Origin of the sequence: Pseudomonas sp., from assembly GCF_033723075.1 — a bacterium.
Lineage (GTDB): Bacteria > Pseudomonadota > Gammaproteobacteria > Pseudomonadales > Pseudomonadaceae > Aquipseudomonas.
Map to the genome: position 1 here is coordinate 1 of NZ_JAWVXU010000025.1, position 49,834 is coordinate 49,834.

At 64.6% G+C, this 49,834-nt stretch carries 38 protein-coding genes; 16 read left to right on the forward strand and 22 right to left on the reverse strand.

Annotation, left to right across the window (positions count from 1 at the left end):
- The 13 genes from R3355_RS21435 to R3355_RS21495 form a co-directional block, all read right to left on the reverse strand.
- Positions 1 to 1,179: methyl-accepting chemotaxis protein (locus tag R3355_RS21435; RefSeq protein WP_318963095.1), on the reverse strand; the 1,179-nt coding region annotated here is incomplete at its 3' end.
- Between the two features lie 35 nt (positions 1,180 to 1,214).
- Positions 1,215 to 1,823, reverse strand: coding sequence for a chemotaxis protein CheW (locus R3355_RS21440; RefSeq protein WP_318963097.1), 609 nt, complete (start codon positions 1,821 to 1,823; stop codon positions 1,215 to 1,217).
- A complete protein-coding gene (locus tag R3355_RS21445) occupies positions 1,808 to 3,355 on the reverse strand; it encodes a CheR family methyltransferase (protein WP_318963099.1) in 1,548 nt (515 codons plus the stop codon). The genes R3355_RS21440 and R3355_RS21445 overlap by 16 nt, the downstream gene beginning before the upstream one ends.
- Positions 3,342 to 3,821 carry a chemotaxis protein CheW gene (locus R3355_RS21450; protein ID WP_318948881.1) on the reverse strand — a complete coding sequence of 160 codons (480 nt, stop codon included), beginning with the start codon at positions 3,819 to 3,821 and terminating at the stop codon, positions 3,342 to 3,344. Before R3355_RS21450 ends, R3355_RS21445 begins: the two co-directional genes overlap by 14 nt.
- A gap of 100 nt (positions 3,822 to 3,921) precedes the next feature.
- The gene (locus R3355_RS21455; protein WP_318963100.1) at positions 3,922 to 5,388 is read right to left on the reverse strand and encodes an efflux transporter outer membrane subunit; all 1,467 of its coding nucleotides are present in this window, start codon (positions 5,386 to 5,388) and stop codon (positions 3,922 to 3,924) included.
- A 150-nt stretch (positions 5,389 to 5,538) separates the two neighbouring features.
- Complete coding sequence (locus R3355_RS21460; RefSeq protein ID WP_318963101.1) at positions 5,539 to 8,646, reverse strand: efflux RND transporter permease subunit; 3,108 nt, start codon at positions 8,644 to 8,646, stop codon at positions 5,539 to 5,541.
- Between the two features lie 127 nt (positions 8,647 to 8,773).
- Entirely contained in the window at positions 8,774 to 11,866 is a 3,093-nt protein-coding gene (locus R3355_RS21465; RefSeq protein WP_318963102.1) for an MdtB/MuxB family multidrug efflux RND transporter permease subunit, read from the reverse strand.
- Positions 11,863 to 13,074, reverse strand: a complete 1,212-nt coding sequence (locus tag R3355_RS21470) for an MdtA/MuxA family multidrug efflux RND transporter periplasmic adaptor subunit (protein WP_318963103.1) — start codon at positions 13,072 to 13,074, stop codon at positions 11,863 to 11,865. The genes R3355_RS21465 and R3355_RS21470 overlap by 4 nt, the downstream gene beginning before the upstream one ends.
- A gap of 157 nt (positions 13,075 to 13,231) precedes the next feature.
- Positions 13,232 to 13,732: a thiol peroxidase gene (tpx, locus tag R3355_RS21475; protein WP_318963104.1), complete on the reverse strand. Its 501-nt coding sequence runs from the start codon at positions 13,730 to 13,732 to the stop codon at positions 13,232 to 13,234.
- Between the two features lie 147 nt (positions 13,733 to 13,879).
- Entirely contained in the window at positions 13,880 to 15,256 is a 1,377-nt protein-coding gene (locus tag R3355_RS21480; RefSeq protein WP_318948875.1) for a sodium:alanine symporter family protein, read from the reverse strand.
- Between the two features lie 321 nt (positions 15,257 to 15,577).
- The gene (locus tag R3355_RS21485; protein WP_318963105.1) at positions 15,578 to 19,246 is read right to left on the reverse strand and encodes a translocation/assembly module TamB domain-containing protein; all 3,669 of its coding nucleotides are present in this window, start codon (positions 19,244 to 19,246) and stop codon (positions 15,578 to 15,580) included.
- Positions 19,243 to 20,970, reverse strand: coding sequence for an autotransporter assembly complex family protein (locus R3355_RS21490; protein WP_318963106.1), 1,728 nt, complete (start codon positions 20,968 to 20,970; stop codon positions 19,243 to 19,245). Before R3355_RS21490 ends, R3355_RS21485 begins: the two co-directional genes overlap by 4 nt.
- A 292-nt stretch (positions 20,971 to 21,262) precedes the next feature.
- Positions 21,263 to 21,904, reverse strand: a complete 642-nt coding sequence (locus R3355_RS21495; RefSeq protein ID WP_318949574.1) for a GNAT family N-acetyltransferase — start codon at positions 21,902 to 21,904, stop codon at positions 21,263 to 21,265.
- A gap of 144 nt (positions 21,905 to 22,048) precedes the next feature.
- Here R3355_RS21495 and xthA point away from each other — a divergent pair, with 144 nt between their 5' ends.
- The 4 genes from xthA to R3355_RS21515 all read left to right on the forward strand — a co-directional run bounded on the left by xthA (position 22,049) and on the right by R3355_RS21515 (position 25,855).
- Complete coding sequence (xthA, locus tag R3355_RS21500; protein ID WP_318963108.1) at positions 22,049 to 22,861, forward strand: exodeoxyribonuclease III; 813 nt, start codon at positions 22,049 to 22,051, stop codon at positions 22,859 to 22,861.
- 142 nt (positions 22,862 to 23,003) lie between these two features.
- Entirely contained in the window at positions 23,004 to 24,386 is a 1,383-nt protein-coding gene (locus R3355_RS21505; RefSeq protein ID WP_318963109.1) for a phosphate ABC transporter substrate-binding/OmpA family protein, read from the forward strand.
- 288 nt (positions 24,387 to 24,674) lie between these two features.
- A complete protein-coding gene (locus R3355_RS21510; RefSeq protein ID WP_318963111.1) occupies positions 24,675 to 25,664 on the forward strand; it encodes a TerC family protein in 990 nt (329 codons plus the stop codon).
- Between the two features lie 5 nt (positions 25,665 to 25,669).
- Positions 25,670 to 25,855: a hypothetical protein gene (locus R3355_RS21515; protein ID WP_318949578.1), complete on the forward strand. Its 186-nt coding sequence runs from the start codon at positions 25,670 to 25,672 to the stop codon at positions 25,853 to 25,855.
- A gap of 120 nt (positions 25,856 to 25,975) precedes the next feature.
- Here R3355_RS21515 and R3355_RS21520 read toward each other — a convergent pair whose 3' ends face one another.
- Positions 25,976 to 27,184: an acyl-CoA dehydrogenase gene (locus R3355_RS21520; RefSeq protein WP_318963112.1), complete on the reverse strand. Its 1,209-nt coding sequence runs from the start codon at positions 27,182 to 27,184 to the stop codon at positions 25,976 to 25,978.
- A 156-nt stretch (positions 27,185 to 27,340) separates the two neighbouring features.
- Between R3355_RS21520 and R3355_RS21525 the strand changes: the two genes are divergently transcribed.
- A complete protein-coding gene (locus R3355_RS21525) occupies positions 27,341 to 28,273 on the forward strand; it encodes a LysR family transcriptional regulator (RefSeq protein ID WP_318963113.1) in 933 nt (310 codons plus the stop codon).
- A gap of 175 nt (positions 28,274 to 28,448) precedes the next feature.
- On the opposite strand, the gene R3355_RS21530 is transcribed toward R3355_RS21525, so the two are convergent.
- From R3355_RS21530 to R3355_RS21545, 4 genes are all read right to left on the reverse strand, one after another.
- Positions 28,449 to 29,468, reverse strand: a complete 1,020-nt coding sequence (locus R3355_RS21530; RefSeq protein ID WP_318963114.1) for a LacI family DNA-binding transcriptional regulator — start codon at positions 29,466 to 29,468, stop codon at positions 28,449 to 28,451.
- An 83-nt stretch (positions 29,469 to 29,551) separates the two neighbouring features.
- On the reverse strand, positions 29,552 to 30,565 hold the full coding sequence (locus tag R3355_RS21535; protein ID WP_318949582.1) for a TRAP transporter substrate-binding protein: 1,014 nt from the start codon (positions 30,563 to 30,565) through the stop codon (positions 29,552 to 29,554).
- 96 nt (positions 30,566 to 30,661) lie between these two features.
- A complete protein-coding gene (locus R3355_RS21540; RefSeq protein WP_318963115.1) occupies positions 30,662 to 31,939 on the reverse strand; it encodes a TRAP transporter large permease subunit in 1,278 nt (425 codons plus the stop codon).
- A gap of 63 nt (positions 31,940 to 32,002) precedes the next feature.
- The gene (locus R3355_RS21545; RefSeq protein WP_413243557.1) at positions 32,003 to 33,082 is read right to left on the reverse strand and encodes a gluconokinase, GntK/IdnK-type; all 1,080 of its coding nucleotides are present in this window, start codon (positions 33,080 to 33,082) and stop codon (positions 32,003 to 32,005) included.
- A 309-nt stretch (positions 33,083 to 33,391) separates the two neighbouring features.
- Between R3355_RS21545 and R3355_RS21550 the strand changes: the two genes are divergently transcribed.
- The 3 genes from R3355_RS21550 (at position 33,392) to R3355_RS21560 (ending at position 35,200) form a co-directional block, all read left to right on the forward strand.
- Positions 33,392 to 33,796 carry an MbcA/ParS/Xre antitoxin family protein gene (locus R3355_RS21550; RefSeq protein WP_318949585.1) on the forward strand — a complete coding sequence of 135 codons (405 nt, stop codon included), beginning with the start codon at positions 33,392 to 33,394 and terminating at the stop codon, positions 33,794 to 33,796.
- Positions 33,793 to 34,467: an RES family NAD+ phosphorylase gene (locus tag R3355_RS21555; protein WP_318963118.1), complete on the forward strand. Its 675-nt coding sequence runs from the start codon at positions 33,793 to 33,795 to the stop codon at positions 34,465 to 34,467. The genes R3355_RS21550 and R3355_RS21555 overlap by 4 nt, the downstream gene beginning before the upstream one ends.
- Before the next feature lie 82 nt (positions 34,468 to 34,549).
- A complete protein-coding gene (locus tag R3355_RS21560; RefSeq protein ID WP_318963120.1) occupies positions 34,550 to 35,200 on the forward strand; it encodes a DUF502 domain-containing protein in 651 nt (216 codons plus the stop codon).
- A 47-nt stretch (positions 35,201 to 35,247) separates the two neighbouring features.
- Here R3355_RS21560 and R3355_RS21565 read toward each other — a convergent pair whose 3' ends face one another.
- The 3 genes from R3355_RS21565 to R3355_RS21575 form a co-directional block, all read right to left on the reverse strand.
- On the reverse strand, positions 35,248 to 36,375 hold the full coding sequence (locus R3355_RS21565) for an acyl-CoA dehydrogenase family protein (protein ID WP_318963122.1): 1,128 nt from the start codon (positions 36,373 to 36,375) through the stop codon (positions 35,248 to 35,250).
- A gap of 13 nt (positions 36,376 to 36,388) precedes the next feature.
- Positions 36,389 to 37,582: an acetyl-CoA C-acyltransferase gene (locus tag R3355_RS21570; RefSeq protein ID WP_318963123.1), complete on the reverse strand. Its 1,194-nt coding sequence runs from the start codon at positions 37,580 to 37,582 to the stop codon at positions 36,389 to 36,391.
- A 66-nt stretch (positions 37,583 to 37,648) separates the two neighbouring features.
- Positions 37,649 to 39,331: an AMP-binding protein gene (locus R3355_RS21575; protein ID WP_318963125.1), complete on the reverse strand. Its 1,683-nt coding sequence runs from the start codon at positions 39,329 to 39,331 to the stop codon at positions 37,649 to 37,651.
- Positions 39,332 to 39,708: 377 nt separating this feature from the next.
- Here R3355_RS21575 and R3355_RS21580 point away from each other — a divergent pair, with 377 nt between their 5' ends.
- From R3355_RS21580 to R3355_RS21615, 8 genes are all read left to right on the forward strand, one after another.
- Positions 39,709 to 40,368 (forward strand): glutathione S-transferase family protein, encoded by a 660-nt coding sequence (locus R3355_RS21580; RefSeq protein WP_318963126.1) that lies wholly within the window; start codon positions 39,709 to 39,711, stop codon positions 40,366 to 40,368.
- A gap of 107 nt (positions 40,369 to 40,475) precedes the next feature.
- The gene (locus R3355_RS21585; protein WP_318963127.1) at positions 40,476 to 41,138 is read left to right on the forward strand and encodes a DUF6064 family protein; all 663 of its coding nucleotides are present in this window, start codon (positions 40,476 to 40,478) and stop codon (positions 41,136 to 41,138) included.
- 280 nt (positions 41,139 to 41,418) lie between these two features.
- The gene (locus R3355_RS21590; RefSeq protein WP_318963128.1) at positions 41,419 to 41,817 is read left to right on the forward strand and encodes a MerR family DNA-binding transcriptional regulator; all 399 of its coding nucleotides are present in this window, start codon (positions 41,419 to 41,421) and stop codon (positions 41,815 to 41,817) included.
- 29 nt (positions 41,818 to 41,846) lie between these two features.
- Positions 41,847 to 43,010: an isovaleryl-CoA dehydrogenase gene (locus R3355_RS21595; protein ID WP_318963129.1), complete on the forward strand. Its 1,164-nt coding sequence runs from the start codon at positions 41,847 to 41,849 to the stop codon at positions 43,008 to 43,010.
- A gap of 104 nt (positions 43,011 to 43,114) precedes the next feature.
- A complete protein-coding gene (locus R3355_RS21600; protein WP_318963130.1) occupies positions 43,115 to 44,722 on the forward strand; it encodes a carboxyl transferase domain-containing protein in 1,608 nt (535 codons plus the stop codon).
- 78 nt (positions 44,723 to 44,800) lie between these two features.
- Positions 44,801 to 45,598: a gamma-carboxygeranoyl-CoA hydratase gene (locus tag R3355_RS21605; RefSeq protein ID WP_318963131.1), complete on the forward strand. Its 798-nt coding sequence runs from the start codon at positions 44,801 to 44,803 to the stop codon at positions 45,596 to 45,598.
- Positions 45,599 to 45,683: 85 nt separating this feature from the next.
- A complete protein-coding gene (locus R3355_RS21610; protein WP_318963132.1) occupies positions 45,684 to 47,660 on the forward strand; it encodes an acetyl/propionyl/methylcrotonyl-CoA carboxylase subunit alpha in 1,977 nt (658 codons plus the stop codon).
- A gap of 90 nt (positions 47,661 to 47,750) precedes the next feature.
- Positions 47,751 to 48,659, forward strand: coding sequence for a hydroxymethylglutaryl-CoA lyase (locus tag R3355_RS21615; protein ID WP_318963133.1), 909 nt, complete (start codon positions 47,751 to 47,753; stop codon positions 48,657 to 48,659).
- A 355-nt stretch (positions 48,660 to 49,014) separates the two neighbouring features.
- Here the strand turns inward: R3355_RS21615 and R3355_RS21620 are convergent.
- On the reverse strand, positions 49,015 to 49,834 hold an 820-nt coding region (locus tag R3355_RS21620), incomplete at its 5' end, for an acetyl-CoA C-acyltransferase (RefSeq protein WP_318963134.1).

Consider the following 49,834-nt stretch of genomic DNA (forward strand, 5'->3'; position numbering starts at 1 on the left):
CCCGAGCAGGTTGGACTGCTCGGCCAAGTCGCCGACCGACGCGACGATCTCGCCGATCGCCTGGCTCTGCTCGCCCAGACGCATGATGCTCTCGGCCACCGCCTGCATCTGCTCGCGGATCTGCTGCATGCCGGCCAGCGCTTCCTCCACCGCCTGCCGTCCACCCAGAGCCACCTGGCGGGTGCGCTCGGTACTTTCGGCGACCGCCTGCGACTTGCTGCCAGCGAGTACCGCGGTCTGCTTGACTTCCTCCACCGTGGTGGCGATCTCGCTGATCGCGGTGGCGGTTTCCTGGGTACTCGCGGCCACCTGGCTGGTGGCGGCGAGAATCTCCTCGCTGGAGCTGGCCAGCACCGAGATGCCTTCGTTCATCTCCTGCACCAGCTCGCGCAGGTACTGGCTCATGGCGCCGAATGCCTGGCCCAGCCGGCCTACTTCGTCCTGGCGGGTGCTGGCAATGACCTCCCGGGGGATCTCGCCGCGACCGATGCGCTCGGCCCAGCCGGTTAGGCGTGCCAGCGGCAAGGCGATATGCCGACTGAGCAACCAGGTCAGGACGACGCTGGCCACCACCAGCAGCAGGCTCATATTGAGAATGCGCTCGCGCAGATCCTGCAGCGACTGGTGCGAGTTGGCCAAACCCTCGGCTATACGCCGGTCGGTCAGTCTGGCCAGTTGCAGGCCCAATTCGTGGATTCTGTCGATCCGCTCCTGTTGTATGCCGCTGCTCAGGTCCCGCGCCTGCTCCAACTGGCCACTGCGGATAAGCTGCAGTTGCTGCTCGCGGGTCTTCGCCGCCAGACTGCGCACCGCCAGTAACTGCTCGAGAATATCGCCGACTTCCGGATCATCGCTGGCCGCCACCTGCAGGCGTTTTACCTGAAGGTCGTTTTCTTCGCTGTGCCTGCGGATTTCCTCCTCGCGCACATCCAACTCCTCAGGCGTACCCTCGTCTATTGCCAGCAGCAGATCGCTACGCTGGGCCGCGATATTGATGCGCAACTCCTTCGCTGCGGAGAGCCGTTCGTAGTTTTGTTTGAACTGCAGTTCTTCGCTTTGCTGCAGGCTGACGAAGCGCTCCAAGGTGAAGAACAGCAGGCCGCCGAAGCCCAGGATCAGCAGGGCGAAGGCCATGATCAGCTTGCTGCCTATGTTGAACCGCAGAACGTTGTTATCCATCGCGCTTGTCCCTCTCCATATTGCCAATCGTCTTGCTAATCGTCGGCCAGCACCCGCAGATTCGGGTCACCCAGCAGGCGCGTACCGTCGAGTACCGTACATTGCTCTGAAGTAACCCCCAGCAGATAGTTCGCCCGCACCCCGGAGAGGTTGGCCGGCCCGTCTTGCAGGGCCTCGCGGCGGATTTGCGCAACCCCAAGGACGCGGTCGATCAACAGGCCGAACTCCATTTCCGCGCTGTGCAGGACAAGCAGGAAGCTGCGCTCGGCAAGGCCGCCAATCGGCAGCTCGAACAGTACCCGCAGGTCCAGCACCGAGACGATGCGGCCGCGCACATTGACGATACCCAGCACATAGGCAGGGGTGTTCGGCAAGGGTGTGTACTGGTTCAGCGGCAGCACTTGGGCGACATGCTCGCTGCCGATGGCATACAGCTCATTACTGAGACTGAAGGTCAGCACCTCCAGTTGATCCTGCGGCGCCTCGGCCTGCTCCGCGCAGGCCCATTGCCGGGTGCGCTCGCGCAGACGGGCAGCCCACTGCTCGGGGGCCATGGCGAAGCCATCGAGCAAGCGCCGTTCGAACTCGGCCAGGCGTTCATGCACCTGCGCCCAGCGCGCATCGTCGTTCACCGGTTCGGCCATACGTGTTGTTCCTCCAGTAATTGCTCGCACACACGCAGCAGCTGGGCACAGCTCATGCCATCGCCTTGCGCTACCAAAGCTTCGTCGTCCTGCTCGCCGAGCAACTGGCGGCAGACCTGCAACGCCTTGTCGCTGGCCCGCCCGCGGCCTTGCACACGCAACAGGCGCGCCTGCAGGAAGTAGCCGAGGATGAAGCCGGGGTCGAGATAGAGGGTTTTCTGCAACGCCAGCAGGGCCGCCGCAATATCGCCACTCTGCTGTGCCAGAAGGGCCTGCAACCAGTAACCCATGACCGAGCCGGGATCCAGCAGCAGCGCCCGCTGCAGCCAGTCCTGTGCCTCGTCGATTTGCTGCTGGTCGGCCCAACTGCGCGCCAGCAGCAGGCAGGCCTGGTGCTGTTGGGCATGGCTCAGGCCGGCACAGGCCAGATAGGCCAGCAGGGCTTCGCGGGCCGTGGCGTAGTCGCCGGCATCCAGGCACCGTTGCGCCTGCTGCCAGAGACCCTCGGACGGAACGCCGGCATCCGCACGCTTGACCGGTGGCCAGACCCTGTCGACGCCAACGGCCGAGTCGGCCCGGCGTGGCCACGGGGCCTGGCCACCGGCAACGCTCGGCAGGGTGGCGGGCGAGATGTCTTGGCACGCCGTGAAGTCGGCCGGCACAGCGTCGGGCACGGCGCGTCCGGCGCTGCTGTTCAGGGCATAGTTGCAACCGGCCCAGAAACCATTGAATCCGGCCTGGGTGGCGATGCCGGCCTCGACCGCGCTCAGCAGCAACAGCCCGTCGCGGTCCAGGCAGCCGAGCAACCGGTGCAGCACGCTGGCCGCGCGGGTCGCCGAGAAATACATCAGCACGTTACGACAGAGAATCAGGTCAGCGCCTTGCATCGGGCAGGCGTGCAGGTCATCGGCCAGGTTGTACTGGATGAAGCGGATGCGCCCACGCCAGGCCGGCCGCACCCGCCACAGGCGGCCCTCGGCCTCGAAGTGCTGGCTGCGGAAGGTCGCTTCGTTGCGGCGAAAGGCATTGGCGCCATACAGGCTCTGCTCCGCTCGCGCGAGAAAGGCCGCGTTGATGTCGCTGGCGAACAGTTCCAATGTCCAGCTGTCGCGCTCCGCGCCGAGCAGCCGGTCGAGCAGGAACAGCAGGCTGTAGGCCTCCTCGCCGGTGCAACAGCCGGCGCTCCACAGGCGCAGGTTGCGCTGCCCGGCCTGGCGTCGGCGCACCAGCAGCGGGCCCAGGTGGTTGACTGCCAACCAGTCGAGCGCCTCGGCATCGCGACGAAAATAGGTCTCGCCGACGCTGAACGCGGGGATCAGCGTCTGCACCAGCTCCGCATCCCAATCGGCGAAGGCCAGTTGCTGCAGCCAGGGCTCGAGATCCGTCACCTGCAACTCCAGGGCCAGCAGCTGCAGGCGCCGCAGCAAGTCGGCCCCCCGCGCCCCGGAGAAATCCATCCCCAGGTGCTGATGCACCTTGTGATTCAAGGCCGCCAACAGACGTGGCGAGCAGCGCGCTTCAGTCCGCTGCATCGGCCAGTCTCCCGGTGTCCGTCAACAGCGCAGCCAGTTGCACCTCATCGCTGTCGCTGAGCAGTTGTTCGACGTCCTGGATCAGCAGCAGACCTTCATCGGTCCGCAACACCCCGCGCAGCAGGTTGGAGGGGACCCGTGGATCCGGTGCCGGAATGAAGTCGTCTGCCACAGCACTACACACCGACTCCACCCGCGTCACCGGGAGCAGGAGCTCACGCGTGCTGCTGCGCAGCCAGATAAACGGTTGCCACAGGCCGAGCACAGGCGTGGCCCAGCCGAAGCGCCGGGCCAGATCCACCACCGGGAGCAGCTTGCCGCGCACATTCACCAGCCCACAGACCGCCTCGGGTGCGCCAGGCAAAGGGGTGACCTGCAGGGCCGGCAGCACGCGCACCACTTGATCGAGGGTTACCGCTAACCGTTGTTCAGCCAACCAGAAGGGCAACATCACGTATCTGTCCATAGATGTGTCCCTGTCACCCTACGCTGGATATCCTCCTAGAACCCTAGTTCAGAAGCGGCCAACGTCCAGTGCCGTCGACCAGAGATCCACGGCAGCACGGCTAGGGTTCTGCCGTATCCGGGGAAGGCGCCTGCCAGCCACCTCCCAGGGCGGCAATCAGTTGCACGCTGGCGGTCAGGCGACTGCCGAGCAGGGTCAGGTTGCTGCGTTCATTGTTCAATGCGGTGGCCTGTACGTTGACCACACTGTTGAAGTCGACGGCGCCGGCGCGGTACTGGTTCTCGATCAGGCGCAGGGACTCGCGGGCAGCGTCCAGTGCCTGCTGTTGCAACACGGCCTCCTGTTCCAGCACACGCAACTGCACCAGGTAGTCTTCCACCTCGCGGAAACCGTCCAGCACCGCCTGACGGTATTGCGCGACAGTCTGGTCATAGGCGGCTTCGCGGCGTTCCAGCTCGGCGCGGCGGGCGCCGCCGTCGAACAGGCTCAACGCCAGGTCAGGACCGAGCGACCAGAAGCGGTTGGGCAGACTGATCCAGTCGGCGAAGCTGCTGCCACGGTAGCCGCCGGTGGCGGAGAGGGTCAGGTCCGGGTACCAGGCGGCCTTGGCCACGCCAATCTCGGCGTTGGCGGCGATCACCCGGCGTTCGGCGGCGGCCACATCCGGGCGGCGTTCCAGCAGTTGCGACGGCAGCGCCACGGGAATCGCCGGCAAAGCCGGCAGTTGCTTACGGGCGGCAATGCTCAGCTCGCTCGGCGGCACCCCGATCAGCACGGCGATGGCGTGTTCCAGCTGGGCGCGCTGCCACTTCAGGTCGATGGCCTGGGCTTCGGTGCTTCTCAGCTGGGTCAGTGCCTGGCTGACGTCGGATTTTGGCACTATGCCGGCGTTGTACTGGTTTTCGCTGAGGCGCAGCGAACGCGCATAGGCGGCCACGGTGGCATCGAGCAGGCGCTGCTGATCATCCAGCACGCGCAGTTGCAGGTAGGTCTGCACCAACTCGGCCTGCAAGCTGAGCTTGAGCGCGGCCAGATCGGCGGCGCTGGCCGCGAAACCGGCACGGCTCGACTCCAGCGAGCGGCGCAGCTTGCCCCAGATATCCAGTTCCCAGGCGGCGTTCAGGCTCAGGTCGTAGCTCTTCGAGATACTCGCCGCATTCGAGCCGCTGACGGCGAAGCCATCGGAGGTACTCAGGGTGCTGTCACCCCCGCCCTGCCCGGCCCGACTCACGCCGGCGCTGCTCGACAGGCTCGGATAGAAGGCCGCGCGCGCACCACGTACCAGCGCGCGGGCCTGGCGGTACTGGGCCTCGCTGGCGGCGAGGTTCTGATTGGACAGATTCAGGCGGCCGACCAGGCCACTCAATTCATCATCGCCATACAGCTCCCACCAGGCGCCGCGTTCCAGCGCATCGCTGGGCACCGCGGCAGTCCAGCCTTCGATCTGCTTGAACTGCACCGGGGTTTGCAATTGCGGACGCTGATAATCCGGGCCGATGGCGCAGGCACTCAGGGCCAGGCTCAAGGCCAGCAAGCTGGGTAAACGGTAGGCAACTAGGGCTTTCATAAGGCTATTACCAATCAGGTGATGCATAAGGCGTTTGGGCGATGCAGGGTCAGCAATCGGTAGGGTGCGCCGTGCGCACCAGCGCAAGCCATAAACCCTTGGTGCGCATGGCGCACCCTACGAACTGGACCGGCTTGCGGCCATAACCTTTCATAACGGAGTTTCCAAAGCAGCGTCGGTACGCACGCCGCGCCAGCGGTTGACCCGGTGGCGCAGGCGATCGAAATACAGGTAGATCACCGGGGTGGTGTAGAGCGTCAGCAACTGGCTGAGAATCAGCCCGCCGACGATGGTAATGCCCAGCGGCTGACGCATCTCCGAGCCTTCGGCACTGCCCAGCACCAGCGGCAGCGCGCCGAGGATCGCCGCCAGGGTGGTCATCATGATCGGCCGGAAACGCAGCAGGCAGGCGCGGCGGATCGACTCCTGCGGGCTCAACTGCTCCTGGCGTTCCAGCTGCAGGGCCAGGTCGATCATCAGGATGGCGTTCTTCTTGACGATGCCGATCAGCAGGAACAAGCCGAGCAGCGAGATCAGGCTGAATTCGATGCTCATCAGCTGCAGCGCGAGCAAGGCGCCGACCCCGGCCGAGGGCAAGGTGGAGAGGATGGTCAGCGGGTGGATATAGCTCTCATAGAGCACGCCGAGGACGATATACACCACGCCAAGCGCCAGCAGGATCATCCACGGCTGGTTCTGCTGGGTCTGCTGGAAGGCGCCACCGGTGCCACCGAGCATGCCTTGCACCTCGGTCGGCAGGTTGAGCCGCGCCACCGTACGCTCGATGGCCACGCTGGCCTGCTCCAGGCTGATGCCTTCGGCCAGGGCGAAGCCGATATTCTCTGCGGCGAATTGACCCTGGTGGTGCACCCGATCCTCTTCCAGGCTGCGCTCCCAGCGGGCGAAGCTCGACAGTGGCACCCGGGCGCCCGCGGCGGTGATCAACTGGATCTGCTCCAGTGCTTCGGGGTGCTGGGCATATTGCGGGTTGATTTCCATCACCACGCTGTACTGGTTGAGGCTGTCGTAGATGGTCGACACCTGACGCTGGCTGAACGCGTTGTTGAGCACCCCGGTGATCATCGCCATGTCCACGCCCAGGCGCTTGGCCGCATCGCGGTCGACCAGCAGGCGGATCTGCTGGGTGCCATCGGTTTCCTTGGCGTCGATATCGGTGAGTTCGGGCAAGGCGCGCAGCGCTTCACGCACAACCGGCAGCCACTGGCGCAGCTGATCCAGGTCGCCAGACAGCAGCATGTATTCGTTCTCCGAACTGCGCCCTTCGCGCCCGCCGATCTGCAGGTCCTGATCGGGCATGAGGAACAGCCGCCCACCGGGGACCTTGGGCATCGTGCGACGCAGGCGCTCGATCACCTGTTGCGAAGACAGCTGGCGCTCGCTGAGCGTTTTCAGTCGCACGATCATGAAGGCGTTGTTGATCCCGCCGGAGCCGCCGATAAAGCCAGCCACACTGTCCACCGCCGGGTCGGCCAGCAGCGCGCGGCGGAAGATTTCCATCTTCGGTTGCATGACCTGGAACGACAGACCGTCGTCGCCGCGGATGAAACCGATCAGCTGACCGGTGTCCTGCTGCGGCAGGAAGGTCTTGGGCACACTGACGAACAGGAAGACATTCAGCGCGATGGTCGCCAGCAGGCTGAACAACATCAGCAGCGAGTGATTCAGCGCCCAATCCAGACTGCTCCGATAGACATCCAGTACCCGCGCTTGCACGCGCGCCCCGATGCGTTGCATGGCATTGGCCGGCTGCTCCAGCTTTTCAGGCTTGAGCCAGCGCGCGCAGAGCATCGGCGTCAGGGTCAGCGAGACCAGCAGGGAGATGACGATGGCCACCGCCAGGGTGATGGAAAACTCATGGAACAGGCGCTCGACGATGCCGCCCATGAACAGGATCGAGACGAACACCGCGACCAGCGACAGGTTCATCGCCAGCAGGGTGAAGCCCACCTCGCGCGCGCCCTTGAATGCGGCGGCCATGGGCGTGTCGCCGGCCTCGATATGCCGGGTGATGTTCTCCAGCACCACGATGGCGTCGTCCACCACCAGGCCGGTGGCGATGATCAGTGCCATCAGCGACAGGTTGTTCAGCGAAAAGCCGAGCAGGTGCATCACCGCGAAGGTGCCGACCAGCGACACCGGCACCGCCAGCGCCGGGATCAACGCCGCGCGCCAACGGCCGAGGAAGGCGAACACCACCAGAATCACCAGGGCCACGGCAATCAGCAGGGTACGCTCGGCCTCGTGCAACGTGGCGCGGATCACCGGCGAGCGATCCATCGCCACTTCCACCTCGACGCTGGCCGGAATCACCGCGCGCAACGCCGGCAACTGCTGGCGAATGCTGGCGATGGTTTCGATGATATTGGCCCCGGTCTGGCGATTGACCACCAGCAGCACCGCCTGTTCGTCGTTGTAGAAACCGCTGTTGTAGCGATCCTCCACCCCATCGCTGACCGTCGCCACATCGCCCAGGCGCACGGCGGCGCCATCCTGGTAGCGAATGATCAGCGGCAGGTAGTCGGCGGCTTTCTCCAGCTGGTCGCTGGCCTGCACCTGCCAGTGGCGGTCGCCCTGTTCCACCGCACCCTTGGGCCGCTTGGCGTTGGCTGCAGTGATCGTCTGGCGCACCTCGTCCAGGGCGATGCCGTACTGGTCGAGCAGGCGCGGTTCGAGGGCCACCCGCACCGCCGGCAACGAGCTGCCACCGATGCTCACCTCGCCGACGCCGCCCACCTGGGACAGCTTCTGCGCCAGGATGGTCGACGCCACATCATAGAGCTGGCCCTTATCCAGCACCTCGCTGGTCAGCGACAGCACCATGATCGGCGCCTGCGACGGGTTGACCTTGCGGTAGCTCGGCATCGCGCGCATGCCGCTGGGCAGCAGCTCGCGCGCGGCATTGATCGCCGCCTGCACCTCGCGGGCGGCGGCGTTGATGTCCTTGTCCAGATCGAACTGCAGCATGATCCGCGTATTGCCCTGACTGCTGCGGCTGTTCATCTGGCTGATGCCGGCGATGGTACCGAGCGAGCGTTCCAGCGGTGTGGCCACGCTCGACGCCATGATCTGCGGGCTGGCGCCAGGCAGACTGGCTTGTACCGTGATGGTGGGGAAATCCATCTGCGGCAGCGGCGCCACCGGCAACAGGCCGAAGCTGACGCCGCCGAGCAGCAAAATCGCCAGGCTCAGCAGCAGGGTCGCCACCGGCCGGCGGATAAAGGGGCCGGAGAGGTTCATGGCGAACGAACCTGAGAAAACCGCGGACAGTCCCCTCTCCCCTCAGGGGCGAGGCCTAGGGTGAGGGGATGCAGCCAACCACCCTCGCCCCGATAAGTCGGCGAGGCGAGCAAATGCGCTCTACGGCTCATACCAGTACCCCAGCCGCACTGCGCCCGGTCAGGCGCCGCGACAGGCGGTCGAAGTACAGGTAGATCACCGGCGTGGTGAACAGCGTCAGCACCTGACTGAGCAGCAGGCCGCCGACCATTACCAGACCCAGCGGATGGCGCAGCTCGGCGCCGGAGCCCGAAGCCAGCATCAGCGGGATGGCACCGAACAGCGCGGCCAGGGTGGTCATCAGGATCGGGCGGAAACGCAACAGCGCCGCCTGATAGATCGCCGCCTCCGGCGCCATGCCCTGGTTGCGTTCGGCGTCGAGGGCGAAGTCGATCATCATGATCGCGTTCTTCTTGACGATGCCAATCAACAGAATGATGCCAATGATCGCGATCAGGCCCAGGTCGTTGCCGGTCAAGAGCAACGCCAGCAGCGCGCCGACCCCGGCCGAGGGCAGGGTCGAGAGGATGGTGATCGGGTGGATATAGCTCTCATAGAGCACGCCGAGGACGATGTACATGGTGACGATCGCCGCCAGGATCAGCAGCAGGGTGCTCGACAGAGAGGCGCGAAAGGCCTCGGCCGCACCCTGGAACTGGGTCTGCACCCCGCCCGGCAGGCCGATGTCCTGCTGCACCTGTTCGATCACCGCCACCGCCTCGCCGAGGGACACGCCTGCGGCCAGGTTGAACGACAGGGTCGCCGCCGGAAACTGACCAATATGGTTGATCAGCAAGCTGGCCGCGCGCTCGTCGATTCGTGCCAGCGACGACAAGGGGATTTGTCCACCCTCGGCCGTCGCCACATGGATCTGGCGCAACGCAGCCGGGCCGATGCTGCCGGCGTTCTGGCTTTCCAGCACCACCCGGTACTGGCTGGCCTGGGTATAGATGGTGGAAATCTGGCGCTGGCCGAAGGCATCGTAGAGAGCGTCGTCGATGTCGGCGATGCTCACGCCAAGGCGCCCGGCGATGTCCCGATCGATCTGCAGGAACACCTGCAGGCCGCGACTTTGCAGGTCGCTGGCCACATCGCTGAGTTGCGGTTGTTCACGCAATGCGGCGACCAGTTTGGGCACCCACTCGTCCAACAGCGCCTGCTCCGGCGACTCCATGCTGAACTGGAACTGGGTGCGACTGACCCGATCTTCGATGGTCAGATCCTGCACCGGCTGCAGGAACAGTTCGATGCCGCTGAGCCTGGCCAATTCGGGCCGCAGCCGTTCGATCACCTGGCTGGCCGTCACATCACGCTCGGCATGTGGCTTGAGGTTGATCAACAGGCGCCCGCTGTTGAGCGTCGGATTGTCGCCATCCACACCAATGTAGGACGACAGACTGACCACCGCCGGGTCCTGCAGGATCACATCGGCCAGGCGCTGCTGGCGCTCGCTCATGGCGCCGAAGGAAATCGACTGCGGCGCCTCGGATATCCCCTGAATCGCCCCTGTGTCCTGCACCGGAAAGAAGCCTTTGGGCACAGCCAGGTAAAGCAGCACGGTCAGGACCAGGGTGGCGATGGCGACCAGCAGGGTCAGCGGCTGACGCTTGAGCACCCACTGCAGCCAGATGCCATAACGCGCGATCATGCCGTCAATAATCGCACCGCTGGCCTTGTAGAAGCGCCCCTGCTGCGCCTGCGGTTCATGCCTGAGCAGGCGCGCGCACATCATCGGCGTCAACGTCAGCGACACCACCAGGGAAATCAGGATCGCCACCGCCAGGGTGATGGCGAACTCGCGGAACAATCGCCCGACCACATCGGCCATGAACAGCAGCGGAATCAGCACCGCGATCAGTGAGATGGTCAGCGAAATCAGGGTGAAGCCGATCTGCTTGGCGCCCTTTAGAGCGGCATTCAGTGGAGTTTCGCCGGCTTCCAGGTGACGGGCGATGTTTTCCAGCATGACGATGGCGTCGTCGACCACAAAACCGGTGGCGATGGTCAGGGCCATCAGCGTCAGGTTGTTGATGGTGAAGCCGGCCAGGTACATCACGCCGAACGTACCGATCAGCGACAGCGGCACGACGATCGACGGAATGATCGTTGCCGACAGCTTGCGCAGGAACAGGAAGGTCACCAGCACCACCAGCAGCACTGCCAGCAGCAACTCGTGCTGCACATCACGCACTGCAGCGCGAATGGTCTGGGTACGGTCGGTCAGCACGCTGACCTCGACACTGGCCGGCAAGCCTTCGGTGAGGCTGGGCAGCAAGGCCTGGATGCTGTCGACCACCTCGATCACATTGGCACCGGGCTGACGCCGGACATTGACCAGCACCGCTTCGTTACGGTTGGCCCACGCTGCCAGGCGATTGTTTTCCGCACCGTCGACGATCTCGGCAACATCCTTCAGGCGCAACGCAGCGCCGTCCTGGTAGCTGAGGATCAGCTCGCGGTATTCATCCGGCGACTTCAGCTGGTCGTTGGCATCCAGTTGCGAGACCCGGGTCGGCCCGTCAAAGTTGCCTTTCGGTTGATTGACGTTGCTCGCGGTGATCAGGCTGCGCACATCGGAGAGGTTCAGGCCATAGGCGGCCAGGGCTTGTGGATTGACCCGAATACGCACCGCCGGGCGCTGGCCACCGGCCAGGGTAACCAGGCCGACGCCGCTGGTTTGCGCCAGTTTCTGCGCCAGGCGGGTATCGACCAGATCGAAGACCTGCGGCAACGGCAGGCTGTCCGAACGAATCGCCAAGGTCAGTACCGGGGTGTCCGCCGGGTTGACCTTGTTGTACACCGGCGGTGCCGGTAGATCGCCGGGCAGCAGGTTACTCGCCCCGTTTATCGCCGCCTGCACTTCCTGCTCGGCGACATCCAGCTTTACCTCCAGATTGAAGCGCAGGGTGATCACCGAGGCGCCCCCGGAACTGCTCGAGGACATCTGTTTCAAGCCCGCCATCTGGCCAAACTGGCGCTCCAGCGGCGCGGTCACCGCACTGGTCATCACATCCGGGCTGGCGCCGGGATAGAGGGTCATGACGCGAATGGTCGGATAATCCACCTCGGGCAGCGCCGACACCGGCAGCAGGCGATAGGCGATCAGACCGCTGAGAAAGATCGCCAGCATGATCAGGGTGGTGGCGACCGGGCGCAGGATGAACAGACGGGAGGCGTTCATGCGTCTGCCGGTGTGCGTACGCTGGTTTGCCTGGCGGTTGGTGCCTGGCCTTCACCGACCACCTCGACTGCGCTGCCATCACGCAGGCGGTCGGTGCCCTCCAGCACCAGGCGCTCGCCGACAGCGACGCCCTCCTCGATCAGGGTCATCCGGCCATTGCTCGGCCCCGCCACAATCGGTCGCAGCTGCACCTTGTCTTGCTCATCGATCACATAGACGAAGGTACCGCGCGTACCGAACTGCAGGGCCGCAGCGGGAATCAGCAGGGCCTGCTCGCGGGTCTCCACCAGCAGGCGGACGTTGACGAACTGATTGGGGAACAGCAGCTCTTCGGCATTCTCGAAGCGCGCCTTGAGCTTGACCGTGCCGGTGGCGGTATCGATCAGGTTGTCCAGGCTCTCGAGTTGCCCCTCGGCCAACTTGAGTTTCTCGTTGCGGTCCCAGGCTTCGACGCGCAAGGTCTGCCCCGCCCTGAACGGGCGCAGCACTGCCGGTAACTCGGCCTCGGGCAAGGTGAATATCAGGGAAATCGGCAGGGTCTGGGTAATCACCACCAGCGGCAGAGCGTCGGCGGAACTGACCAGGTTGCCGAGATCCACCTGACGCAGGCCGAGCCGTCCGCTGATGGGCGCGCGCACCTGGGTGAAGTCGAGATTGAGGCGCGCCTCGGCCACCGCGGCCTGATTGCTCTTGAGGGTGCCGCGGTACTGGTTGACCAGGGCCTGCTGGGTGTCGAGGGTCTGCTTGGCGATCGAGTCTTCGGCGTACAGGCCACGGTAACGCGCCAGGTCCGACTCGGCATTGTGCAACTGCGCCTGATTTTCCTGCTGCACCCCCAGGGCCTGCTGCAGGGCCACTTCATAAGGCCGCGGATCGATCACCGCGAGCAGATCGCCGGCCTTGACCCGCTGGCCGTCCTCGAACAGCAGCTTGACCAGTTCGCCTTCCACCCGGCCACGCACATTGACCGTGTTGTAGGCGGTCACGGTGCCCAGGGCCTTCAGCTCGACCGGGAAACTGCCTTGCGTGACAGTCGCCACCCGCACCGGCACCGGCCCGCCTTCACGCCAGCGACCACCAGACTCTGTCTGCGGCTTGGCGGGCCAGAACCACCAGATCAGCACGAGCAGCAGCGCCAACAGAATCAGGCCAATCAGCCATTGGCGTGACTGCGTCGAGGTACGGGGTATTGCGCTTGTTTCAGGCATGGCGGCGTCACTTCCTTTGAATGCCTGAACGATAAGCAGTGTCAGCCATGAAGCAAAGCCTCTTTACCGGCTATTTACCTCCGGCTTAGGTGGCTAAACCCCTGAGCCATAAATGAAAACGGCCTCCAAGGGAGGCCGTCGGCTGTGTTGCCAGGTGTTACTTGAGCACGGCCAGGGCCGCCTCGTAGTTCGGCTCGTTGCCGATCTCGCCGACCAACTCGCTGTGCAGGACCTTGTCATGCTCGTCCAGCACCACTACGGCGCGGGCGGCGACGCCCACCAACGGGCCATCGGCGATGGCGACGCCATAGTCCTTGAGAAAATCGCTGCCGCGCATGGTCGACAGGTTGATCACGTTTTCCAGGCCTTCGGCACCACAGAAGCGCGCCTGGGCGAATGGCAGGTCGGCGGAGATACACAGGACAACGGTGTTATTCAGCTTGCTGGCCCCGGCGTTGAACGAGCGTACCGAGGTCGCGCAGGTCGGGGTATCGACGCTGGGGAAAATATTCAGCAGCTTGCGTTTGCCGGCCAGGCTGGCCAGGCTGACATCGGCCAGATCGGCACCGACCAGGGTAAAGGCCGGGGCTTGCTGACCGGGTTGTGGCAGCTGACCAGCGACTTGTACCGGATTGCCATGCAGGGTTACTTGAGCCATCGGAAGTGTCCTCTTGCTGGGGATATGAGCGAAAAAGCCAAGTCAGATTTAAGCATGATGCCCATGAAAAAGCCCCGAAACCCGGGGCTTTTTCATTACGGCAGATGACTGGCACCTACCTCAGGCGACGCGATCAACCGCTACGGCTTAACGCTGCAGGGTTTCGACGCCACCCACACGAACCTCACGGGCAAAGTGGTCGCGGGTCAGCTTGACCACCACTGGGCTGAGCAGCAACAGGGACAACAGGTTGGGGATTGCCATCAGGCCGTTGAGGGTGTCCGCGACCAACCAGGCGAAGTCCAGGTGGGCGACAGCGCCGAACGGCACCGCCAAAACCCAGAGGATGCGGAATGGCAGAATGGCCTTGGTGCCAACCATGAATTCCCAGCATTTCTCGCCGAAGTAGCTCCAACCGAGGATGGTGGTGAAGGCGAACACCACCAGGGCAATGGTCAGGATATAACCACCGACACCCGGCATGGCCGACTCGAAGGCCGCCGCCGAGAGTGCCGCACCGCTGAGACCACTGGTCCAGACGCCGGAGCAGATGATCGCCAGGCCAGTCAGGGTGCAGATGACCAGGGTGTCGATAAAGGTGCCGAGCATGCCGATCATGCCCGAGCGCACCGAGCTGGTGGTGGTACCAGCCGCCTGAGCGATACCGGCAGTGCCCAGGCCCGCCTCATTGGAGAAGATGCCGCGCGCCACACCGAAGCGGATCGCCGCCATGACCGCCGCACCGGCGAAACCACCAGTGGCGGCAACCGGGGAGAAGGCGTAGGTGAAGATCATCTCGAAGGCGGCGGGAATCTGCGCGGCATTGACCACCAGCACCACGATGGCGGCGATGATATAGGCCACGCACATGAAGGGCACCAGGGTGGCGGCGACCTTACCGATGCGTTTGATACCGCCGAGGATAACCAGGCCGACGAAGAGCATGGTGACCAGACCGGTCAGCCACAGCGGCACGGCGAACGTCGCCTCGAGGGCCGCGGCCATGCTGTTGACCTGAACCATGTTGCCGATGCCGAAACCAGCGAAGCCGCCGAAGATGGCAAACGCAGTACCCAGCCACAGCCACTTCTTGCCCAGGCCGTTCTTGATCGCGTACATCGGTCCGCCGACGTGTTCGCCGCGCTCGTCCTTCTCGCGGTAATGCACTGCCAGCACGACTTCAGCGTACTTGGTGGCCATGCCGACCAGCGCGGTGCACCACATCCAGAACAGGGCGCCGGGGCCGCCGAGAAAAATCGCCGTGGCGACGCCGGCGATATTGCCGGTACCGACAGTGGCCGCCAGGCAAGTCATCAATGCCTGGAACGGGGTGATCTCGCCGCTTTCGGCGTCGCCTTTCTTGCGGCCTTGCCACATCAGTTTGAAACCGGCGCCGATCTTGCTCAGCGGCATGAATTTCAGGCGCAGCATCAGGAACAGACCGGTGCCGAGGATCATCACCAGCATCGGTGGGCCCCAGACGAGACCATTGAGTAGACTGACCAAACTGTTGAGGGATTCCATATAAGGTTCCTTATTCTTGTAGTAGTCGCGAGGTTGGGTACCCTTCGCATGCTCGGCCGCCGGATAGGCAGCGCTTGACGCCATCAGCTACGCATACGGCAAGGGTGAACGCCGGAAAGGCTCGCCCTTGCTGAAGCGGGCGCCAGTATATGAAGAGACGGGCAGTCTATTTCACTAATTAGAAGACAATACTCAGCTGAATTTACCGCCAGCAACCGGCCAGACCAGAGATAAATAGCAAGATATCGACAAGACACCGCACATTCGGCGATCAGCATGCGGGGCTGATCGCCAGCGGACACTCGGCACGCCCCGGCGTGACTAGAAATCGCGCCGGTAGAACAGGTCCAGAGAACTGGCCAGGCCGCTGGCGGCCTCGAGATAGAGGCGCTTGCTCAGTTCATAGCGCAACGCGATGGTATTCACCGGTTCGAACACGCCGACCCCGTAACGCAAGCTCAGGCGCTCCGACAGGCTGCCACTGGCCACCACGCTGGTGCTGATGCCGCTGCCTTCGGTGTCCAGCTGGAAATCCTTGACCCCCAAGCCTTGGGCCAAGCCGCCGGTCAAGGGCGCGCTGCCGGCCACCCCCATAGCGAGTGCCGCCTGGGCCAGCATGTTGTTGTCGCCACTGCTCTGCCCCAGCGGCCGGCCAAGCACCAGATAGGACAGTGCCTGCTGCTGACTCATGGCCGGCTCGGAAAACACTTCGCTGGTGGGCTGCTCGGCATTGCCGCTCAGGCGCAGGCCGGCGACCACCGAATCGACCCGGCGAATCGCCTCGACATCCAGGTAGGGCTGATCAATTGGTCCGGCGAACAGCAAACGCGCACGGCGAAGGGTCAAGCGCTGGCCATAGGCGCGATAACGGCCATTGTTCAGGCTCAACTCGCCGCGGGTGTCGAGGTCATTGCCGACATGCACGCGCCCGGTCAGATCGGCATTCAGGCCGAAACCGCTGAAGCTCAGGCGCTCCTGCCCCACCTCGACGTCGATGTCCATGGCAATCGCCAGCGGCTGGGGCTCGACACTTTCACGGCCGACGATCAGCGCATCGTCCGAGACCTTGACGATCGAGGGCGGCAGTTCGCGGATCACAATCTTGCCCCGCGGGACCAGCACCTCGCCGGTTATCGACAGCTGCTCGGCAGCGATGCGCAGGGTCAGATCCGGTTCCACCTCCAGCTGCGCATAGGGTTCGACGTTGACCGGCAGGTGACTGCCGCTCAGCCGCAACTCGCCCTGCAATCCGCTACGCCAGGACAACTCGCCGGCCAGACTGGCCTGGCCCTGGTCGCCACTGCGCCAGCCGCCGCTGAGTTGCAGGCTATCCCCGGCAATCTGTGCGTCCACCTGCAATGCCTCGACGTCCATGGGCAATTGACCGCCGGACAACTGCCCCCCGCGGAGCTGCAAGCGACCATCGATGTATGGCGCCAGCAAGCTGCCGGACAGGTTGCCACTGCCGTCGAGCCGGCCCGCCATATGCTCGACCATTGGCAGAAACGGCTGCGCCAGCGCCAGGTCCAGACCGCTCAGACGGAAATCGCCGGCCAGGGTCTTGTTCGCCGGCCGCGGGTCGAGGCGGGCCTGCAGCAACAGCTCGCCGATTTTCGGCCCGCGCAGATCCAGCCGGGTATCGATTCGCTGCGGGCTCAGCTGGCTCTCCAGGCGCAGACTGTCGTAGGCGAAATCCAGCCATTGGCCCCGATCGCGAATACGCCAGGTGCCGCTGCCGGCATCCAGCACCACCTGCCCGCTCGGCCCCGCCACCGGCAAGTCGAGCTGCACTTCGGCATTCAACAGACCTTGCCAGGCGAAGTCTTTGGGTAGCCATTGCGCCAGGCTGTCGAGGGGGAAATCGCGGAGGCGATAGCGCAACCTGGGCTCGGGCAGCAGCCGTTGATCTTCGCCGCACAGGCTGGCCGCAGCGGAACGCCAGCAGTGCGCGGCGAGACTGAGCTGACCGTTGGCCAGGCGTACCAGAGCGGCGGGTTGCTGCAAGCGCCAATCCTGACCGCCGCTTTGTACCTCGGCGCTGCTCAGCTGCCCGCGCCAGGCGCCTTGATCCAGGCGGCCAGCAAGAGCCAAAGCGCTTTGTAGCAAGGGTCCATCGAGCTTGAGCTGCAGTCGCTGCTGGCGCCGATCGCCCTGCCCGCTGGCCGTCAAGCGGCCCAGCTCGGTTTCACCCAGGACAATGCCCTGGGCGTCCAGTTCGACCCGCGCGTGCTGGGCACTGTCGAGCGTCGCATCGAGTTGCACGCGTTGCAGACGCTGGTCGGTGTAGGCCAGGCGCTGACCCTGCAGGCTCAGTTGGCCTTGTGGCGCCTGCAGGCTGCCCGCCAGGTCGAGCTGGCCCTGGAGCTGCCCCTGTAACTGCGGCCAGAGCTGGCCCAGGCGTGGCAGGTTCAGGCGCAACTGTCCGCTCAGGCGCTGATTCAGCTCGCCACTGCCGTCGATACGATTGTCGCCCAGACGCAGATCCAGACGCGGCAGCAACCAGTGCTCACCGCTGCCAGTGGCCTCGGCCCGGAGCTGCGCCGGTTGGCCACGCAAACGGCCCTTGAGGTCGATCTGGGCATTCAGGCTCAGTTGCTGATCGTTCATCTGGCCCTGGCTGTGCAGCGGCCCGCCCAGGGTGCCCGGCAGTTCCGCCAGCCAGTAGGCGGGATCCAGGTCGTGCAGTTGCAAGCGCGCATCCCAGCGCAGGCCATCGGCAAAGCCCAGGGTCAGCTGGCCATCGGCCCGCCCCTGACCGGCACGCAGTTGCAGATCGGGCAGGTGCAGCTGCTGCAAATCGCCACTGAGCGGACTCTCCAGGTTGAAGGCCCCGGCCGGGCCATCCAGCGCGGCGGCGAAGTGGCCCAGGTAGTTGCCGTCGCGATAGGCCAGCTCGCCGCTGAGCCGGCGCAATGCCACAGGTGGTTGTTCCACATCGGGATACAGGCGCTGCCAGGGAAAGTCCTGCCAGTCGAAGCGGCCGTCCAGGCCGAACCCCTCGCGCCAGTCCAGCTGGCCACTGAGGCGCAGCTGCTGCTCGGCGCTGGCGCTCAGACTCAACCCGGCAATCTCGGCGCCGTCAGCCTTCAGCAGCCCTTGCAGGGTCAGCGCCAGTGGCCCGCCCTCGCCCGGCAACTCGGCGTTGCCGCTGACTCGGTAGCCGTCGGCCAGATCGCCATTGGCCGTCAGCTCTATCTTGTTCAGGCGCAAGGTATCCGGCAGCTCGCTGCCGACCTTGAAGCCATCGGCATGCAACTGCAGGCTGGCCGGGACATTATCCGCCAGCGGCTGCACAGCGCCGCGCAGACGCCCGGTGAGGTAGCCCGCGCTATCGGCCGTCACCTGCAGGCTGTTCTGCACATCACCGACAATCTGTAGGTCAAGCTGCCAGTCCTGTTGCTCGGGTGCCGGTAGCTGCACCTTGCCAGCAAGACTCAAAGGCCAGTCCCCGCTGGGGCGCAGTTGGCCGCTCAAGTCCAGGGCAAAGTCGCCGCGTTGCAAGCGCAGGCTGTCGATCTGCACACCTTCACGGGTCCAGCGCGCCGCCAGTTGCAGGCCTTGCAGCTGCTCGGCGCCATTGAGTTGCAGACTGCCGATGTGCACCTCGCCCAGTTGCACAGCCAATGGCAGCTGCATCTGCGGCAAGCGCAACGGCGCGTCGCCCGCCTCCTCCCCAGGCGGCACGCGCAACTCGATGCGCTCGATCTGCAGCCGCTCGACACACAGGGTCAGGCGCAACAGACACTGCGGCGACCAGGCCACCTCGGCGAGGCGAACGTCCACCAGGCGCTCGCCTTGCTGCCAGCGCAGCTGCTCGGCGCGCCACTGCCCGCCCAGCTGGCCGCTGAAATTGCTCACCTGCAAACCCGGCACCCGGGCCAGCGCCCAGCGGCTGCCGGCAGTGCTGGCGAGCATCCAGGTCAGTGCCAGCGCCAGCACCAACAGGACGCCAAGCAGCCCACAGAGGCCGTATTTCAACCCGCGTCTCACAGTTCCGGCCCCATGGAGAAATGCACCCGCACCCCGCCCTGATCATCCAGCGGATGAGCCAGGTCGAGACGCAGCGGACCGACCGGCGAGACCCAGCGCAGGCCGATGCCGACGGCGCTTTTCAAGGAGGGGAAGTCCAGCGAGTTGAAGCTGTTGCCCTGGTCGACAAAGGTCGCCACGCGCCAGCGCTCGGCCACGCTGTACTGATACTCGGCGCTGGCGGCGAACAGATAATGGCCGCCGATTTTATCGCCCTGGGAGTTTTCCGGCGACAGGCTCTGGTAGTCGTAACCGCGCACGCTCTGATCACCACCGGCAAAGAAGCGCAACGACGGCGGCACCGCGGAAAAACCGCCGGACTCGGTGCCGCCGAACTGCACCCGGCCGAGCAAGCGATGCTTGCCCGCCAGGGTGGTCAAGCCTTTGAGCAGGACATTGCCGTGCAGCACGTCGGCATCGGAGAGCAAGCCGCGTTTGGCCGCCGACAGATCGAATTGCAGGCGATAGCCATGATTTGGATCGACCTGATTATCGCTGTGCAGGTACGCGTAGCTGACGCCCGGCATCAGCAAGGTGCTCACCCCGGAGTCGTCGCCGAGTTCGTACTGCTCATGCTGCCACTTCAGCGAAATGACCCGCTGCCAGCCACTGTCCAGCTTGCTGTGCCACTCCGGCCCCACCGTCAGCAAGCGGCTGAGGCTGTCGGTGTCGGCCAGCTCTTCATATTGGTAGCCACCGGCGTAGCGCAGCTTGTCGGTCAGGGGGGGATCACCGGGCACGTCGTACCACAGGCCGATGTTCTGCCGCGGTGCCGACAACTCCATCTCGGCGCCGTAACTGTGGCCTTGGGGGTTGGCCCAATGGCGTGTCCAGTTGGCGCGGCCACGGGGGCCCACATCGGTGGAAAAACCCAACCCCAAGCCCATACTCCGGGGTTTACGTGTTTGCAGCTGGACACTGACCGGAATCCGCTGCTGCTCGGCGGCGCTCGGATTGGCATCGACGCTCACCGACTCGAAATACCCACTGGAACGCAGCGCCTGGTACAGCTCGGCGATCAGCTCGGAGTCATAGGGCGTGTCGGCGGCAAAGGGCACCATGCGTTGCAACAGTTGCGCCTCGAAGGGCGCATCGCCCTCGAAGCTCACGGCCCCCAGCTGATAGCGCGGGCCACTGTCATAGATCAGTTCGATGTCGGCGACCCCGGCACGCGGGTCGATACTCAGGCGTTGACGGGTGAAGCGCCCGGCGAAAAAACCATACCGCGAGGCCTGGTTCTGGATCTGCCGCTTGGCCGCGTCGTAACGACCGTGATTGAGTACCGCGCCGGCTTTGAGTCGGGCATCACCAGGCAGGCGAAACGCGCGCAACTGGTTGGCCGGCCCGTCGATGCGCAGGGTCACTTCCCGCAGTCTGACCGGTTCGCCGGGGACGATGCGGACGATCAGGCGCAGCGGATCGCCCTCGCTCACCTCGCTACTGATCTGCGCCTGGTAGTAACCCAGAGCCTGCACGGCTTTTTCTGCCTGCACCTCGGCCACCCGGCGAAAACGCCGCAAGGCGTCGAGGTCGCGCTCGCCAAGACTACCGATATAGCCTTCCACATTCTCCTTCAGTGCGGCATTGGCAGGCTGCACCCTGACCACCAGGCGCGCCTCGGCCACTACCGACGCGCTCAGCAGGAGCAGCGCCATTCCGGCGAAAAAAATGGGAAAGGTTCTCATAAGCGCGATGCTAGCACGTGCCACGCGACAGCCTAGAGCGTCCGACAGGGTTCTCGCCGATTATGCGGTTACTGTTTATTGCTGCACTCCAGCTCCACGGGAGGGCTTCATTCAGCGATTGTGAAAATATCGAGCGCCGCAGCGAGAGCGTTTCCAGGCCATCGAGGCAAGGCGCGCGACGTCAGCAGCGGACGCTTGGAGGCGGTCGCAGTAGGCGAGAATTTTTTCACAGTACCTCAGCCCACCGACGCGGGAACACCGGCCTCACAGCGCCCTGCTGACCCGTACACCCTCAAGCGCTGGCTTTGACCGCCTGCTGTGGGTTGGGATGGAAGAACACGTGCTCGATGATCGGGCCAACCGCCACTTCACCGATTTCCTCGTAGCCATGGCGCTTGTAGAAGTCCAGGTAATGCGGGTTTCCGGTGTCCAGCACCACGCCGAGCGAACCGGCATCCTCGGCGCACCAGTTGTGCAGGGCCTCGAGCAACTGCTCACCGAGGTGCTTGCCCTGGAACTCGGGGTGAACACCAAGCAATGGCAGCACGTGGTAAGGCCCGGGCGGCAGGCAGGCGAGGATGGCATCGTGGTATGCCAGATAACGCTTGGTACAACGAAAACCGGTGGTCAGCAGCATGCGCATGCGCCAGTTCCAGCTCTCGGTGATATCCAGGCGGCGCTGCGGGGGGGCGATCAGCGCCATGCCGATCAGGCGGTCATCGATCAGTAGGCCGATCGCCGGCAGATCCTCGCTGAAATGTTGTTGCACCAACTCCCGTACGGTGGCGCGCACGCGCTGGTCATATCCAGGACGTTCGGCTTCGAACAGGTAAGAAAAGGTCGGTTCATGGCGATAGGCGTGGTACAGCAGCGAGCGTGCTTCACGGGCATAACCGCTATCAAGCATACGGACTTCAGCAGGACTGTTCGGCATAGGATGCAACCTCTGGCTTTTGTTGATCTACTTGGCCTGTAGCCACCCTAGCACCGCAATCCGGTGACAGCCAGAACTGGCCGTACGGTCGCCGGATCGGCTAGCATCAAAGCTTTGCTACAACGACCCCAGGATTTGCCGCCCATGAAGATCGTCTCCTTCAATATCAACGGCCTGCGTGCGCGCCCACATCAATTGGCGGCCTTGATCGAGAAACACCAGCCGGACGTGATCGGCTTGCAGGAAACCAAAGTCGCCGACGAGCAATTCCCCGAGGTAGACATCCGCAACCTCGGCTACCACGTGCACTACCACGGCCAGAAAGGCCACTACGGCGTCGCCCTGCTCTCGCGCCAGGAACCACTGGCGCTGCACAAGGGTTTCCCCGACGATGGCGAGGACAGCCAGCGCCGCTTTATCTATGGCACCTTCGCCGACGCGCAGGGCAACCCGGTGACCGTGATGAACGGTTATTTCCCGCAGGGCGAAAGCCGCGACCACCCGATCAAGTTCCCCGCCAAGCAACGCTTCTACTCCGACCTGCAGCAACTGTTGCTCAATCAATTCCAGCCGGAGCAGGCGCTGGTGGTGATGGGTGATATCAACATTTCGCCGGAAGACTGCGACATCGGCATTGGCGAAGAAAACCGCAAACGCTGGCTCAGAACCGGAAAATGCAGCTTTCTGCCGGAAGAGCGCGAGTGGCTGGCCAGCCTGAAGAGCTGGGGCCTGGTCGACAGTTTCCGTCAGCTCAATCCCACGGTGAACGATCGATTCAGCTGGTTCGACTACCGTAGCCGTGGTTTCGAAGACGACCCCAAACGCGGCCTGCGCATCGATGTGATCCTGGCCTCGCAGTCCCTGCAATCGCGTTTCAAGGATGCGGGAATCGACTACGAGTTGCGCGGCATGGAAAAGCCTTCGGATCATGCGCCGATCTGGCTGGAACTCGCCTAGGTTGTGCCCAGCCGAGCAGGCGAGCTCTCCGCCTGCTCCCGCTCCGCGCCGCCAGCGCAACGCCTTGTTGTCATATTGCAGTCATCTGTTTGTCTTATCGTCGCGGCACTTTCAACTCCCTCATAGAAATGGTGTTTGCCGCATGCCACCTGCCCTGCCCGCTTGTGATCGCGAAACCTGGAGCCGCACTGCGGCCCTGCTGTTGCTCGGTTTCATCTGCTATGCCGCGCCCTGGTCGGTGTTTGCCGCCCTGCCGATCCCGGCGGACGACAGCAGCGTCCTGCGTATCCAGGGCTCCAACACCATCGGCGCCACCCTCGGTCCTGCATTGGTCAAAGGCCTGTTCGAAGAACAAGGCCTGAGTGCGATTCGCAGCGAGGCCGGCCCTGCTGCGAACGAGCAGAAGATCAGTGGTACAACCGCCGACGGTCGTAGTGTCTCCATCGAAGTGGCGGCCCATGGTTCAGGCACCGGCTTCAGCGCATTGCAGGACGGTAGCGCCGACCTGGCCGCCTCGTCGCGCCCGATCAAGGACAGCGAAGCCCGTGCCCTGGCCACTCTGGGCGATCTGAACAGCCCCGAGGCCGAACAGATCATCGCCCTCGACGGCCTGGCCATCATCCTCCACCCGAGCAACCCGCTGGACGCGTTGCGCATCGAACAACTGGCGCAGATCTTCGCCGGCGACGTGCAGGATTGGGCGCAACTGGGCGGCCAGCGCGGGCCGATCAAGCTCTATGCGCGCGACGACAATTCCGGAACCTACGACACCTTCAAGGAGCTGGTCCTCAGCGCCACTGGCAAAACCCTGGCCGTCAGCGCCCGGCGCTTCGAGTCCAGCGAACAGCTTTCCGACTCGGTCAGCCAGGATCCGCATGGCATCGGCTTTATCGGACTGCCCTATATCCGCCAGGCCAAGGCTGTGGCAATCGCCTCCGGCGAGTCACAAGCGATGCTGCCCAGCGTGACCCTGATCGCCACCGAGGACTACCCGCTGTCACGCCGGCTGTTTCTCTACAACCAGCCGGACCAGCCCAACCCCTGGGCCAAGGCGCTGGTACGCTTTGCCCACAGCCCGCGGGGACAAGCCATCGTCGACCGAAGCGGTTTTATCGCGCAGACCGTGCAGGCAGTGAAGGTTGCCCCCAACAGCGCCATGCCCGAGCGCTATCAGACCTTGGCCCGTGAGGCGCAGCGCTTGTCGGTGAACTTCCGTTTCCAGCAAGGCAGTGCCACCCTGGACAACAAGGCCCGACGCGATCTCGAGCGGCTGCTCGCCTACCTGAAAAGCCAGGACAAGCTGCGCCAGAAAGTAGTGCTGGTGGGCTTCGGCGATCCCAAGGCCGACCCGGCCAGGGCCAAACTGCTGTCGAAACTGCGGGCCATGGCGGTGCGCCGCGAACTGGCCAAAGACGGGGTGATCTTCCGTGACATCGCTGGCCTGGGTGACGAACTGCCGGTGGCAGCCAACTACCTCGATGACGGGCGCATCAAGAACCGCCGCGTCGAAGTCTGGGTGTATTGAGTTCGCGGGCGAACGGCCCGCGAGTACCGCCATTACAGCGAGGCTGTTCACCCGAGGGCTTGTTGGCCAAGCCTTGACGAATGCCGCGGCCCGGTTAGGGGAAGCGGATACAGGGCTGGCACCCCTGCGAACCCGGTGAGTCGATGCTGGCACCGGGTAGTTGCCGCTCGCGAATTTCACCTCTAGCCTTAGAGTATGTGATGCCGGGCCCCTCTGGCGGTGAATGCCCACCGTGATGTCGGCGTCACCAAGTTGGATGTCAACTTAGGTGGACTGCAGGGAGGGCCCATGAGCGCGCTGCATGCCTTTTTCACCAGTCCTTTTCTCGGCACCCCCGGTTGGTTCTGGCTGGCCTTTATCGCCATCGTCCTGGCCCTACTGGTGTTCGACCTCGGCGTGCTGCATCGCGACCAACACGAAATCGAAATGCGCGAAAGCCTGCTGCTGTACAGCGGCTACTTCAGCGCAGGCCTGCTGTTCGGCGGCTGGATCTGGTGGCAGCTAGGTGCCAACAAGGCGCTGGAGTTCTACACCGGTTTTCTGGTCGAGCAATCGCTGTCGATGGACAACGTATTCGTCATGGCGATGATCCTAGGTTTCTTCGCTATTCCACGGCGTTACCAGCACCGGGTATTGTTCTGGGGCATCCTCGGGGTCATCGTGCTGCGCGCGATCATGATCGGTCTGGGCACGGCGCTGGTGCAGCGCTTCGACTGGGTTCTCTACCTATTCGGCGCCTTTCTGCTGCTGACCGGGATCAAGATGCTGTTCAGCCGCGAACTGCAACATCCGGATCTGGCGCAAAACCCGATGCTGAAATTCTTGCGTCGGCATATCCGCGTCACCGATGAACTGCATGAGGGACGCTTTCTCGTGCGCCTGCGCGACCCGACCAGCGACAAGCTACGGCGTTACGCCACACCACTGCTGCTGGCACTGGTGCTGATCGAACTGGCCGATCTGGTATTCGCCGTGGACAGCGTACCCGCGGTATTCGCCATCACCCAGGATCCGTTTATCGTCTACACCTCGAATATCTTCGCGATCCTCGGCTTGCGCGCGCTGTACTTCGCCCTGGCCGCGCTGATGCACCGCTTTATCTACCTGAAATACGCGCTGGCCTTGGTGCTGATCTTTATCGGCGGGAAGATTTTCCTGCACGATTTTATTGGCAAGATTCCAGCATTGGTATCGCTTAGCGTAACCTTTGGCTTACTGGCAGGCGGCGTGATCTTGTCGTTGCTGAAAACCCGCAATCACCCAGCAAAGGATCGGTAAGCCAAGTGACTCCTCCCGATATACAGATCGAGGCCTTGCAACAACGCGGCCGCCAGCTCTGGCAGGTGCGCATGGGCCGGCGTGCTCTGACCTTTCAGGAAGAACTGGCCGCACGCAGCTTCGCAGCACAGTTGCATGTCCGTCTTGCCTGGCTCAAGCAGCAAGCTATGCAGGAGAACCTGGACAGCTGACCGTCCCGAGTGGTCCGCAACAGGCACAAGGCCCGCATAAATGCGGGCCTTGTCATTTGAATCGACAGCCAGGCATTACAGCCCAGCCTGCCCCAGCGCTAGCGGCTGGCCATCATTGCATCACTTCGCCATGTACTTGCCGATCTCGAACTTGCCGATCGCCGCCCGGTGCACTTCGTCCGGGCCGTCGGCCAGGCGCAGGGTGCGCTGCATGGCGTACCAGTACGCCAGCGGGAAGTCATTGGAGACCCCGGCACCGCCGTGGATCTGGATCGCGCGGTCGATCACCTTGAGTGCGACGTTCGGCGCCACCACCTTGATCTGGGCAATTTCGCTGGCGGCGATCTTGTTGCCGACGGTGTCCATCATGTAGGCCGCATTCAGGGTCAACAGGCGCGCCATGTTGATCTCCATGCGCGAGTCGGCGATGTGGTCGATGTTGCCACCCAGGCGTGCCAGCGGCCTGCCGAAGGCGGTACGCTCGATCGAGCGCTGGCACATCAGTTTCAGTGCACGCTCGGCCATGCCGATCGAGCGCATGCAGTGGTGGATACGGCCCGGGCCGAGGCGGCCCTGGGCGATCTCGAAACCGCGACCTTCACCGAGCAGCACATTCTCATAGGGCACCCGTACGTTCTCGAACAACACTTCGGCATGGCCATGCGGCGCGTCGTCGTAGCCGAACACCGGCAGCGGACGCAGCATCTTCACCCCGGGGGCGTCCATCGGCACCAGGATCATCGAATGCTGCTGGTGGCGCGGCGCGTCGGGATTGGTCAGGCCCATGAAGATCATGATCTTGCAGCGCGGGTCGCAGGCGCCGGAGGTCCACCACTTGCGCCCGTTGATCACCCACTCGTCACCCTCGCGCACTGCGCTGGCTTCCATGTTGGTGGCATCGGATGAGGCCACGCCCGGCTCGGTCATGGCGAAGGCCGAGCGGATCTCGCCGGCCAGCAGCGGCTTGAGCCATTGCTCCTTCTGCGCCTCGTTGGCGTAGCGCACCAGCACTTCCATGTTGCCGGTGTCCGGCGCGGCGCAGTTGAACGGTTCGGCACCGATCAGCGAGCTGCCCATGATTTCTGCGAGCGGCGCGTATTCGGTATTGGTCAGGCCGGCGCCCAACTCGGACTCGGGCAGGAACAGGTTCCACAAGCCTTCGGCCTTGGCCTTGGCTTTCAGCTCTTCCATGATCGCGGTCGGCTGCCAGCGGTCGCCTTGATTGACCTGCTGCTCGAACACGGCTTCGGCCGGATAGACGTGGGTCTCCATAAACGCGGTGACGCGCTCACGCAGTTCCTGAACTTTGGGGGAGTAGGCGAAATCCATGGAAGCTACCTTCTGCGGGCTGTTTGGTGAGGTGTTCAATCTGGAAATGATGCTAGAACAGGGACTAAGATTTATCTAACCTATTCTCAGCGTGTATAAACATTCATCACCGATATATGATCCACTGATACCGACAACCCTCGGAGCGAGCGCGGAATGAATCTGAACAAGGTCGACCTCAACCTCTTTATCGTCTTCGATGCCATCTACACCGAGGCCAATCTGACCCGTGCCGGGCAGATCGTCGGCATCACCCAGCCTGCCGTGTCCAATGCCCTCGCCCGCCTGCGCGAAACCTTCAACGATCCCTTGTTCGTGCGTACCGCCCAGGGCATGGTGCCCACGCCGATGGCGCAGAACATCATCGGCCCGGTGCGCAGCGCCTTGCAGCAACTGCGCATCTCGGTACAGGAAAGCCGCATATTCAATCCGGCCCAGGCCAACAAGACCTATCGCATCAGCATGACCGACCTCACCGAGGCGGTGGTTCTACCCACCTTGTTCCAGCGCCTGCGCCGTCTGGCACCGAACGTCAGCCTCGAAAGCATGCTCGCCCGCCGCCGCGACACCACCAAGGAACTGGCCGCGGGCCGGCTCGACTTCGCCGTCGATGCGCCGCTCAACACCGATCCCCAGGTGCGCCACGTCAAGATGATGGAAGACCGCTACGTCTGCGCCATGCGCAAGGGCCATCCGCTGGCCAAGGACAAGATCAGCCTGGACGAATACCTGTCGCTGACCCACATCCAGATATCCAGCCGCCGCAGCGGCCTCGGTTATATCGACCTGTCGCTGGGCAAGATGGGCCTGAAACGGCGGGTCGCCCTGCGTTCGCAGCATTACCTGATGGCCTCCACCGTACTGCAGAGCACCGACATGGCAATCACCGTGCCGGAGCGCTTCGCCAGGCGCAACGACCTGCATTACATGGAGCTGCCGGTCAACGACGTGCCCGCCCTGGAAACCCACCTGTACTGGCACGAGAGCACCGACCAGGACCCGGCCAACCGCTGGATGCGCGAGCAGATCATCGAGATCTGCCAGCACGTCATTGCCCAGGAAAAGAAACTCGAAAAAGCTTCAAGTTAGCGCGGTAATAGACTGATAAAAAACAATATTATTGGTATTTTCTATCAATTCCTCCTTTACGTATTACGCGCAAACCGTAGGCTGGGCTGAAGCGAAACGCCGCCCGGCCCACCCAACAAAAGCGAGTGGCAACAGCTAACGGCTACATCACCTGGTCAATCCCCGGCGCAGCACCTCAAGCGCTGTCGCGCAGCACCAGTTCGAAGCCCACGTCGATGCAGTGCGCGGCCGGCCGCTCGCCGCGCATCAGGGTCAGCAGCATGTCCCCGGCCAACTGGCCGATGCGTCCGCGGATGGTGCGCACCGTGGTCAGCGCCGGGTGCACCCAGGCAGCAGCAGGCAGGTCGTTGAAACCGGCGATGGCCAAGCGTTGCGGCACCGCCAGATCGAGCTGGCGAGCGCGGAACAATGCGCCCAGGGCCAGGTCGTCGTTGTTGAAGAACACCGCGTCTATCTCAGGGTGCTGGACCAGCAGGCGATCGAGAAGGTTGGCGCCCAGGCCGATGGAGGATAGCTCCGGGGTGAGCAATTCCAGGCTCGGGTTGTAACGCCCGTGGGCCCGCATGCACTGTCGATAACCCTCTGCACGCTGCAGGGTGCGCGGGTCGAGCTGGGCGGCGGCGAAGGCGATATGCCGGTAGCCGCGCTCGATCAGCGCGTTGGTCATGGCCGCGCCGGCATCCAGTTGCGAGAAGCCGACGCAGTATTCGTCCTCGGCATCGCTCAACTCCATCATGGTGACGATGGGGCCGCGGCAACCGCCGAGAATCTCCCGCGCCGTGTCGCTGCGTTCGAAGCCGGTGAGCAACAGGCCGGCCGGCTGGTGCGCCAGGTAGGAGCGCAGCAGGCGTTCGTCCTCGTCGGGGCGATAGTGGCTGACGCCGATCATCATCTCGAAACCGGCGGGCATCAGCACCCCCTGGATCGCCTCGACGGTGTCGACGAACACCGAGTTGGACAGCGACGGAATCAGCACCGCCACCAGGTTCGACTTGGAACTGGCCAGCGCCCGCGCCGCCGGATTCGCCACGTAGCCCAGCGCCTTGGCCGCCTGCATGACCTGCGCGCGCAGCGCATCGGAAACCCGCTCCGGCTGCGACAACGCACGCGAGGCGGACATCAGCGAGCAGCCGGCGGCCTTGGCCACATCGGACAGGGTGACGCGCTCGGCGGAGCGACGACGGCGTGGACTCATGACTAATTCCCTGGAAATGGCAGGCGATTCTAGCAGGCGCGGCGGTCAGCCCGACATCCGCCGGCTGACCGCCATGGACTCGCCTATTCAGGTACCTTGGCCAGCTCGGCCTGCACCTGGTCAAACAGCGGTTGGCCGACCGTATCGATCACCTGCTGGATCGCCGGTTGGGCCCGTTCGCGCATGCGCTGCACCTCGTCGGCGCTGATCTGGTTGACCTGCATGCCGTTGTCCTTGAGCTGGGCCAGGGCCTTGGCCGCCTCGGCGCGGGTGTCCTGGCGCTCGAAGTCGCGGGCCTTGATCGCCGCGTCCATGATGATGCCCTGCTCGGTCTGCGACAGACCGTCCCACCAGCGCTTGGACGCGGTGACGATCCACGGGCTGTAGACGTGGTTGGTCACGGTCAGGTACTTCTGCACCTCGAAGAACTTCGACGAGAGGATGGTGTTGAAGGGGTTTTCCTGGCCATCCACCGCCTGGGTCTCCAGCGCGGTGAACAGCTCGGAGAACGGCAGCGGCACGGCGTTGGCGCCCATCAGGTTGAAGGTCTCGAGAAACACCGGGTTGGGCATCACGCGCAGCTTGATCCCGGAGAAATCTTCCAGTTTGGTGATCGGCCGGGTGTTGTTGGTCATGTTGCGGAAACCGTTCTCCCAGTACACCAGGCCGACCAGGCCCTTCTCTTCCAGCTTGTCCATCACCTGACGCCCGACCGGACCATCCAGCACCGCATCGGCCTGCTGCTCGCGGGTGAACAGGAACGGCGTATCCCACACCGCCATTTCCTTGGTGATGCCGACCAGGGTGGCGGTGGAGCCGACCATCATTTCCTGGGCTCCGCCGATCAGCGCGCTCTGCATCTGATCGTCCGAGCCAAGGCTGGCCGCGGCATAGGTGCGCATCTTCAATTTGCCTTCGGAGGCCTTGGCGACTTCCTCGGCGAACAGCTTGGCCGCCCGGCCCTGGTTGCTCTGTTCGTTAAGGCCATAGCCGAAGCGAATCATCCGCGAGCGGACTTCATCGGCATGGGCAGTGAGTGTGGCCAGCGGGCTGAACAGCATGGCTGCAGCCAGAACGGTGATCAGTGGACGTTTCATCAGCGAGTGCCTCTTATTGTTGTGAGAAGTAGAACGACTATTTTTGTGCAACGTGCAACAAGGTGCCCGGCAGCGTGCCGCCGGGCGTGGAATACATCAGCGCAACCATGCCAACGGCACCGTGACAATGGCCGGGAAGGCGATCAGCAGCGCGACAATGCACAGGTAGATGAGGAAGAACGGCATCACCCCGCGCACCAGGATTTCCATGCGCAGCCTGCCGATACCGCCGACCACATTGAGCACCGTGCCCACCGGCGGGGTGATCAGGCCGATGGAGCCAATTAGCACGAACATCACGCCGAAATACACCGGATCGATACCGGCCTTGATCGCGATAGGTGCCAGCACCGGCGCCAGAATCAGGATGGTCGGGGTCAGATCGAGGACCATGCCCACCGCGATCATCAGCAACATGATCGCCAGCATCAGCAGATGCGGATGGTCGAGCAACGGGCCGAGCATGGCGCCGATTTCCTCGGGCAGCTGGGCCAGGGTCACCATATAGGCCGACACCGTGGCCGCGGCGCAGAGGAACATCACCGAGGCGGTGGTGCGGCTGGCGCGGGTCAGGGTCTCGCTCAGCGCCGCCCAGTTCAGTTCGCGATAGAGCAGGGTCGACACTGCCAGGGCATAGACCGCCGCCACCACCGCCGCCTCGGTCGGGGTGAAGATACCGAAGCGCAGGCCGCCTACGATGATCACCGGCAGCATCAGCGCCGCGGCGCCATCCACCAGCACATGGCGGCGTTCGGCCTTGCTTGCCTTGGGCGGGGTCGGCTCGGTGAAGCCGCGGGCGATCAGGGTCCAGGCGAAGATCAGGCCGACGCCCATGATCAGGCCTGGCACCAGACCGGCCATGAACAGCTGACTGATCGAGGTATTGGTCACCACGCCGTAGATCACGAAGGGCATCGACGGCGGAATGATCGGCGCGATGATGCCGCCGGCCGCGACCAGGCCAGCCGAGGAATGCAGCGGGTAGCCGCGCTGGCGCATCATCGGCAGCAACAGGGTGGCCAGCGCCGCGGTATCGGCCAGAGCCGAGCCGGACATGCTCGCCAGCAACACCGCCGCGGCGATCGCCACATAACCGAGGCCGCCGCGCAGGTGGCCGAAGTAGGCCTGGGCCATGGCGATGATGCGTCTGGAAATGCCGCCAGCGTTCATCAGCTCGCCGGCCAGGATAAAGAAGGGTACGGCCAGCAGCGGAAAGCTGTCGGCGCCGGCGAGCAGGTTCTGCGCCAGCAGCTGGACGTCCCAGAACTGCAGATACCACATCAGCACCGCACCGGTGAGAATCAGGGCGAAGGCGATGGGCATGCCGAAGGACATGAAACCCAGCAGTGAAGCAAGGAAGACAGCGACAGTCATCAGCGGGTCCTCGGTGGGCAGTGCCCGATCTTGTTATGGAAAGAATGCAACGCGAACATCCGCTCAGTCGGCCGTGACATTGGCCAGCGCCGCGCTCTGCTCGCGTGGTCGGCGCCAGACGTTGACCAGTTGCACCAGCGCCAGCAGCGCGAGCACCACCATGCTGGCCAATATCGGCACCATCGCCAGCACCACCGGATAGCCGACCACCGTGCTGTGGTTACCCCAGCCGTACTGCACCTGGCTCCAGGCGCCCAGGGCCGAGAGCAAACTGGCGCCGATCACCAGCAGCCAGCTGGCCGAGTCGACCAAACGGCGTACGGCATGGGGAAAGCGGTCGCGGATCATGCGAAAGGTCATCAGTTCGCCACGGCGCATACTCGAGGCGACACCGACGAACACCAGCCAGACGAAGGCCAGCCGCGACAGTTCCTCGGCGCCGGCCCAGCCGGTGCCGAAGGCATAGCGCAGCACGACGTTGATGAATACGGCGACCACCATGAAGGCCATCAACCCGGCCATCAGGCCGTCGGTGAGGCGGTCGAAGAGCTGCGCCAGTCCGCCGCTGTAGATCGGTTCGGCAGTCAGTTGCGGCCCATGGTTAGCGCTATCAAACGGCTGCGCAGAAAGATCCACCTGCGCTTCGATCTCCTCACCCGTGGCATCGCGGCGCACCCAGGCACAGATCTGCGCGACCACCTCGGCGCGACTCTGGGCGGCGCTGACACTGAACACATGGGGTTCGCCGCTGGGCGATTCGAGGGTGGTGAACTGGCTGTCGACCAGCGAGATCGGCATGAAATGCCCGGGTCGAGCCCCTACCCGCTGCAAGGCGGTAGTCCGATCGATATCCAGGTGGGCGAACTGCAAGCCTGGCACGGCGGCGCGCAGACGCTCGCGGTAGCTGCGCTTGAGTGCCGAACAGGCAAGCACGAAGCCCTCCCCTGCGGCTTGTGCGGCCTGCATCTCGACGATCAGCGCATCCAGCCAGTGAATCCGGTCGTCATCGGTGAGAGCAGTGCCGGCGCGCATCCGCTCGACGTTTGCCTCGGGATGGAACTGATCGGCTTCGATATGCCGCCAGGCAAGCTCGCGGGCCACGGCCTGGCTGATCTCGCTCTTGCCGGAACCACTGACGCCCATGACCACCAGGGTACGGCGTGCCGCGGTGACGGCGGGGGCAGGATTGACTGTCTGCATGGGTTCTCCAGGGCACCCTTGGATCGGGGCCGTTTGTTGTTTGAGTCGATGTTAGCGCTAACCAAGGTGCTCGACAAGCCTCCTCCCGGGCAATCGACGAAAGGTTACCGAGCGCTGCTCTTAGCCATTGCGGCGGGTAACGGCGAGTCCGAGCAGCGCCAGCAGACGCGGACGAGGCCGGTTCCCGAGCCATTGCGCACTGTCCGCATGAAGACTAGAATTCAAACCAAGTCCACAAGTGGAGGAAAGACCATGATTGCTACCGCGCAACGCAACGCGCCAGACCTCGACATCGAGTCACCCAAGGCCGGTCAGGTCGCACTTAAATTCTTCTTCAACCTGATGGACAAGTGGCATTGCTCGGTCGAGGAGCAGATGGTGCTGCTGGGTTCGATCGGCCGCAGCACCCTGTACAAATATCGCCAGCTGCCGGAAGTGCGCCTGCCCCGCGACACCATGGAACGGGTGTCCTACCTGATGGGCATTCACAAGTCCCTGCGCATCCTGTTCGGCGACAAGCCCTCGACCTATGAGTGGGTGAGAAAAGCCAACAGCGAGGCGCCATTCAACGGCAACAGCGCACTCGATCGGATGCTTGCCGGCGGCGTGGTCGATCTCGCCGACGTGCGCCGCTACCTCGATGGGGTCAGGGGGTGAGACAGACCCTGCCCGCCTGGCCGCGGGCCTATCGCCTGGTCTCCAGCGCCTTTCCGCCGATCTCGGTATTCGAGGATGTACTGGATGCAGCCGACCTCGAACAGGCCTTCCTGATCGAGGGCCTGACCAATGATCGCCTGCGCGAAGAAGCCGGCCTGCTCGCTCACGTGGCCCCGGAGGATCGGGTCAGCGGCCCCGGTTCGTCGCCGTTGATGGCCGCCTTCACCCATGTCGGCGCGATCAGCCGCTTCACCGCGGGCCAGTACGGCGTCTACTACTGCGGCGACAGCCTGCACACCGCGGTGGCCGAAACCCGCTACCACCGCGAGCGCTTCCTGCGCGCGACCCGGGAGCCGAGCCTGGAACTGACCCTGCGCGCCTACATCTGCCGGGTGGTCAAGGCGCTGGACGACATTCGCCAGGACCACGAGCACCTGCACGACCCGGATCCGGTCGCCTACCCGATTGCCCAGCGCTTCGCAGCCGAACGGCGCAAGCAAGGTTCCTGGGGCCTGCTGTACCGCAGCGTGCGCCACCCCGCGGGCGAATGCGCCGCCCTGTTCCGCCCGCCGGCGGCGAGCATTCCGCACCAGGGCGTGCACCTGCGCTACGTCTGGGATGGCAAGCTGCAGCGGATCACCGACGTCTTCACCCTTAAAACCATCGCCTGAATGCCTGGCACTGTGTAGCCCATCCCACCCTGAGCAGGGCAACTGCCTGCCTGATACCGCCACTCGACCGGATTTCATCCATATGTTCAAGAAAAGCGCCAACGCCCTCCTCACCACCTGGATAACCGGCTTGATTGTCTTGCTGCCGCTGGCCCTGAGCCTGACGCTGCTGACTTGGGTGGTCGGCCTGTTGAACCAGGTAATCGGACCGTCCAGCTATATCGGTCAGGTGTTTGAGGCCATGGGCCAGCCATTCGCCAGCAACGCCTACCTGGCGTACACCCTGGGTACGGCGGCGCTGCTGCTGGGCATCTATGTTCTGGGCCTGGGCGTGCAACTCGGGCTGCGCCGCCCGCTGAAATGGCTGACCGACCTGACCCTGCGGCGCATTCCGCTGTTTGGCAAGCTGTACAACCTGGCGGATCGCTTTGTCGCCCTGCTGGAGAAAAAGGAAGACGCCGACATCAACGCCATGAGCCCGGTCTGGTGTCTGTTCGGTGGTGATGGGGTTGCAGTGCTGGCACTGATGTCCAATCCCAACCCGATTGATATCGATGGCCGCAGCTATTACGCCGTGCTGGTACCCACTGCCCCCATCCCCATCGGCGGCGGCCTGCTCTATGTACCGGTGGAATGGGTCAAGCCAGCCAATATCGGCGTCGAGGCCTTCACCAGCATTTATGTGTCCATGGGCATCAACCCACCGCCGCCGCCGAGGCCGCGCAAAGACTAGTTGGCAGCCCCGTGCACACGAGGCGACCTGGCAGGCGATACGGCCCGCTAGAGACTGCGCGCAATCACCAGCCGTTGCACATCGCTGGTGCCTTCGTAGATCTGGCACACGCGCACGTCACGGTAGATCCGCTCCAGCGGAAAGTCCTTGAGATAGCCGTAGCCACCCAGAGTCTGCAGCGCCGCCGAGCAGACCCGCTCGGCCATCTCCGAGGCGAACAGCTTGGCCATCGAGGCCTCGGTCAGGCACGGCAAGCCGGCTTCGCGCAGGCTGGCGGCGTGATGGACCATCTGCCGTGCCACGGCGATCTGGGTGGCCATGTCGGCCAGGCGGAACGCCACCGCCTGGTGCTCGATGATCGGCTTGCCGAAGGTCTTCCGCTCGTGGGCATAGTCGCGCGCCGCCTCGAAGGCCGCGCGAGCCATGCCCACCGCCTGGGCGGCGATGCCGATTCGCCCGCCCTCGAGGTTGCCCAGGGCGATGCGGTAGCCCTGGCCCTCCTCGCCCAGGCGCAAGCTGGCCGGGATGCGCAGCTCATCGAGCTGGATCTGGCAGGTGTCCGAGGCATGCTGGCCGAGCTTGTCCTCGACCCGCACCACCGAATAGCCGGGCGTATCGGTGGGCACGATGAAGGCGCTGATGCCCTTCTTGCCGGCTTGCGGGTCGGTCACGGCGAAGACGATCACCATGCCGGCGTGGCTGCCGGAGGTGATGAACTGCTTGCTGCCGTTGAGCACATAGTGCTCGCCGTCGCGCCGGGCGCGGGTGCGCAGGTCGCTGGCATCCGAGCCGGCCTGGGGTTCGGTGAGGGCGAAGGCGCCGAGCATCCTGCCCTCGCCCAGCGGCCTGAGGAAGCGCTGTTTCTGCTCATCGCTGCCGTATTTGAGGATCGGCATGCAGCCCACCGAGTTGTGCACGCTCATGATGGTCGAGCAGGCGCCATCGCCGGCGGCGATTTCCTCCAGGGCCATGGCGTAGGCCAGGTGGCCGGTCTGCGCGCCGCCCCAGTCTTCCGGCACCAGCATGCCCATGAAGCCCAACTGGCCCATCTCGGCGATGGCCTCGCTGGGGAAACGGTGTTCGCGGTCCCACTCGGCGGCGAAGGGCTTGAGCCGCTCCTGGGCGAACTGGCGGGCCATGTCACGGATCTGCAGGTCTTGTTCTGATGGAATCATGGGGCTCTCCGGTTCAGTTGAGCAACTCGATGGCCATGGCCGTGGCCTCGCCGCCGCCGATGCACAGCGAGGCCACGCCGCGCTTGAGATCGTACTGCTGCAGAGCGCTGAGCAGGGTCACCAACAGCCGCGCGCCGGACGCGCCGATCGGGTGACCGAGGGCGCAAGCGCCGCCATGCACGTTGAGCTTGTCGTGGGGGATGTCGAGGTCGCGCATGGCCGCCATCGGCACCACGGCGAAGGCCTCGTTGATCTCGAACAGGTCGACCTGGTTCAGCGCCCAGCCGCTGCGCGCCATCAGGCGTTGCAAGGCCCCGACCGGCGCGGTGGCGAACAGGTTCGGCGCCTGGGCGAAGGTGGCATGCCCGCGGATCGCCGCCAGTGGCGTCAGCCCGCGTTTCTCCGCCTCGGACAGGCGCATCAGCAGCAGCGCGGCGGCGCCATCGGAGATCGAACTGGCATTGGCCGCGGTCACGCTGCCGCCCTCGCGGAAGGCCGGCTTGAGGGTCGGGATCTTCTCCGGGCGGGCCTTGGGCGGCTGCTCGTCGCTGTCGATGCGGCGCAGTTCGCGACCTTGCCGGGCCTCGACTGCGGTGATCTCCGCGGCGAAGCGCCCTTCGGCCATGGCCTGCTGCGCACGGCTCAGCGAGGCGATGGCAAAGGCGTCCTGCTGCTCGCGGCTGAAGCCATAGGCCTGGGCGCAGTCCTCGGCAAAAGTGCCCATCAGCCGGCCCTTGTCGTAGGCGTCTTCCAGGCCGTCGAGGAACATATGGTCGAGCACCCGCCCATGGCCCATGCGATAGCCGCTGCGCGCCCGCTCCAGCAGGTAGGGCGCGTTGGACATGCTCTCCATGCCGCCGGCCACCACCACATTGGCGCTGCCGGCGAGCAGCAGGTCATGGCCGAACATCGCCGCCTTCATCCCCGAGCCGCACATCTTGTTCACCGTCGAGCACACCGTGCCCTGCGCCAGGCCCGCGCCCAGCGCCGCCTGGCGCGCCGGGGCCTGACCTTGGCCGGCCTGCAGCACGCAGCCCATGATCACCTCGTCCACCGCATCGCTGGCCAGACTGGCGCGCTCGAGGGTCGCGCGGATCGCCGCGGCGCCCAGTTCGGCGGCCGTGACCTCCTTGAAGTCGCCGAGGAAAGCGCCCATCGGCGTGCGCGCGGCGCTGACGATAACTACCGGATCGGGTTGCGTGGTCATAACAGCTCCTCCTTATCTGGATGCTGGTCAGGGCGGGTCGCGGCAAAGCGCCCACCCCTCAATAATCTACTGTGCAGCGGTCGTGTCCAGCTCGGCCAGCATGACTTCGCGCATGCGAAATTTCTGCACTTTTCCGGTTACGGTCATGGGGAACTCGTCGACGAACTTGACGTAGCGCGGCACCTTGAAGTGGGCAATGCTGGCCTTGCAGTACGCACGCAGCTCATCGGCACAGCAATCGTGGCCAGGGTGCAGCTTGACCCACACGGCGATCTCCTCGCCGTACTTGAGATCCGGTATGCCGATCACCTGTACGTCCGCCACCGCCGGATGGCCGAACAGAAACTCCTCGATCTCGCGCGGGTAGATGTTTTCGCCGCCGCGAATGATCATGTCCTTGCTCCGGCCGACGATACGCACATAGCCCTGCGCGTCCATCACTGCCAGGTCGCCGCTGTGCATCCAGCGTCCCGGGTCGATGGCCTCGGCGGTGGCCTGCGGGTTGTTCCAGTAGCCGAGCATCACGCTGTAGCCGCGGGTGCACAGCTCGCCGGTCTGGCCGCGCGGCAGGATCCGCCCATCGCCGTCGACGATCTTGCTTTCCAGCTGCGGTTGGGTGCGCCCGACGCTGGTCACGCGCATGTCCAGGTCGTCGTCGGCGGCTGTTTGCAGCGACACCGGGCTGGTTTCGGTCATGCCGTAGGCGATCTGCACCTCGCGCATGTGCATCTCGTCGATCACTCGCCTCATCACCTCGATCGGGCAGGTGGCGCCGGCCATGATCCCGGTGCGCAGACTGGACAGGTCGAACTCGGCGCGCCCAGGGTGATCCAGCTCGGCGATGAACATGGTCGGCACGCCATACAGCGCCGTGGCTTTTTCTTCTGCCACGGCCAACAGGGTGGCCTCCGCCTCGAAACTCGGCGCCGGGTAGATCATGGTGCTGCCGTGAGTCAGGCAGCCGAGATTGCCCATGACCATGCCGAAGCAGTGGTACAGCGGCACCGGGATCACCAGGCGGTCGTGTTCTGTCAGGCCAAGGCTCTCGCCGACCATAAAGCCGTTGTTGAGAATGTTGTAGTGGCTGAGGGTCGCGCCCTTGGGCGAGCCGGTAGTGCCCGAGGTGTACTGGATATTGATCGGCTCGTCGAACTGCAGCAGCGCCTGGCGCTTGGCCAGGTGCGCCGCGCCGACACCGGTGGCGAGACCCGCCAGCTCATGCCAGCAGAGGAAGCCGGCCGGCGCCCGGTCGGCCAGGCTGATCAGCCCGTGCAGCTGCGGCAGGCGGGCGCTGTGCAGGGCTCCCGGCTGGCTGGCAGCCAACTCCGGCAACAGCTGCACCAGCGTGGCGTGGTAATCGGAGGTCTTGAACCCATCGGCGCAGATCAGCCAGCGGCAGCCGGACTGCTGCAGGGCGTAGTCCAGCTCGCTGCCGCGATAGGCCGGGTTGATAGTGACCAGGATAGCGCCGACCTTGGCGCTGGCAAACTGAGTGATGCACCACTCGGCGCAGTTCGGCGCCCAGATGCCGACCCGGTCGCCAACCTGCACGCCCAGCGCCAGCAAGGCGCGCGCGCAGCGGTCGACCTGCTCGGCCAATTCGCTCCAGCTGTAACGCAACCGCTGATGCCGCACCACCAGAGCCTCGCGGCTGGCGAAGCGCGCCACGGTGTCATCGAACGCCTGACCGATGGTCATGGCCAACAACGGCTGGTCTTGCGGACCACAGGTATAACTGAGTTGCTGCATGGGCTTTCCCTTCTTGTGCTTGTAGTGGGATAGACGCCGAGCCGCCGGCTGCGCGTCGCCACGACAGGCTCGACGGCGCAAACCGAACTTACGTTGACGTTAACGTAAAGCAAGCGTTTTTACCTGTCCAGTCCCGCGAAGGTCGAATAGCGTGCCGATCCGGGTAGCCCCTGACCGAACGTGCGACAAGGCGCTACGGGTCGACGCCGCGCCCTGAGTGGCAGCGAAGCGAAATCGCTGCAGATCGGGCCCGCCCGGGCTCGACTGCTCGACTGCTCGGTTGCTACGCATTGTCGATTTCGCCCCGGCCCAGACGACCAGAACGTACGGACCCGGGGCCGCCTGGCCCGAGAGGCCGAAAAATCGAGGAGTCGAAGATGACCATGAAACTCTACGCCCACCCCTTCTCTTCCTACTGCCAGAAGGTTCTGATCGCCCTGTACGAGAACGCCACCCCCTTCGAGTGGCGCATGCTCGCGCCAGACAGCCCGCAGGCGGTCGCGGAGCTGGAAGCGCTGTGGCCGCTCAAGCGCTTTCCGGTGCTGGTGGACGACGGCCGTACACTGGCCGAGGCGAGCATCATCATCGAACACCTGGACCTCCAGCATCCGGGGTCGGTGCGTTTGCTCCCTGCGGATGCACGCGCAGCGCTCGAGGTGCGCTTCATGGACCGCTTCTTCGACAACTACGTCTCCACCCCGCAGCAGAAGATCGTCTTCGACAGCCTGCGCCCGGCAGCGCAGCGCGACCGCCATGGGGTCGGTGACGCACGCACGATGCTCGAGACCGCCTACCGCTGGCTCGATCAGGCGATGGCCGGGCGCAAATGGGCGGCAGGCGACGCCTTCAGTCTCGCCGACTGCGCGGCCGCACCTGCACTGTTCTATGCCGACTGGAGCCACCGGATAGACGAGGGATTCGAAAACGTTCATGCCTATCGGCAGCGCCTGTTGGCGAGGCCTTCCTTCGCCCGGGCAGTGGACGAGGCGCGGCCCTACCGCCCGCTCTTCCCGCTCGGTGCACCGGAGCGTGACTGAACATGCCGCAGAGCAAGGTGGGGCAATAGCAGCTGGGGCGCAAAAGCGGATACCCTGCCGGAGAAGGCGCTCCTTGGAGTCGCTGAGCGCTGCCGAGGGATCCGGGAATGAATCTGCCATTCAGCCAAGAGCAATTCTTCGAGGTCTTCGCGGCCTACAACCTTGCCCTGTGGCCCGCGCAGATCGCGCTGAACGCCCTCGCCATGGCCATGCTCGCAGTCGTGCTGTGGGCTCCTCGGCGTGCGGGGCGCCTGGTTTCCTGGGGGCTGGCGTTGCTCTGGACCTGGCAGGCGCTGGCTTACCACCTGGCATTCTTCTGGAGCATTAATCCCGCGGCCCCTTTCTTTGCCGCAGTGTCGCTGGTCGCCGCCACGGCCTTCGCCTGGCAGGGTGGCATCCGCAGGGCGTTGCAGTTCCAGCCAGGCCTGTCTGTCCGCAGTGTTGCCGGCCTGATCCAGATCGTATTCGCCCTGCTGATCTATCCGGCTATAGGCGCCTATATCGGCCATCGCTACCCGGCGTCCCCGACATTCGGACTGCCTTGCCCGACCACCCTCTTCACCTTCGGCCTGCTGCTGATGGCGGCCCCCAACCTGCCCAGGATCGTTGTGCTGGCACCCTTGGCATGGGCCCTCATCGGATCGACCGCGGCGCTTGCGCTGGGTGTCAACGAAGACCTGGGGCTGGTCGTCGTCGCGGCGCTAGGGGTGTATATGCTGCTGCGTCGATCAGCGCCCACTGGCGATTCGCCACAACTACCTCAGCCTTGACCGGCCGGCTCGCGCTCGAACCTCAGCCCACCGCGCCCATCCCCTTCGACTTTCGTTGCCCGCGCGGTTCCCAGGCTGGGCGTGACCACCGCCAGATCGTCGCCATCACCGGCACACTCCTCACCTAAAACTTTATATTATTCATCTATCTACTTATTAAATATGGGTTTAATCGAAAGCTATAAATCAGATTAACTCTGCGGCGTTGGCGAAATGCCTGTTGACGTCGCGCCCTTTCAGCTTTACGTTAACGTAAAGGTAAATCAACGAGACAACGCCCATGGCAGCGACCTACAGCATCTCCGACCTGGCCCGCGAGCTGGACATCACCACCCGCGCCATCCGCTTCTACGAGGAGCAAGGCATGCTCATCCCCGAGCGACGCGGCCAGGAGCGCATCTACAGCGGCAAGGACAAGGTCGCGCTGAAGCTGATTCTGCGCGGCAAGCGCATCGGCTTTTCCCTGGCCGAGTGCAAGGAGCTGATCGAGCTGTACGACCCGGTGCACGGCAACCGCAAACAGCTGGAAACCTTCATGGTCAAGATCGCCGAACGGCGCAACCAGCTGCAGCAGCAGCTGCTGGACATTCAGCAGATGCAGCTGGAACTGGATACCGCCGAAGAGCGCTGCCTCAACGCCCTAGCTGAAACAGATAAGAAACAAGGTATTACAGCCTAAACCTCAGAACAAATATTACAGGTGGAACCATGAGCTATCCGTCCCTCAACTTCGCCCTCGGCGAAACCATCGACATGCTGCGCGAGCAGACCCAGGCCTTCGTCGCTCGTGAGCTGGCCCCACGCGCGGCCGCCATCGACAGCGACAATCTGTTCCCGGCGGACATGTGGCGCAAACTCGGTGACATGGGCCTGCTCGGCATCACCGTCGACGAGGAGTACGGCGGTTCCGGCCTCGGCTACCTGGCCCATGTGATCGCCATGGAGGAGATCAGCCGCGGTTCGGCCTCGGTTGCCCTCTCCTATGGCGCCCACTCCAACCTCTGCGTCAACCAGATCAAGCGCAACGGCACGGCCGAGCAGAAGGCCAGGTACCTGCCCAAGCTGGTGTCCGGCGAGCATGTCGGCGCCCTGGCCATGAGCGAACCGAATGCCGGCTCGGATGTGGTGTCGATGAAGCTGCGCGCCGACAAGAAGGGCGACCGCTATGTGCTCAACGGCAGCAAGACCTGGATCACTAACGGCCCGGATGCCAACACCTACGTGATCTACGCCAAGACCGATCTGGATAAGGGCGCGCACGGCATCAGCGCCTTTATCGTCGAGCGCGACTGGAAGGGTTTCTCCCGTGGCAGCAAGTTCGACAAGCTCGGCATGCGCGGCTCCAATACCTGCGAGCTGTTCTTCGATGACGTCGAGGTGCCGGAAGAGAACATCCTCGGCCAGCTCAATGGCGGCGTGCGGGTACTGATGAGTGGCCTGGATTACGAGCGCGTGGTGCTCTCCGGCGGCCCGACCGGGATCATGCAGGCGTGCATGGACGTGATCGTGCCCTACATCCACGACCGCAAGCAGTTCGGCCAGAGCATCGGCGAGTTCCAGCTGATTCAGGGCAAGGTGGCCGACATGTACACCCAGCTCAACGCCAGCCGCGCCTACCTGTATGCCGTGGCCCAGGCCTGCGACCGTGGCGAGACCACGCGCAAGGACGCCGCCGGGGTGATTCTGTATAGCGCCGAGCGCGCCACCCAGATGGCCCTGGATGCGATCCAGATCCTCGGCGGCAACGGTTACATCAACGAATTCCCCACCGGCCGTTTGCTGCGCGACGCCAAGCTCTACGAAATCGGCGCCGGCACCAGCGAAATTAGACGCATGCTGATCGGCCGCGAGCTGTTCAACGAGACCAAATAAGGCGCTTGCCCGCGTAGGGTGGAAAACCGCGAAGCGTTTTCCACCAAAGCCGGTGGATGGATAAAGCGTCATCCACCCTACGGATTACGGTATCGGAGTCACTGATGGCCATCCTGCACACCCAGATCAACAGCCGCTCGCCGGAATTCGCCACCAACAGCGCGGCCATGCTCGCCCAGGTCGATGACCTGCGCGCCCTGCTCGCCCGCGTCCATGAAGGCGGCGGCGAGAATGCCCAGCACCGGCATTGCTCGCGCGGCAAGCTGCTGCCGCGCGAACGGATCAACCGCCTGCTGGATATCGGCTCGCCGTTTCTCGAGATCGGCCAACTGGCGGCCCATGGCGTCTACGGCGAAGAAGTACCCGCCGCCGGGGTGATCGCCGGCATCGGTCGGGTCGAAGGCGTCGAGTGCATGATCGTGGCCAACGACGCCACGGTGAAAGGCGGCAGCTACTACCCGCTGACCGTGAAGAAGCACCTGCGCGCCCAGACCATCGCCCAGCAGAACCGCCTGCCGTGCATCTACCTGGTGGATTCCGGCGGCGCCAACCTGCCGCGCCAGGACGAGGTATTCCCCGACCGCGAACACTTCGGCCGGATCTTCTTCAACCAGGCCAACATGAGCGCCATGGGCATCCCGCAGATCGCCGTGGTCATGGGTTCCTGCACCGCCGGCGGCGCCTATGTGCCAGCGATGGCCGACGAGGCGATCATGGTGCGCAACCAGGCGACCATCTTCCTCGCCGGCCCGCCGCTGGTGAAGGCCGCCACCGGCGAGGTGGTCAGCGCCGAGGACCTCGGTGGCGCCGATGTGCACTGCAAGACCTCGGGGGTCGCCGACCACTACGCCGACAACGACGAACACGCCCTGGCCCTGGCCCGGCGCAGCATCGCCAACCTCAACTGGCGCAAGCTCGGGGTGCTGAACAACCGCGCACCGATCGCCCCGCTGTACGACGCCGAGGAGCTGTACGGGGTGATCCCGGCCGACGCCAAGCAGCCCTTCGATGTACGCGAGGTGATCGCGCGCACCGTCGACGGCTCGGTGTTCGACGAGTTCAAGGCGCTGTTCGGCGCCACCCTGGTCTGCGGCTTCGCCCATATCCAGGGCTATCCGGTGGCGATCCTCGCCAACAACGGGATTTTGTTCGCCGAATCGGCGCAGAAAGGTGCGCATTTCATCGAACTGGCCTGCCAGCGCGGCATCCCCCTGCTGTTCCTGCAGAACATCACCGGCTTCATGGTCGGCCAGAAGTACGAGGCCGGCGGCATCGCCAAGCACGGCGCCAAGCTGGTCAACGCGGTGGCCTGCGCCAAGGTGCCGAAGTTCACCGTGATCATCGGCGGCAGCTTCGGCGCCGGCAACTATGGCATGTGCGGCCGCGCCTACGATCCACGCTTCCTGTGGATGTGGCCGAACGCGCGGATCGGCGTGATGGGCGCCGAACAGGCCGCCGGGGTGCTGGTCCAGGTCAAGCACGAACAGGCCGAACGCGCCGGGCAGCGCTTTTCCGCCGAGGACGAAGCCAAACTCAAGCAGCCGATCCTCGAACAGTACGAGCGCCAGGGTCACCCCTACTACTCCAGCGCCCGGCTGTGGGACGACGGCGTCATCGACCCGGCGCAGACCCGCGAGGTGCTCGGCCTGGCGCTGTCCGCCAGCCTCAACGCGCCGATCGAGCCGACCAGCTTTGGCGTATTCCGCATGTAGGGGCGCGCGGGGCCGCCTAGGCCGCGCGCACCATTGTTCAATGTATCGGTGCGCACGGCGCACCCTACGGAATCGATCATGACCGACTTCAGCACCATCGAACTGGAACAAGACCCCCGCGGTTTCGCCACCCTCTGGCTGAATCGCGCCGACAAGAACAACGCCTTCAACGCCGAGATGATCCGCGAGCTGATCCTCGCCCTCGATGAGGTGCAGGCCGACAAGAGCCTGCGCTTCCTCCTGCTGCGCGGGCGCGGCAAGCACTTTTCCGCCGGCGCCGACCTGGCCTGGATGCAGCACGCGGCGACCCTCGACTACAACGCCAACCTGGCCGACTCGCGCGAACTGGCCGAGCTGATGCACAACCTCTACCAAGTGAAGATCCCGACCCTGGCCGTGGTCCAGGGTGCGGCCTTCGGCGGTGCGCTGGGCCTGATCAGTTGCTGCGACATGGCCATCGGTGCCATTGATGCCCAGCTGTGCCTGTCGGAGGTGCGCATCGGCCTGGCCCCGGCGGTAATCAGTCCCTTCGTCGTGCAGGCCATCGGCGAACGCGCGGCGCGCCGCTATGCCCTGACCGCCGAACGCTTCAGCGGCGAGCGCGCCCGTGAGCTGGGCCTGTTGGCCGAGAGCTACCCGGCCGATGCGCTGGACGACGCAGTCAACGACTGGATCGCCAACCTGCTGCTCAACAGCCCCCAGGCGATGCAGGCGAGCAAGGACCTGCTCAAGGAAGTCGCCAGCGGCGTGCTCACCCCCGCCCTGCGCCGTTATACCGAAAACGCCATCGCCCGTATCCGCGTCAGCGCCGAAGGCCAGGAAGGCTTGCGCGCCTTCCTGGATAAACGCAAACCCAGCTGGCAGGAGCAACAATGACTACTCCTCGCGATCCAGTGCTCCATACCGTCCAGTGCGACAGCTGGCTCGATAAACGCCAATCCCTCTGGCAGGAGCAACAAGCATGAGCCTCACGCACATCGACACCCTGCTGATCGCCAACCGCGGCGAAATCGCCTGCCGCGTCATGCGCACAGCCAAGGCCATGGGCATCAAGAGCGTGGCGGTGCACAGTGCCATCGACCGTAACGCCCGCCACGTGCGCGAGGCGGACATGGCCATCGACCTGGGCGGCGCCAAGCCGGCCGACAGCTACCTGCGTATCGACGCCCTGATCGCAGCGGCCAAGGCCAGCGGTGCCCAGGCCATCCACCCGGGCTATGGCTTTCTCTCGGAGAACGCTGGTTTCGCCCGCGCCATTGAACAGGCCGGCCTGCTGTTCCTCGGCCCGCCCGCCAGCGCCATCGACGCCATGGGCAGCAAGTCCGCCGCCAAGGCCCTGATGGAGGCCGCCGGCGTGCCCCTGGTGCCCGGTTACCACGGCGACGCCCAGGATATCGAGACCTTCCGCGCCGCCGCCGAAGTCATCGGCTACCCGGTACTGCTCAAGGCCACCGCCGGCGGTGGCGGCAAGGGCATGAAGGTGGTCGAACGCGAAAGCGAGCTGGCCGAGGCCCTGGCCAGCGCCCAGCGCGAGGCACAGTCCTCGTTCGGCGATTCGCGCATGCTGGTGGAAAAGTACGTGCTCAAGCCGCGCCACGTGGAGATCCAGGTGTTCGCCGACCAGCACGGCCACTGCCTGTACCTCAACGAGCGCGACTGCTCGATCCAGCGCCGCCACCAGAAGGTGGTCGAAGAGGCGCCGGCACCGGGCCTCAGCCCGGAACTGCGGCGCGCCATGGGCGAGGCCGCGGTCAAGGCGGCCCAGGCCATCGGCTATGTCGGCGCCGGTACCGTGGAATTTCTGCTGGATGAGCGCGGCGACTTCTTCTTCATGGAGATGAACACCCGCCTGCAGGTCGAGCACCCGGTCACCGAGGCCATCACCGGCCTCGACCTGGTCGCCTGGCAGATCCGCGTCGCCCGTGGCGAGCCGCTGCCGCTGACCCAGCAGCAGGTGCCCTTGATCGGCCACGCCATCGAAGTGCGCCTGTATGCCGAAGACCCGGAGCACGACTTCCTGCCGTCCACCGGGCACTTGAGCCTGTACCGCGAACCCGCGGCCGGCCCGGGTCGCCGCGTCGATACGGGCGTAGCCGAAGGTGACGAGGTCTCGCCCTTCTATGACCCGATGCTCGGCAAGCTGATCGCCTGGGGCGACAACCGCGAGGAAGCACGCCTGCGCCTGCTGGCCATGCTCAATGAAACCTGCATCGGCGGGGTCAAGACCAACCTGGCGTTTCTGCGTCGCGTGCTGGCCCACCCGGCCTTCGCCGATGCCGAACTGGATACCGGCTTTATCCCGCGCTACGAAGCGCAGCTGCTGCCGCCGCCAAGCGAGCTGCCCGCCGAGTTCTGGCAACTGGCTGGCGACGCCTTCGCCCAGAGCGAGCCGCTACGGCGCAAGCACGAAGACTTCCATTCGCCCTGGGCCGCCACCAGTGGCTGGCGCGCCGGCCTGCCGGCTGAAATCGACCTGCACTTGGCCTGCGACGGCGTCACGCAAAAGGTGCGCGCCTGCGGCGTCGCCCGGCTGCAGGGCGAGACGCTGTTGTGCAGCAGCCCGCGAGACACCGAGGTTCAGCCAGACGCACTGCAACGGCGCCTGCATGCCATCCGCCAGGGCGACACCCTCTATCTGGAATGGCAGGGCGACCTGCACGCCGTCAGCCAGCTCGACCCGATCGCCGAAGTAGAAGCCAGCCACAGTCATCACGGTGGCCTGATCGCACCGATGAACGGCAGCATCGTCCGCGTACTGGTCGAAGCCGGCCAGCAGGTCGAGGCCGGCACCGCCCTGGTGGTGCTGGAGGCGATGAAGATGGAGCACAGCATCCGCGCGCCGCATGCCGGCACGGTCAAGGCGCTGTATTGCAGCGAAGGCGAGATGGTCGGCGAAGGCGCCGTGCTGGTCGAGCTGGAAGAAGCCCGAGCGCAATGATCGGTGCGATCATGACATTCTGCGCAGCGCACTCAATCGTAGGGTGCGCTGTGCGCACCATTGCTCCCCCAAATGCCGAGGAGACGCCAAATGAATTTGCCTCAACAGGTGCGCCTGGTCGAAGTCGGCCCGCGCGACGGCCTGCAGAACGAAAAACAGCCGATCGGCGTGGCCGACAAGGTACGTCTGGTCGATGACCTGTCCGCCGCCGGTTTGCGCTATATCGAAGTCGGCAGCTTCGTCTCGCCCAAGTGGGTGCCGCAGATGGCCGGCAGCGCCGAGGTCTTCGCCCGGGTCCAGCAGCTGCCCGGCGTCACCTACGCCGCCCTGGCCCCCAACCTCAAGGGCTTCGAAGCGGCACTGCAGGCCGGAGTCAAGGAAGTGGCGGTATTCGCCGCCGCCTCCGAGTCCTTCTCGCAGAAGAACATCAACTGCTCGATCGGCGAAAGCCTTGAGCGTTTCCTGCCCTTGATGGACGCCGCCAAGCAGCAGGGCATTCGCGTGCGCGGCTACGTGTCCTGCGTGCTCGGCTGCCCGTACGAGGGCACCATCGCCCCCGACCAAGTGGCGGATGTGGCTCGCGAGCTTTACCACATGGGCTGCTACGAGATCTCCCTCGGCGACACCATCGGCGCCGGCACCGCCGGAGAAACCCGGCGCTTGATCGAGGTAGTCGGCAGCAAGGTACCGCGCAACAAGCTGGCCGGGCATTTCCACGACACCTACGGCCAGGCCCTGGCCAATATCTACGCCAGCCTGCTGGAAGGCATCGCCGTGTTCGACAGCTCGGTCGCCGGCCTCGGCGGCTGCCCCTATGCCAAAGGCGCCACCGGCAATGTCGCGACCGAGGATGTGCTCTATCTGCTCAACGGCCTGGGCATCGGCAGCGGTATCGATATGGATCTGCTGATCCAGGCCGGGGCGCGTATCTGCGCGGTGCTGGACAAGCCCAACGGCTCGCGGGTGGCGCGGGCCTTGCTCCAGAGAGCGACCGGCTGAATAGGAACGAGCGTTTCCCCTCCTTGACCGCGCGGCACAGCAGCGCGGCCTTTTTTATGGCTCCGCCCCAATCAGCTGGTGCGTGAGTCGCTCCTGCCTGCGAGATCAGGTGGCAGCCCGCGTCTGGGTAGGGTGCGCCGCATGCACCTGCGCAGCCGGAGGCTCTTGGTGCGCACAGCGCACCCTACAGAATTGTCACAACAGGCAATTGGGACCTAGCCTTTTTATCCTGCGCCAACCTACGAGTACCGGCCCTATGCTTGCTCGGCCGGGGGCATGACCAAGAAAAACGCCGGCGCCTGCAATCGTTGCGGGGCCGGCGTTTTCAGTAGGGTGCGCTGCGCGCACCGCAGGCTTAGCGTTCGATCGCCAGGGCCACGCCCTGCCCGCCGCCGATACACAGGGTGGCCAGGCCCTTGTGGGCATCGCGCTTGATCATCTCGTGCAGCAGGGTCACCAGAATCCGGCAGCCGGAACCGCCGATCGGGTGGCCGATGGCAATGGCGCCACCGTTGACGTTGACCTTGCTGGCGTCCCACTGCAGTTCCTTGCCGACGGCCAGGGCCTGGGCGGCGAAGGCTTCGTTGGCCTCGATCAGGTCCAGTTGCTCCAGGCTCCAGCCGGCCTTGGCCAGGCAGCGCTGGGTGGCGGAGACCGGGCCGATGCCCATGATCGCCGGATCGACGCCGGCGTTGGCGTAGCCGGCGATACGCGCCAGCACCGGCAGACCGAGGGCCTGGGCTTTTTCCGCGCTCATCAGCAGCACCGCGGCGGCGCCGTCGTTGAGGCTGGAGGCATTGCCGGCGGTGACGCTGCCGTCTTTCTTGAACGCCGGTTTGAGCTTGGCCAAGGATTCGGCAGTGGTGCTGGCGCGCGGCTGCTCGTCGGTGGCGAAGCTGAGCGGCTCGCCCTTGCGCTGGGGAATCAGGATCGGGGTGATTTCATCCTTGAAACGACCGGCCTCGATGGCGGCGCAGGCCTTGCGCTGCGACTCGGCGGCGAAGGCATCCTGGGCCTCACGGGAAATCCCGTACTTCTCGACCAGGTTTTCGGCGGTGATGCCCATGTGGTAGTCATTGAAGGCGTCCCACAAGCCGTCGCTGATCATGCTGTCGACCAGCTGGGCGTGGCCCATGCGCAGGCCGGTGCGGGCCTTGGGCATGACGTAGGGGGCC

Bases quoted from the DNA above. Each gene is read 5' to 3' on its own strand.
- R3355_RS21470 (WP_318963103.1), bottom strand. From the start codon at position 13,074: ATGCCTGAAACAAGCGCAATACCCCGTACCTCGACGCAGTCACGCCAA.
- R3355_RS21510 (WP_318963111.1), top strand. From the start codon at position 24,675: ATGAGCGCGCTGCATGCCTTTTTCACCAGTCCTTTTCTCGGCACCCCC.
- R3355_RS21565 (WP_318963122.1), bottom strand. From the start codon at position 36,375: ATGATTCCATCAGAACAAGACCTGCAGATCCGTGACATGGCCCGCCAG.
- R3355_RS21605 (WP_318963131.1), top strand. From the start codon at position 44,801: ATGACCGACTTCAGCACCATCGAACTGGAACAAGACCCCCGCGGTTTC.
- R3355_RS21440 (WP_318963097.1), bottom strand. From the start codon at position 1,823: ATGGCCGAACCGGTGAACGACGATGCGCGCTGGGCGCAGGTGCATGAA.
- R3355_RS21535 (WP_318949582.1), bottom strand. From the start codon at position 30,565: ATGAAACGTCCACTGATCACCGTTCTGGCTGCAGCCATGCTGTTCAGC.
- R3355_RS21525 (WP_318963113.1), top strand. From the start codon at position 27,341: ATGAATCTGAACAAGGTCGACCTCAACCTCTTTATCGTCTTCGATGCC.
- R3355_RS21505 (WP_318963109.1), top strand. From the start codon at position 23,004: ATGCCACCTGCCCTGCCCGCTTGTGATCGCGAAACCTGGAGCCGCACT.
- R3355_RS21600 (WP_318963130.1), top strand. From the start codon at position 43,115: ATGGCCATCCTGCACACCCAGATCAACAGCCGCTCGCCGGAATTCGCC.
- R3355_RS21460 (WP_318963101.1), bottom strand. From the start codon at position 8,646: ATGAACCTCTCCGGCCCCTTTATCCGCCGGCCGGTGGCGACCCTGCTG.
- R3355_RS21445 (WP_318963099.1), bottom strand. From the start codon at position 3,355: ATGCAGCGGACTGAAGCGCGCTGCTCGCCACGTCTGTTGGCGGCCTTG.
- R3355_RS21545 (WP_413243557.1), bottom strand. From the start codon at position 33,082: ATGGGCGTCAGTGGTTCCGGCAAGAGCGAGATCAGCCAGGCCGTGGCC.
- R3355_RS21490 (WP_318963106.1), bottom strand. From the start codon at position 20,970: ATGAGAACCTTTCCCATTTTTTTCGCCGGAATGGCGCTGCTCCTGCTG.
- R3355_RS21480 (WP_318948875.1), bottom strand. From the start codon at position 15,256: ATGGAATCCCTCAACAGTTTGGTCAGTCTACTCAATGGTCTCGTCTGG.
- R3355_RS21610 (WP_318963132.1), top strand. From the start codon at position 45,684: ATGAGCCTCACGCACATCGACACCCTGCTGATCGCCAACCGCGGCGAA.
- R3355_RS21570 (WP_318963123.1), bottom strand. From the start codon at position 37,582: ATGACCACGCAACCCGATCCGGTAGTTATCGTCAGCGCCGCGCGCACG.
- R3355_RS21580 (WP_318963126.1), top strand. From the start codon at position 39,709: ATGACCATGAAACTCTACGCCCACCCCTTCTCTTCCTACTGCCAGAAG.
- R3355_RS21560 (WP_318963120.1), top strand. From the start codon at position 34,550: ATGTTCAAGAAAAGCGCCAACGCCCTCCTCACCACCTGGATAACCGGC.
- R3355_RS21550 (WP_318949585.1), top strand. From the start codon at position 33,392: ATGATTGCTACCGCGCAACGCAACGCGCCAGACCTCGACATCGAGTCA.
- R3355_RS21585 (WP_318963127.1), top strand. From the start codon at position 40,476: ATGAATCTGCCATTCAGCCAAGAGCAATTCTTCGAGGTCTTCGCGGCC.
- R3355_RS21575 (WP_318963125.1), bottom strand. From the start codon at position 39,331: ATGCAGCAACTCAGTTATACCTGTGGTCCGCAAGACCAGCCGTTGTTG.
- R3355_RS21455 (WP_318963100.1), bottom strand. From the start codon at position 5,388: ATGAAAGCCCTAGTTGCCTACCGTTTACCCAGCTTGCTGGCCTTGAGC.
- R3355_RS21540 (WP_318963115.1), bottom strand. From the start codon at position 31,939: ATGACTGTCGCTGTCTTCCTTGCTTCACTGCTGGGTTTCATGTCCTTC.
- R3355_RS21465 (WP_318963102.1), bottom strand. From the start codon at position 11,866: ATGAACGCCTCCCGTCTGTTCATCCTGCGCCCGGTCGCCACCACCCTG.
- xthA (WP_318963108.1), top strand. From the start codon at position 22,049: ATGAAGATCGTCTCCTTCAATATCAACGGCCTGCGTGCGCGCCCACAT.
- R3355_RS21495 (WP_318949574.1), bottom strand. From the start codon at position 21,904: ATGCCGAACAGTCCTGCTGAAGTCCGTATGCTTGATAGCGGTTATGCC.
- R3355_RS21520 (WP_318963112.1), bottom strand. From the start codon at position 27,184: ATGGATTTCGCCTACTCCCCCAAAGTTCAGGAACTGCGTGAGCGCGTC.
- R3355_RS21595 (WP_318963129.1), top strand. From the start codon at position 41,847: ATGAGCTATCCGTCCCTCAACTTCGCCCTCGGCGAAACCATCGACATG.
- R3355_RS21590 (WP_318963128.1), top strand. From the start codon at position 41,419: ATGGCAGCGACCTACAGCATCTCCGACCTGGCCCGCGAGCTGGACATC.
- tpx (WP_318963104.1), bottom strand. From the start codon at position 13,732: ATGGCTCAAGTAACCCTGCATGGCAATCCGGTACAAGTCGCTGGTCAG.
- R3355_RS21530 (WP_318963114.1), bottom strand. From the start codon at position 29,468: ATGAGTCCACGCCGTCGTCGCTCCGCCGAGCGCGTCACCCTGTCCGAT.
- R3355_RS21450 (WP_318948881.1), bottom strand. From the start codon at position 3,821: ATGGACAGATACGTGATGTTGCCCTTCTGGTTGGCTGAACAACGGTTA.
- R3355_RS21615 (WP_318963133.1), top strand. From the start codon at position 47,751: ATGAATTTGCCTCAACAGGTGCGCCTGGTCGAAGTCGGCCCGCGCGAC.